The sequence below is a fragment of the Serratia liquefaciens genome (assembly GCF_027594825.1).
Classification (GTDB): Bacteria; Pseudomonadota; Gammaproteobacteria; order Enterobacterales; family Enterobacteriaceae; genus Serratia; species Serratia liquefaciens_A.
On sequence record NZ_CP088930.1, the window covers coordinates 1670397 to 1728067 of the forward strand.

Genomic DNA, 57671 nt, shown 5'->3' on the forward strand with positions numbered 1-57671 from the left:
ACTTCAGCTTCTTTGAAACCACGGCGAGTCACTGCCGGAGTACCGATACGCACGCCAGAGGTGACGAACGGGCTCTTAGGATCGTTTGGCACGCTGTTTTTGTTCACGGTGATGTTGGCGCGGCCCAGGGCGGCGTCAGCTTCTTTACCGGTCAGATTCTTGTCAACCAGATCCAACAGGAACAGGTGGTTATGGGTACCACCGGAAACCACTTTGTAGCCGCGTTCCAGGAACACTTCCACCATCGCTTTGGCGTTATCGGCCACTTGCTGCTGGTAGATCTTGAACTCAGGCTCCATCGCTTCTTTCAGCGCTACCGCTTTACCGGCAATCACGTGCATCAGCGGGCCGCCCTGGCCGCCCGGGAACACGGCGGAGTTCAGCTTCTTGTACAGATCTTCATCACCGCCTTTCGCCAGGATCAGGCCGCCGCGCGGACCCGCCAGGGTTTTGTGGGTGGTGGTGGTCACGATGTGAGCGTGTGGAACCGGGTTCGGATAAACACCGGCGGCGATCAGGCCCGCCACGTGCGCCATATCGACGAACAGGTAAGCGCCGATGCTGTCGGCGATTTCACGCATTTTTGCCCAGTCAACGATACCGGAGAAGGCAGAGAAGCCGCCGATGATCATTTTTGGCTTGTGGGTTTGCGCCTGCTTGGCCAGGTCTTCGTAATCGATTTGGCCCTTTTCGTCGATGCCGTAAGGCACCACGTTATACAGCTTGCCGGACAGGTTAACCGGTGAACCGTGGGTCAGGTGGCCGCCGTGCGCCAGGTTCATCCCCAAAATGGTGTCGCCCGGCTGCAGCAGCGCGGTGTAAACGGCGAAGTTAGCCTGGGAGCCGGAGTGCGGCTGTACGTTGGCGTAATCGGCACCGAACAGCTCTTTGGCACGGTCGATAGCCAGTTGCTCAACGATATCCACGTATTCGCAGCCGCCGTAATAACGCTTGCCCGGATAACCTTCAGCGTATTTGTTGGTCAGCTGGGAACCCTGAGCCTGCATCACGCGCGGGCTGGTGTAGTTCTCAGACGCAATCAGCTCAATGTGCTCTTCCTGACGCACCACTTCTTGCTCCATTGCACGCCACAGTTCGGCATCGTAATCAGCAATGTTCATTTCACGCTTTAACATCCGGCTTCTCCTGACTTAAATCGGCTAACTAAAAAATCACCAAATAACTACCCGTTTGGGTTCTGGGGCACAGTGTAAACTGTTTCCCCCCACTGAGGATAGGCCTTGACAGAGGTTTTTACGCAAACGATTGGCATTAGGCGCGGCAAGGCTTTGATCCGATAAATCCCCCGATTCGGCAACGGACTTTTACTCATGCTGAGAATGCGGTTTTTTCATGTTCTGTGAGCGGGATCGCCGCTCGCCGACCCCGCAACAAAAACAGGGGTATTTACAGCCACCACAGAAACCGTTAGGATGCGCTTAAACTTAAAGATGCATTTAAAATGCATCATTACATTATTCCAATAATGATCGACCAAGGAGCGCTACCATGCTGGATAGCCAAACCATCGCCACCGTAAAATCTACCATTCCCCTGCTGGCCGCTACCGGGCCGAAGCTGACCGCACATTTCTACGATCGTATGTTCGAGCACAATCCCGAATTAAAAGACGTGTTCAATATGAACAATCAGCGCAATGGCGATCAGCGTCAGGCGCTGTTCGACGCGATCTGCGCTTATGCCGCGAATATCGAAAATCTGGCGGCGTTGCTGCCGGCGGTAGAACGTATTGCCCAAAAGCACACCAGCCTGAATATTCAGCCTGATCAATATCAGATTGTCGGTGGCCATTTGCTGGCAACCCTCGACGAAATGTTCAGTCCGGGCCAGGAAGTGCTGGACGCCTGGGGCAAAGCCTACGGCGTACTGGCAGACGTGTTTATCCAGCGTGAAGGCCAGATTTATCAGGCCAGCGAAAGCGCCGACGGCGGCTGGCGCGATCTGCGCGCTTTCCGCATCGTCAAAAAGCAGCCGCAAAGCGAGGTGATTTGCAGCTTCGTGCTGGCGCCGGTTGACGGTGGCCGGGTCATCGACTTCAAACCGGGGCAATACCTGGCGGTGTATATCAAGCACGACAGCATGGAGAACCAGGAGATTCGCCAATACTCGCTGACCACCTCCCCGAACGGCGAATACTATCGCATTGCGGTGAAGCGTGAAGATCAGGGTAAGGTTTCGAACTTCCTGCATCAGCAGGCCAAAGAAGGCGACGTGATTTACCTTGCTCCGCCGCACGGGGATTTCTTCCTCGAAGCCAAGCCGGATACTCCAGTGGCGTTGATCTCCGCCGGCGTTGGCCAAACGCCCATGCTCGGCATGCTCAATACCCTGCACGATAACCGGCATCAGGCAGACGTGCACTGGCTGCACGCGGCGGAAAACGGCAGCGTTCACGCCTTTGCCGATGAAGTGGCGGACATCGCCGGGCGCATGGCAAACCTGAGCCGCCACGTGTGGTACAACCAACCGAATGCTAATGATGTTGAAGGCCGAGACTACCAGAGCCGTGGCCTGATGGATCTCAGCGCCCTGCGCGAAACGCTCAGCACCCCGCAGATGCATTACTACTTCTGCGGACCGGTACCCTTTATGCAGCACGTAGGCAAACAGCTGCTGGAGATGGGCGTCAGTGCCGATCGTATCCACTACGAATGCTTCGGCCCACACAAGGTGATGTAATTGAAAAGGGCGCGGCCTGTGATGCCGCGCCCTGATGTTATTTTTCCGCCAGCTTGCGCGTCTCCTGCACCTGCTGCGCCGTCACCGGTGCCGCCTGATTCCCCCAACTGCCTCTTAGATAGCTCATCAAATCGGCTGCCTGCTGGTCATCCAGTGCCCAGGCATAGCCCGGCATGGCGATCGCGGTGGCGTGTTGGGTGATTGGCGTGTGTGCACCTTCCAGCACCACGCGCAGCGCAGTGATCGGATTTTCTGCCGTCACCGTCGTGTTGCCCGCCAACGCAGGAATGATGTTGTCGCTGCCCTCGCCCTTATTGCCATGACAGGTTGAGCAGTACATCGCATAGCTGCGCTGCCCCGCCTGCTGATGGTCGGCGGCCAGCGGCGTCACTTTCTGCGCCGCAGGTTGTTCCGCCGCCAGACTGTGCAAATAGGTGGCAATAGCGTTCAGATCGTCCTCGGTAAGATACTGCGTACTGTGGCTCACCACTTCGCTCATCGGCCCGGAAACCGCCGCATGTTGGCTGCGCCCGGTTTTCAACAGGGCAACCACTTCGTCCTGTTTCATTCCGCGTAACCCGGAAGCGTACCAACCGTCCAGCTCGGCGCCGCTCAGGAAGGCCGGCTCTTTGCTGTCCAGACCTTTTTCCTGCATCGCCCAGCCACGCGGCGTATGGCAACTGCCGCAGTGCCCCGCCCCCTGAACCAAATAGGCGCCGCGATTCCACTCTGCGCTCTGGTTGTGGTTCGGCTGGTAAGGCGTATCGTCATGGAACAGTTGATTCCATACCGCCAGCGGCCAGCGCATCGACAACGGCCAACTGATGTCACTGGCGCGGTTGGCGGTATTCTGCGCCGGCACTTCGTTCATCAGGTAGTCATACAGCGCGCGCATATCTTCCGCATTCATTTTGGCGTAAGAGGTATACGGCATCGCCGGATAAAGCCGGTGGCCATCTTTGGCGATCCCCTGACGCATGGCGCGGTCAAACTCGTCAAAAGAATAAGCACCGATGCCATGCTGTTGGTCTGGCGTGATATTGGTGGCGTAAATATTGCCCAGCGGCGTCGGGAACTTCATGCCGCCGGCAAACAATGCGCCGCCTGGCGAGGTATGGCAGGCGGTACAGTCACCGGCCTTGGCCACGTATTCCCCGGCCGACATCGCCTGGGCCGAACCGCCTGCCGCCAGTAAGGTCAGCAAATACAGTGAACGCATTCTCATGCTCCCTCCTTCGCGGCAACCTTGCCATAGGCCAGCTCATTGACCGCGCGCCATGCCTGGTCGATCGCCGAGTTGGCATACGGGCTCCAGTCTGAATCCGAGTTGGCAATCACGATTTTGCCGATCGGCTGGCGCGCCGTCTCAATGATTTTCTTTGCTTCATCCTCGTCGTCAAACAAGCCGTTGAGGAAATAGGAGTAACCGTGCGACCAGCGGTTAACGGTAATGGCTTCAATATCACGCTGGTGATCGAACCCGGCCGACCCCAGCATGCCCTGCAATTGTTCGCGGATCATCTGCTCATGCACTTCAAACGGTGTCCCCAGCAGCAGGGCGCGGCCTTTGCGAGACTGTTCACGCGGGCTGAGTCCGCTGCCTGCCAACGTCGGCACGTACACCATATGCAGGCCAATCGGCTGGTCAGGATCGCGGGGATGCTGATAGCCGCCCATGCTCACCGGATAATCCAGCTTCACGCGGCAATAAGGGGCGGTTGGGGAGTAAACTTCGTGCACGCCCAGCTTGATAAACGGCTGCCAGTTGCGGATCACCACTTTGCTGTACACCAGCGGCGACTTCACGTTCTGCTTCAGCGCCTCTTGCTGTTCGGCCGACATCTCCGGCACCAGGTAAGGGATCATCATGTTATACCCGGCCATCACCACCTGGCCGGCGCGCACCTTGGTCATCTTCTCCCCGGTCATGTAGGTCACTTCGACCTTATCACCGACGTTGGCTGCGTGCAGTCCGGTGCTGTTTAATCGCAGTTTTACCGGCGACTCTGCCCGGTCGAGCTGGCTGTAATCAAACTTGGCCAGAACGATGTCATTCATGTCTTTCCCGCCCGGTGAAACGGCCGGGATCAGATGACGTACCATCAAACGCGTCAGGGTGGCGTTGCCGTCCGGGAAGTGGAACACGTAAGGATCGTCGAGATCCGCCTGCGACTCTTCATCCAGCGGCGGTAAATTCATGCCGTTCAGGCCCGGCAGGTCACAAATGCGGGCGTCGCTGCACGAGGTCGCGTCAATCCCCACCGCCTGGAAGTCACTGGTGGTCTGCTGAAAATAGCGAATGGCCATTTCGCTCAGGCCCACCTTTTCACGCAGGAATTCGGTATAGCTGTGCTTGTCGAGCCACTCGCTTTTCTGCTCCTGGCTCATTTCCGGCAGGTAGTCTTTGTCCACCGTATGCAGTGCAATCAGCGCCTGGCGGTCACTTTCCGGCAGCGGGAAATCGCCGATAAAGGCTTCATAGGAGCGGCCATTGAGGCGGTCGTGCGGAATATCATCTGCCACCATACGCCCAGGGTCGCCGCTCACCACTTTGTCGACGCCAAAGTTCTTGCGGTCGAAATAGACGCCGCGACTCAGGTTCAGATTGGGGTAAAAGGTGGTGTCAAAAGCCTTTTCCAGGTTGTCGATGCTGACGCCCAGCTTCTTCAGCAGGCCCATCGCCACCGGGCTAAAGTTGGAACGCGGCGACTGCAACGACTCGCTGCCGCCATAGCCGAGGATCGTCCCGTTCTCACTGCTGAATTCATTGCGTTTGGCGTGGCCGCCAAAATCATCATGATTGTCGATCAGCAGAATACGCTGCTGCGTCCCCTTCATTTGCTGCCAGAAGCAAGCTGCCGCCAGCCCGCTGATCCCGGCACCGACCACCACCAGATCAAACTCTTCCGTCGCCGGTACGGCGGCAAAATCGAAGGCCCTGCCGTCACGCCCCAATTGGTGGGCATGTTCAAAGGAACCGGGGTGGTTGCCCCGGAGCCCTGTCAGCGTAGGCGGATAGTAAAGGGTTTGATTGGCGGTTTGCGGCGATGCCCGCAGGATCTGCATCGGCGTCAGCCCGGCAGCGATGGTGATCGCCACTCCATTAAGAAAATCGCGTCTGGTGATGCCCATAATTGGCTTCCTTTCAGTTTTTATTATCATCAGACCGGCGGGGCCGGTCTGAAGGCCGCGTTATTTTGCGGATAAATACAGTAAAATCAATGTTTGAACATCACATGACGTATCGCAGTGTAGTCTTCCAGACCATACATCGACATATCCTTGCCGTAACCGGACAGCTTTTGCCCCCCGTGCGGCATTTCACTCACCAGCATGAAATGGGTATTCACCCAGGTGCAGCCATACTGCAGACGAGCGCTTAGACGGTGTGCCCGGCCGACATCCCGGGTCCACAGCGACGACGCCAGGCCATACTGTGACTCGTTGGCCCAGGCCAACACCTGCGCCTCGTCCTCGAATGCCGTGACGGTCACCACCGGGCCGAACACTTCGCGCTGCACAATCTCGTCTTCCTGGCGCGCACCGGCCAGCAGCGTTGGCTGGAAATAATAGCCGGGGCCGTTGACTCGCTCACCACCGGTCACCACCTGCACGTGCGGCAGCGCCTTGGCTCTATCGACAAAACCCACCACCCGCTCCAGATGCTGAGCGGTGATCAACGGGCCGAGTTCGCTGTCAGGATCTTCCGGCCGGCCCATTTTCAGGCTGCCGATAGCCTCACCCAAGGCTTTCACCAGCTGCGGGTAAATGCCTTTCTGGGCGTAAATCCGGCAGGCGGCGGTACAATCCTGCCCGGCGTTGTAGAAACCAAAGCTGCGGATGCCCTCGACCACCTGTTGCAGATCGGCGTCGTCGAACACCAGCACCGGTGCTTTGCCGCCCAGCTCCATATGGGTACGTTTAATGCCGGGCGCGGTATGGGCAATGATGTGTTCGCCGGTAGCGATTGAGCCGGTCAGCGATACCATACGCACTTTGTCATGGCCGGTCAGCCGGTCACCGACGCTGGCGCCACGGCCAAACAGCACGTTGAATACGCCCGCAGGGAACACATCGGCGGCCAGCTCTGCCAGCTTGAAGGTGGTCAGCGGGGTTTGTTCCGAAGGCTTGAGCACCACGCAGTTCCCTGCCGCCAATGCCGGAGCCAGCTTCCATGCCGCCATCATCAGCGGGTAGTTCCAGGGGGCGATCGAGGCCACCACGCCCAACGGATCGCGGCGGATCATCGACGTGTGCCCGGCCAGGTATTCACCGGCCGCCAGCCCACTCAGGCAACGGCTGGCACCGGCGAAGAAGCGGAAGACATCCGCCACCGCCGGCAACTCATCGTTCAATACGCAGTGGTAAGGTTTGCCGCAGTTAAGCGACTCCAGGCGGGCGAAAGTTTCCGCATGGTGGTCGATCAGGTCCGCCAGCTTCAACAGGTGCTCAGCGCGTTCTTTCGGTGTGGTCTGGCCCCATTCGACAAACGCGGCGTCGGCCGCCAATACCGCCTGATCGACCTGCTCTGCACTGGCTTCAGCCACCTGCACCACCACCTCTCCGGTTGCCGGGTTATACACCGGCAACAACTCGCCCTGGCCGGTAACCAGTTGGCCGTTAATCAACAGTTGGCTTTGCATAGGGTTATCCTTTTATAAGATGTCTGGTACGCATTAGGGTCAGAGGTTATTTGCCGCTGCCGGCGACGCTTTCGCCGCCTTTGGTCAGGTAATAGGCCCCCAAAATCGGGATCATGGTCAGCAACATCACCGACAGCGCCACCACATTGGTGATCGGCACATCACGCGGGCGACCTAGCTGGTTCAGCAACCACAGCGGTAGCGTGCGCTCATGGCCGGCGGTGAAGGTGGTGACAATGATTTCATCAAACGACAACGCGAACGCCAGCATGCCTCCGGCCAGCAGCGCCGAGCCAAGGTTGGGCAATATCACGTAGCGGAAGGTTTGCCAGCCGTCGGCACCGAGATCCATAGAGGCTTCGATCAGGCTGTAGGAAGTTCGGCGGAAACGAGCAATCACGTTGTTGAACACGATCACCACGCAGAAGGTGGCATGGCCAATGACGATGGTCAGCACCCCCGGTTCGATATTCAGCGCCTTAAACGCCGCCAGCAGTGCCAGACCGGTGACAATGCCCGGCAGCGCGATCGGCAACAGCAGCAGCAACGAAATGCTGTCTTTACCGAAGAAGTCACGCCGGTAAAGAGCCGCTGCCGCCAGCGTGCCCAGCACCAGCGCCACGACGGTGGCCAACGCGGCAATCTGCGCGGACAGCAGCATCGCATCGATAATGTCCTGACGCCCGGCGGCAACGCTGAACCAATGCAGCGTAAACCCCTTTGGCGGGAAGCTGAATGCCGCATCCTCGGTGTTGAAGGCGTAGAGGGCGATAATCGCCAACGGAAAATGCAGGAAAATCAGTCCGCCCCAGGCGGCCAGTTTTAGCCCTAACGGCGCGCGTTCAGAGTGCATCGAAGGCCCCCAGACGTTTTACAATGGAAAGATAAATCGCGATCAGCACGATCGGCACCAGAGTAAAGGCCGCGGCCATAGGCATATTGCCGATCGCCCCTTGCTGGGCGTAGACCATGCTGCCGATAAAGTAGCCCGGCGGCCCCACCAGCTGCGGCACGATAAAGTCCCCCAGCGTCAGCGAGAAGGTGAAAATTGACCCGGCGGCGATCCCCGGCACTGCCAGCGGCAGGATCACGTAGCGAAAGGTCTGCGCCGGTCGGGCGCCCAGATCCGCCGATGCATGCAGCAGCGAAGGAGGCAGGCGTTCCAGCGCCGCCTGGATCGGCAGGATCATGAACGGCAGCCAGATATAAACAAACACCAGAAAACGGCCCAACCCGGAGGTGGATAGCGTGTTGCCGCCGACGCCCGGTACGGTCAGGATCGCCGCCAGCAACGGCTCCAGCCCGAGATGCTGCAGGAACCATTGCGCTACGCCATCCTTCGCCAACAGCAGTGTCCAGGCGTAGGCCTTGACGATATAACTGGCCCACATCGGCATCATCACCGCGATGTAGAAAAACGCCTTGGTGCGGCCGCTGGTGTAACGCGCCATATAATAGGCAATCGGAAACGCCAGCACCGCGCTGGCCAGAGACACCAGTACCGCCATCGTCAGCGTGCGCAGAATGATGTCGTAATTGGCCGGATTGAACAGCGCCCGCAGGTTATCGAAGGTCAGATCCGGCGTCACCGTCATGGTGAAGTCGTCGAAGGTGTAAAAACCCTGCCACAGCAGCGTCAGCAGCGAGCCGAGGTAGACCGCGCCAAACCACAGCAGCGGCGGCACCAGCAACAGCAGCAGGTACAGCGTCGGCCGACGATATAAGTAGGTCGACAGGGTGCGCAAGGTACCGCGGCGCGGCGCGGGATAATCGATGCTCATCTCCATTTCACCTCGCCTCCAGCAATGGCACCATCGCCTCGCGCGACCAGCAGGCGGTGACCGGTTGGCCGATCAGATGTGGCTGCCCATCGGCGTGCCACTGAGGGTTCGCCTGGCTGACCAGCAGTTTCTCACCGCTGTTCAACGCAATTTCGTAGCGCGTCGCCGCTCCCTGATAATGGATCTCCTGCAGCGTACCCTGCACCTGAATTTCCCCCTGCGCCGCGCCGGCCTGATCCGCTAGCCGAATATGCTCGGGACGGATCGAGAAGGTAGCAGCCTGCCCCAACAACCGCTGCGCCAAATCGCTGCGAACCACGTTAGAGGTGCCGACAAACTCGGCGACAAACGGCGTCTTCGGTCGCATGTAGAGTTCACGCGGCGCGTCCACCTGTTCAATACGGCCATTGTTGAATACCGCCACCCGGTCAGACATCGACAGCGCTTCACTCTGATCGTGGGTAACGAAAATAAAGGTGATGCCGAGCTGACGCTGCAGCTTTTTCAACTCTCCCTGCATCTGCTCGCGCAGCTTGAGATCCAGCGCGCCGAGCGGTTCATCCAGCAGCAGCACCCGTGGCCGATTGACCAGTGCGCGAGCCAGTGCGACACGCTGCCGCTGGCCGCCGGAAAGGTGCGCCGGTTTGCGCTCGGCAACAAACCCCAAGGCCACGCTGTCCAGCGCTTCCTGCGCACGGGCCAGGCGTTCACGCTTGGCGACGCCTTTAACCATCAGCCCGTAAGCGACGTTTTCCAGCACCGACATATGTGGGAACAGCGCGTAATCCTGGAAGACGGTATTCACGTCGCGCTGATACGGCGGCAAATTGGCGGCCTCCTGCCCGTGAATACGAATCGAGCCGGCAGTGAGCTGTTCGAAACCGGCGATCAACCGCAGGCAGGTGGTTTTCCCCGAGCCGGAAGGCCCGAGCATGGAGAAGAATTCCCCGTCTTGTATCTCGATTGAAACCCGGTCCACGGCGCGAACCTCGCCGAAGCTTCGCGAAACATCGATAAATTGCACGGCAATGGTCATGATCTGCGCTCCTGATTGACGTTAATCGGGCGTAGCGAACTACGCCCGCACGGGTTACCGACCGCCCATGATGGCGATGTAATCCTGAGTCCAGCGGCTGTAGGGCACGAATTTTCCGCCCTGCGCCTGTGGCGTTTTCCAGAAGGCAATCTTGTCAAACTGGTTGAAACCGTTGGTCTCGCAACCTTTATCACCCAACAACGAGCTGGCTTTGCAACCCGCCGGCGAAGCCGGGACAGAACCGAACCAGGCGGCAACGTCGCCCTGCACTTTCGGTTCCAGTGACCAGTTCATCCACAGGTAGGCGCAGTTCGGGTGTTTGGCATCGGTATGCAGCATGGTGGTGTCGGCCCAACCGGTCACCCCCTCTTTCGGGAACACCGTCCCGATCGGCTGGCCTTCCCCTTTCAGGGCATTGGCCTGATACGGCCAGGCGCTGGAGGCGACCACGCCTTCGTTTTTGAAATCGCTCATTTGTACCGAGGTGTCATGCCAGTAGCGATGAATCAATGCATGCTGGGTACGCAGCAGTTTCAACGCTGCCTGATACTGCTCTTCGTTAAGCTGATACGGATCGCTGATGCCAAGCTGCGGCTGCGTGGCTTTCAGGAACAACGCCGCATCGGCGATATAGATTGGCCCATCGTAGGCCTGAACCCGGCCCTGGTTGGTTTTGCCATCCGGCAGGTTCTGCTGCTGGAACACCACCGCCCAGCTGTCCGGCGGTGTCGGGAAAGTTTTGGTGTTGTACATCAGCAGGTTCGGGCCCCACTGATAGGGCGTGCCGTAAGTTTTTCCGTCCAGGGTGTACCAGGCACCGTTCAACAGACGCGGGTCGATGTTTTTCCAGTTAGGGATCAACGCGGTATTGATCGGCTGCACCCGCTTGCCGAAAATCAGCCGCAGCGAAGCATCGCCGGATGCAGTGACCAGGTCGTAGCCCCCTTTAGCCATCAGGCTGACCATTTCGTCGGAAGTGGCGGCGGTTTTCACATTCACCGCGCAGCTGGTTTGCTTTTCAAACTGGCTGACCCAGTCGTAGTTTTTATCGGACTGGCCGCGTTCGATATAGCCGGGCCAGGCAATGATATCCAGTCGCCCTTCGCCCTTGCCGAGCGCCTGCGGCAGATCGGCCGCCTGGGCCAAACCGCAAAGTACGGTAAAACAGAGCGCGGAAACTGTGGTGGTGACTGCGGTAGTTTTTCCCATCGTAATTACCCCTGTGTAGCCTATCTGTGTGCGGCAGGGAACGGCTGCCGCCCTGGTTTTATTTTGTGAAACCGTTAGAAGCTGGCTTTGAATTTCGCCATTACATGCCTGACAACGCTGTAGTCCTGCAGTGAATCGCTGGAAAGATCCTTGCCGTAGCCGGAGCGCTTCAGGCCCCCGTGCGGCATTTCACTCGCCAGGGTGAAATGGGTGTTGATCCAGGTACTGCCGTATTGCAGATGGGCAGCGATATGCAGCGCCCGATCGATATTCTGCGTCCAGATCGATGAGGCCAGACCGTACTCGGAATCGTTTGCCCAGTTGACCGCCTGTTCCAGATGTTCAAAGCGAGTGATGCTCACCACCGGGCCAAATACCTCTCGCTGGACGATTTCATCGCTTTGCAGACAGCCGGCAAGCAGCGTGGGCTGGTAATAGAAACCCGGGCCGGAATGCGCGGCGGCGCCGGTGATCAATTCAATGTGTGGCTGGCTGAGCGCACGCTCGACAAAGCTGGCGACGCGATCGCGCTGACGACTGCTGATCAGCGGACCGATTTCGTTATCCTCATCGCGTTTACGGGCAAAACGCAGGCTGGCAACCGCTTCGCCCAACGCATCCACCAGCTTCGGATAGATCCCCGCCTGCGCGTAGATGCGGCAGGCGGCGGTGCAGTCTTGCCCGGCGTTGTAGTAGCCATAGGTGCGAATGCTGTTGACCACCTCGTCCAAATCGGCGTCGTCGCAGACAATCACCGGTGCCTTGCCCCCCAGCTCCAGGTGCGTGCGTTTGACGCTTTTCGCCGCCGCCTGCAGAATTTTTTGCCCGGTGACGATATCGCCGGTGACCGACACCAGCCGCACCTGCGGGTGGCCGACCAAATGGCTGCCAACCCCTTCCCCACCGCCGTAGACGATATTCAGCACCCCCGGCGGCAGGATCTCCTGTAACGCGGGCACCAGCGCCAAAATGGTCAGAGGGGTGTGTTCGGAAGGTTTGAATACCACGGTGTTGCCCGCGGCCAGCGCCGGCGCAATTTTCCACGCCGCCATCATCAACGGGTAATTCCAGGGCGCAATAGAGGCCACCACGCCAATCGGGTCGCGGCGGATCATTGAAGTGTGCCCTTCGATATATTCTCCGGCCAACTGCCCCTGTTGGGTGCGCACCGCGCCGGCAAAGAAACGAAAGACGTCGATGGCCGCCGGCAGATCGTCATTGAGCGCCTGATGCAGCGGTTTGCCGCAGTTGAGCGCCTCCAGACCGGCCAGGCGTTCGGCCTGCCGCTCGATGGCATCGGCAATACGCAACAGAATAGCCGCGCGGTAGGCAGGGGTAGTCCGCGACCAGGAAGCGAACGCCTGTTGCGCCGCTTTCACTGCGTTGCCGACCTGAGCGGACGAGGCTTCGGTGATCGAGACCAAAGTCTCGCCATTCGCCGGATTAACGATGCACTCTTGTTGGCCTTCGCCTTCGACCGATTGACCGTTAATGAATTGCTGACAGGATAAACCTGAAAGGAGGTGCACATCTGCCATTGCGTATCGCCTCTGAGTGACAAAAACGTTAACTAAATGTGAAATAAGTTAGTTTTAATCAGACTAAGCGAGCATCAGGCAGCCAACAAATTCTAAATACTGAACGACGCGTTCGATTAAATCGAATGCTTCAGCCCAGCCGCGTGCATATTGCCGTTTTCACGCGCAATGGTGAGAAACGGCGTAACCAGCTCCGGCCGTGCACTACCGCGCCGCCATGCCAGGCCGATATCCAGCGGTTCCAGCAGATCCGCCAGCTTACGCGCCTCAATCATATTGCCTTCCAGAGACCAGGCGCGGTAGGCCATGTCCGGCAAGATAGAAACGCCCATTCCCGCCGCCACCAGGCTGCGTACCGCCTCGGTTGAAGCAGTTTTCATGGCTATTTCCGGTTTTAAACCTGCGCGCGCCCAGATACGCCGCGCATGCACGTCCATTTCGTCGGCATTAAGCTGGATCAGCGGCAGCTTCGCCACATCCGCCAGGCTGATGCTTTCATGATCCAGCAGTGGATGCAGCGGTGGTAACCACAGGCGATAAGGTGAGTGCATCAGGACTTCGCTTTGCAGCGCATCACGATCTTCGATGTTCGACAGGATCAGCACGCCAATATCGATTTCTCCACTGACCAGCAGATGCTCAATATAGGGCCGCTCGTCTTCAATCACCTGAATGGTGACGTTGGGGTATGCCGATTTAAAGCGCTTAAGCAGCTCGACCAAAAAGTAGCCCGCCACCAGGCTGGTCACGCCGATGGTCAGCTTGCCGGTCAGGCTTTCGGTTCCCAGTTGCAGGCTACGCTTGGCGTTGTCCACCGTGGCAAGGATCAGATAAGACTGGCGCAGAAACTGATGACCCTGATGCGTCAGGTTCATGCCCTTGGCGTGACGCTCAAACAGACGTACGCCGATGTCGGTTTCCAACTGCTGGATAGCCAGCGTCAGCGAAGACTGGGAAACAAACACCGCCTGGGCAGCGGCAGAGATCGAACCGGTTTCGGCCACCGCGATAAAATGGCGGATTTGGCGCAGCGTCATCATGAATAATCATCTCAAGCAAGGCAGTTGCGTTGAGTGTAGCCATCGGCGCGGTGAAGCGATCGGGAAAAGTATCAAAAACGCGATAGCCTTCGCTTTTTTAGAATGCTTACGCTGAAAGCTTCAGATACGACAAGGGCGCAGCATGCTGCGCCCTTGGGGAATTCAGACCGGAAAAGTTAAATCAAATCGCTTCTTCGTCTTGTTCGCCGGTCCGGATACGCACTACGCGCGCCACGTCGAAGACAAAGATTTTACCGTCGCCGATTTTACCGGTCTGCGCGGTCTGCATGATGGTTTCCACGCAGGTATCGACGATATCGTCGGCCACGACGATCTCAATTTTCACCTTCGGCAGAAAATCGACCATGTACTCAGCGCCACGGTACAGCTCAGTGTGCCCTTTCTGACGGCCGAAGCCTTTCACTTCGGTCACGGTCATCCCGGTAATGCCAACTTCAGCCAGCGCTTCACGGACATCATCCAGTTTGAACGGCTTGATAATAGCGTCGATCTTTTTCATCTTCTTTCCTTTACCAATTTTTGCGGCCAAAGCCGGATGTGATTGGGTAGCGGCGGTCTTTGCCGAAATTGCGGGCGGTGATGCGCGGCCCGACGGCGGCCTGACGCCGCTTGTATTCGTTAATATCCACCAGGCGTATCACCTTGCGAACGATCGCCTCGTCGAAGCCTTCGGCCACCAGATCGGCAACCGATTTATCGCGCTCGACGTAACCTTCCAGAATCGCATCCAGAATGTCGTACGGCGGCAGGCTGTCCTGATCGAGCTGATCCGGCGCCAGCTCGGCGGACGGTGGGCGATCGATAACGCGCTGCGGGATCACGTAAGAGACGGTATTGCGGTATTCGGACAGCTTGAACACCAGCGTTTTAGGCACGTCCTTCAACACGTCGAAGCCACCGGCCATATCACCATACAGCGTGGCGTAACCTACGGCCATCTCGCTTTTGTTGCCGGTGGTCAACACGATGCTGCGGCGCTTGTTGGACAGCGCCATCAGCACTACGCCGCGACAGCGCGCCTGCAGGTTCTCTTCCGTGGTGTCGCGCTCGGTCCCCGCGAACATGGGCGTCAGCTGGCCCATAAAGGCGTCGAACATTGGCTCAATCGAGACGATATCGAATTCGATGCCCAGAATTTCAGCTTCTTCCCTGGCGTCGGCAATGCTGATGTCCGCGGTATAACGGAACGGCATCATCAGCGCCTGCACCTTGTCTTTGCCCAGCGCATCGACGGCAATCGCCAGCGTCAGCGCCGAATCGATACCGCCGGAAAGCCCCAGCACGGCACCCTTGAAGCCATTTTTGGTCACGTAATCGCGTACCGCCAGCACCAGGGCTTCATAGACCTGCGCCAACGGCGGCAGTTCGGCGGCCGGAGCGGTCATCGGTACCACGTCCAGCTCGTTGAATTCCAACAGGGTTACCTGCTCGGCAAACGCCGCCAGGCGATGGGTCATGTTGCCGGCTGCGTCGAAGACTTTCGAACAGCCGTCAAAAATCAGCTCATCCTGGCCGCCAATCTGGTTCAGATACACCAACGGCAAATGGGTACGCTGGCAATGGCCGGCCATCAGGGTTTTACGGATGTACGGCTTTTCGCGGTTGTAAGGCGATGCATTGATCGACAAAATCATTTCGGCACCGGCGGCCCTGGCGGCATCAACCGGCTCAGGGAACCACAAGTCTTCGCAAATCAGCAGGCCCAAACGGTAGCCTTTCAGCTCAACCACGCAGGTGTCGTTACCGGCCTGGAAGTAGCGCTTCTCATCGAATACGCCATAGTTCGGCAACTGCTGTTTGAAGTAACGCGCCTGCAACTGCCCTTCAGAAAACAGCGACAGCGCATTATAGAGTTTGTCGCCTTCGCGCCACGGATGGCCGACCAGGATCGCCACGTCGGTGGAAGCCTGCTGCAGACGCAGAAGCTGCTCGTCACAACGTTGGTAAAAATCGTTGCGATACAACAGATCTTCCGGCGGATAGCCGGACAGCGCCAGTTCGGTGAACATGACCAGATCGGCTCCCGCCTTCTGCTGCTGTTGCACGGTTTGCAACATTCGTTCGGTGTTGCCTTCGATGTCACCGACCAGCAGATTCAACTGGGCCAGTGCGATGGAAAGTGATCTGCTCATTGTTTAGGATCCCGCTTAATACGTTCCATGGTTCTTTGCGTTTGGTCATGCCAGCAATTGAGAACGGAGTGTAAATCATTCCGCCGCGTTTGTTGAGAACCTGCGTGCGCAGGCCGCGGCGGAAAACATCATTCTTTAAAATCGTTGGCGTCCAGTTCATGGCGCGACAGCAATTTATAAAACTCGGTACGGTTACGGCCCGCCATGCGCGCGGCCTGGGTGACGTTACCCTTGGTGATCTGCAACAGCTTGCGTAAATAGTGCAATTCAAACTGATTACGCGCCTCGACAAAAGTCGGCAAGGCGGTGTTTTCCCCTTCCAACGCCTGCTCTACCAACGCTTCGCTGATCACCGGCGCTGAGGTCAGGGCCACGCACTGCTCGATCACGTTTACCAGTTGGCGCACGTTGCCCGGCCAGCTGGCGGTCATCAGGCGTTTCATGGCGTCCGAAGAGAAGCTGCGGACAAACGGCTTATGACGCTTGGCGGATTCGCGCAGCAGATGATTGGCCAGCAGCGGAATATCCTCGGCCCGCTCGTTCAGCGCCGGGATCTTCAGGTTCACCACGTTGAGGCGGTAGTACAGATCCTCGCGGAATTCGTTTTTCGCCATCGCCTTTTGCAGATCGCGGTGGGTGGCGGAGATAATGCGTACGTCGATGTCCAGATCGCGGTTACTGCCCAGCGGGCGTACCTTGCGCTCCTGCAGTACGCGCAGCAGCTTCACCTGCAGCGAAAGCGGCATATCGCCAATCTCGTCGAGGAACAGCGTCCCGCCCGCAGCGGCCTGGAACAGCCCTTCACGGCTGCTGACCGCGCCGGTAAACGCCCCTTTGGCATGACCGAACAGCTCCGACTCCAGCAGTTGTTCCGGCAACGCACCGCAGTTAATGGCGATAAACGCCTTCTTGCCGCGCGGGCTGGCACCGTGGATAGCCTGCGCCAACACTTCTTTACCGGTACCGCTATGGCCGTTGATCAAGACGCTGACGTCCGACTGCGCCACCATTTTCGCCTGCTCCAGCAGGCGCAGCATGATAGGACTGCGGGTGACGATATCTTCACGCCAGCTGTCGTCACCGGCCGGCAATGACTGCGACAGCGCTTCGTCGATAGCCTTGTACAGCGCATCGCGGTCCACCGGTTTGGTCAGGAAGCTGAATACCCCTTGCTGAGTGGCCGCCACCGCATCCGGGATCGAACCGTGGGCAGTCAGAATGATCACCGGCATGCCCGGCTGGTGCTTTTGGATCTCGGCGAACAGCGCCATGCCGTCCATTTCATCCATCCGCAGATCGCTGATCACCAGATCAATTTTCTCGCGCCCTAACAGGCGCAGCGCTTCCTGGCCGCTTTCGGCGGTGGTGACATGAAACCCTTCGCTGGTCAGGCGCATGCCCAACAGCTTGAGCAGGCTGGGATCGTCGTCAACCAATAACAAATTGGCCGGTTTGCGTGCTGTCATTGCGCGTGAGACTCCTTATTAGCGGGGGGCGGCGCGTAAGTATCTTCCGGCTCGATCGGCAGGGCGGTGCCCTTTTCCGGCTCGGCGTCCGATTCTTCGGCCTTGGCCGGCGCCACTTTCTTGCCCGTTGCGTCGGTTTTTGGCTGTGTCCCGCTGTTATCCGGGATTTCACTTTGCAGCTGCTTGCGCGAAGAGAGCTGACGTTCGATATCGGTCAGGTTTTCCAGCTTGCGTGACGTGTCCTGCAACTGCGCTTGCAGGCGAACCTGGCTCTGGCGCAGCTGATCTATCTGGCTGTCGGTGCTTTCCTGCAGATGCTGATAACGTGCCTTTTCATCAAACAGGGTGATTTGCAGCACCTGCTGCTGACGCCACAGCTGCAACAGCGGGCGCAGCGAGCTTGGGAACTCAAGGCGATAACTGTTCAGGCGATCGATAATCTGACGGCGCTCGCCCGAAGTCGGTTCGGCGCTGCCCAGCAAAATGCTCTGTTTGAAGATGCCGTCCCAGCTGTTGCCGGGCACGGTTTTTGCCAGCGCACGCGCCTGGGTTGAACCGATACGATCGGCACAGTCCATAGCACGCAGCCAGTAAAGTGAGTTATTCAGCGCGTCTTTATCATCCAGCGGCCACAGGGTGTCACAGGCCGCAATGCGGTAATCCACCACTTTGGTATCCGGGATCGCTTCCTGCTGGGGTTGATTCAGACCCCCGCTGACCGCACGATCGACACAGCCAGCCAGCAGAAACGGCATAAAAAGCACGCTGCCTAAAAAAGAAAATCGACGCTTGCCGAGCGGCGTGCCCAGTGTGGCACGCGGTGAACGTTCGGTCTGCGTAAGACGAAGGCGTTTAGACCATGTGTACATTATTATTCATTCTCGGCGGTTAATGGCAATTCAATACGGAAGCAGACGTCTGCGCCGGCGACTTCAACCAGCTGCAGCTCACCGCGCATCCGGCGGATACAATCCTGCGCGATGCTCAGCCCCAGACCGCTTCCTTTTACCGCCCCTTTTCGCTGGTGACTACCCTGGAAAAAAGGCTCGAAAATCATGGTTTTCTCGGCTTCGGGGATCGGTGTGCCGCTGTTGGCGACATCAATCTGCACCCGTTGCCCAACCTGACGGCTGCGGATCCAAATGTTACCGGATTCCTTGCCGTAGTGCACCGCATTGGAGTAGAGATTATCCAGCACGCGCATTAATAGCGTAGGCTCTGCCCAGCATATTTCCGCATCCAGTTGGATCTCGGTGCGAAGCATTTTCGCCCGGGCCGGCAAACTGTGCGCAGCCACGACCATATCGACCATGTCGGTCAACTCGACATTTTCATGTTCCGCCGGGCCATCGGCCAGTTTGCGGTTGTAATCCAGCAGTTGTTCAATCAGTTGCTGCAGGTGTCGGCTGCTTTGATCGAGGATCGTCACCACCTCTTTTTGATCGGAGGTCAGCGGCCCTGCCACTTCATCCGCCAGCAGTTCGGTGCCTTCACGCATGCTGGCCAGCGGCGTTTTCAATTCATGCGAGATATGGCGCAAGAACTCATGGCGCTGCGACTCCAGCCACGCCAGGCGCTCGCTCAGCCAAATAATGCGCTGCGCCAGCGAACGCAATTCACGGGGACCTTTAAAGGCGTCGGTGCTGCCCAGCGCTCGCCCTTCACCCAAACGGTTGATCATCCTCTCTACCGCTTTGACCGGCCCGATGATCATTCGGGTGAACAACACCACCAGCATCACGCTGACCAGAAACAGCATCAGCGCCTGCCAGCCGAAGAACTGACCGCGCTCGGCAATCGCCTGCTGTAGCTGCTGGCCGCGTGAAAACACCACGGCACGCGTGGCCTGTACCATCTCGGCATTGGAGCGTGAAAACGATTCTAACAGCGTGGAAGCCTGCGGATCCGGACCGCTGCTTTGGCATTTAATCGCTGCCAACTGGGTCAACAGATCGCGCAAGGTTTGATAATAGCGTTCATCCGGCAGGATCGGGGCATGGGCATCCAGCATTTGCGAATACTGTTTGCGCTGATTCTGATAGAGGCGCGCCAGTGTGGGATCCACCAGCACGCAATATTGGCGGTAGCTGCGCTCCATTTCCAACGCCACGCTGGTCATCGCCTCGCTGCGTCGTGCATCCACCAACGTAGTGCGGTTGATGTCCGCCGCTTGGGCGCTGAGGTGATCCAGACTCTGGTAAGCCTGATAGGCCAGCACCAGCAGCGGCAACAGCACCAGCAAGAACGCCATCAACACCAGTTGACGTAGCGAACGGGGAAATAAACGCCATCTTTTCAACGAAATCATCTCATTGTCTCTAGTCTGCTTCGATGCTAACCGAGTCGCCGATGAGAGGAAAGCCCGGCGTTCAGCGGAGCGTCAGGAAAATAAAGGGATCGTGCAGGTGGGCGGGGAATAACGTTAGAACTTACTGATAACGAAAGAGAGGCCAACATGACTTTGAGATTAGACGCTGGGGCAAGACTGCCCCATCGCAAGAATGTGTGGATGCCCTTATTTCTCGTCCCCAGGGTGATGTAGCCCAAAGGCTGGCATCGAACAGGACGAATAGCATCCGTAAGTATCCGGAATTGATGAACACTCATCACAGTTGGATACAGGCGGTGCCTCACTCCACGTGTCGCCCGATGCTTGATAAAGCGCTTGCGCGACTGTTATCGGTTTGGTTGGACGATAGGCACCATTTCTTTGGCATCATTCGGGGGCTTATGAGGCAACTGTTCCGTCTATTTACGGGGCCGTCATAAAAAGTTGAATGAGCAACTGAGCAGAATAATGCACTTAACGTGCCAACTTTTCAATTAATTTATTAACCAACTGAATTTAAATAAAAATAAATTAAAACAATGCCAAAACACTCGTATTCTCAGCTCTGTGGGCGAAGAAAAAAACGCCGGCCTGTCGCCAAAAACCGACAACTTAAGCCAATTAATTTTCCATCATTATAAATCAATAAGTTACGTGTCTCTTTTTAGAGACAGTGAAAATGCCCTCTGTCGCAAAATGCAGACAATCGCCATGGCCATATAAATAGAAAAGGGACGCAATCTGTTGCGTCCCTTTCGGCTAGCACAGCGTTATCGCTTAACCCAGCTGCTTACGGGCGTTGCGGAACATGCGCATCCACGGGCTGTCTTCGCCCCACTCTTCCGGATGCCATGAGTTGCTGACGGTACGGAACACGCGCTCCGGATGCGGCATCATTACCGTTGCACGCCCATTGGCGCTGGTGACGGCGGTGATACCGTTCGGCGAACCGTTCGGGTTGGCCGGGTAGCTTTCCGTAACCTGACCGGCATTATCGACAAAGCGCAATGCCACCAGACCATGGTGCTCCAGGGCTGCCAAATGTGCCGCATCGCGCACTTCGACATGCCCTTCACCGTGCGAAACGGCAATCGGCATGCGCGACCCCGCCATCCCCTGCATGAACAGCGACGGACTGGCCGCCACTTCCACCAGGCTGAAGCGGGCCTCAAAACGGTCTGACAGGTTACGTACGAAACGCGGCCAATGTTCGGCACCGGGGATCAGATCGCGCAGGTTCGACATCATCTGACAACCGTTGCATACGCCCAGTGCCAGGGTCTGTGGACGGTGGAAGAAGGATTCGAACTCGTCACGCACGCGGTCGTTGAACAGAATCGACTTCGCCCAGCCTTCGCCGGCGCCCAACACGTCGCCATAAGAGAAACCGCCACAGGCCACCAGAGTATGGAAGTCCTGCAGGTCACGGCGCCCTTCGAGCAAATCGCTCATGTGCACGTCTACCGCATCGAAACCGGCGCGGTGGAATGCCGCCGCCATCTCAACGTGGGAGTTAACGCCCTGCTCCCGCAGCACCGCCACTTTAGGGCGTGCGCCCTTGGCAATATAAGGTGCCGCAATATCTTCTTCCGGTGCAAAGCTCAGTTTGACGTTCAGGCCAGGATCGCGCTCGTCCTGCTTGGCCTGGTGCTCCTGATCGGCACATTCAGGGTTATCGCGCAGGCGCTGCATCTGCCAGGTCGTTTCCGCCCACCAGGTGCGTAACGTAGCACGGCTTTCGCTGTACACCGGTTTGTCGCCTTGGGTAATCACAAAGCGATCGCCAGCCTGTACGCTGCCGATGTGGTGCACATTGTCCGTCAGGCCATGCTGAGCAAACGCCTGTTGTACCGCTTCAAGCCGATCGGCCGTTACCTGGATCACAGCGCCCAACTCTTCGTTGAACAGCGCAGCCAACGCATCGTCGCCCAACCCTTGAATATCCACCTGCACACCGCAGTGACCGGCAAACGCCATTTCCGCCAGCGTCACCAACAGGCCGCCGTCGGAACGGTCGTGATAAGCCAGCAACGCACGATCGGCCACCAATTTTTGCATCGCGTTGAAGAAGCCCGCCAATTGCTCAACGTTACGCACATCGGCCGGTTTGTCGCCCAGTTGGCGGTAAACCTGCGCCAACGCAGTGGCACCCAGCGCGTTATGGCCGTTACCCAGGTCGATCAACAGCAATGCCGTGTCGCCCTTGTCGGTGCGCAGCTGCGGCGTTACGGTGTGGCGCACATCTTCGACGCGGGCAAAACCGGTGATCACCAGCGACAGCGGTGAGGTCATTTCGCGCTGCTCGTTGCCTTCCTGCCAGCGGGTTTTCATCGACATGGAGTCTTTGCCCACCGGAATGGTGATGCCCAGCGCCGGACAAAGCTCTTCGCCCACCGCTTTTACCGCTTCATACAGGCCGGCATCTTCACCCGGGTGCCCGGCTGCCGCCATCCAGTTAGCGGAAAGCTTGACGCGCTTGAGCGAACCGATCTCGGTTGCCGCCAGGTTGGTCAGCGCTTCCCCCACCGCCAGACGGCCGGAAGCGGCGAAGTCCAGCAGGGCAACCGGCGCACGTTCGCCGATCGACATCGCTTCACCATAGTAACTGTCCAGGCTGGCCGTCGTGACCGCGCAGTCGGCTACCGGGATCTGCCATGGCCCGACCATCTGATCGCGTGCCACCATACCGGTCACGGTACGGTCGCCGATGGTGATCAGGAAGGTTTTCTCGGCAACTGCCGGCAGGTGCAGAACACGTTTTACCGCATCGGCCAAAGTAATGTTGTCGCGCTGTACCGGCTGGCCTTTAGCCTGCAGGCGGGTCACGTCACGCGTCATCTTCGGCGTTTTGCCCAGCAGCACGTCCAACGGCATGTCGATCGGCTGGTTGTCGAAATGGCTGTCGTTCAGCGTCAAATGCTGTTCTTCGGTGGCTTCGCCGATCACCGCATAAGGGGCACGCTCACGGCGACAAATCTCGTCGAACTGCGCCATCTGCGCCGGGGCAATCGCCATCACATAGCGTTCCTGCGATTCATTGCACCAGACTTCCAGCGGGCTCATGCCCGGTTCGTCGTTAAGGATATCGCGCAGTTCGAAACGGCCACCGCGGCCACCGTCGCTAACCAGCTCTGGCATGGCGTTAGACAAACCGCCCGCCCCCACATCGTGGATAAACAGAATCGGGTTCTGTTCGCCCAACTGCCAGCAGCGGTCGATCACTTCCTGGCAGCGACGCTCCATTTCCGGGTTGTCGCGCTGTACCGAGGCAAAATCCAGATCGGCGTCGGACTGGCCGGAGGCCATAGAAGAGGCTGCGCCGCCGCCCAGACCGATGTTCATCGCCGGGCCACCCAGCACCACCAGTTTGGCGCCGACGGTGATTTCGCCTTTTTGCACGTGGTCGGCGCGGATGTTGCCGATACCGCCCGCCAGCATGATCGGTTTGTGATAACCGCGCAGTTCGACGCCGTTATGGCTGTTGACCTGTTCTTCATAGGTACGGAAGTATCCCACCAACGCCGGACGGCCGAATTCGTTATTGAACGCTGCGCCACCCAGTGGGCCGTCGGTCATGATGTCCAGTGCGGTTACGATGCGATCCGGTTTGCCAAAATCCTGCTCCCAGGGCTGCTCGAAGCCGGGAATGCGCAGGTTGGAAACCGAGAAGCCCACCAGGCCGGCCTTGGGTTTGGCACCGCGACCTGTAGCACCTTCGTCGCGGATCTCGCCACCGGAACCGGTAGCGGCACCCGGCCACGGGGAGATCGCCGTCGGGTGGTTATGGGTTTCCACCTTCATCAGGATATGGGCCTCTTCCTGATGATAGTCATACTGACCGCTTTGCGGCGCAGCGAAGAAACGGCCGACCTGCGAACCTTCCATCACGGCGGCATTGTCTTTATAAGCCGACAGCACGTAATCCGGCGTCTGCTCGAACGTATTTTTGATCATTTTGAACAGCGACTTCGGCTGCTGTTCGCCGTCGATGATCCAATCGGCGTTGAAAATTTTATGCCGGCAGTGCTCCGAGTTGGCCTGCGCGAACATATAGAGTTCGATATCCGTCGGGTTGCGCCCCAGCCCGGTAAAGGCATTCAGCAGATAGTCGATTTCGTCTTCGGCCAGCGCCAGACCCAGCTTGAGGTTGGCCTGTTCCAGCGCGCTGCGCCCTTCCCCCAGCATATCGATCGCCTGATAAGGCGCCGGCTGATGCTGAGCAAACAGCTGCTCTGCCTGTTGCAAGCTGCTGAAGACGGTTTCCATCATCCGGTCGTGCAGCAATGCGGCAAGCTGTTGCCACTGTGCCTCAGTCAGCGTCGGTGCCTTGACGTAAAACGCCAGACCGCGCTCCAACCGCACCACCTGCTTCAAACCGCAGTTATGGGCGATATCGGTAGCTTTGGAAGACCAGGGAGAAATGGTGCCCGGACGCGGTGTCACCAACAGCAGGCGACCTTCAGGGGCATGTTCGGCGAGAGAGGGACCGTACTTGAGCAGGCGCGTGAGCTTGCCGTGTTCTTCGGCAGTGAGCGGTGCGCTAACATCGGCAAAGTGGACGTACTCGGCGTAGATATCACTGACCGGAAGTTGGGCGTCCTGGCAGCGGGACAACAGTTTGGTAACACGAAAAGCCGACAAAGCGGGCGAACCACGCAGTATTTCCATAATCAAAGTTCTCTCGTCTTCGAAGCAACTGACTTCAGCACTTCATTGGGCGCAACAGGGGGAAAACGCGCGCCATTATAGAGAATCTGCGCGACAGACGAAACCGTTTGCGTAGCTATTATTGATAAAAGCTGTTCACGCCATCGAATTGTCATAACGTATCAATAAAGTTGCACGCTGGCGTTTTGTTGCGCAAAATGCCCCGGCACTGGTGATTTAACCATAAGAAAAAGCGGGATGACAGTCGTCAGTGCACCTGTGCCATCACTGGATAACTATTTGAAACGCCTTAAAATAAACTACATTCTAATCGGTGTTGTCACCCTGCTTCTGGCGCTCGCCCTGTGGCCCAATATTACCTGGCGCGGCGGCCAGGGCGGGCAACTCGAAGAGATCAAATCCCGCGGAGAGTTGCGTATCAGTACGCTGAACTCGCCGTTAACCTATTTCACCACCAAGCAGGGGCCAAGTGGCCTCGACTACGAACTGGCGAAACGTTTCGCCAGCTATCTGGGGGTGAAACTGGTGGTGATCCCGCATAAGAACATCAACGACCTGTTCGACGATCTGGACGATGACGATGCCGACCTGCTGGCCGCCGGCCTGATCTACAATCAGGATCGCCTCAGCCGTGCCCGCACCGGCCCGGCTTACTATTCCGTTTCCCAGCAGTTGGTTTATCGCCTGGGCACCGCACGCCCCAAAAGCTTTGCCGATATTAAAGGCAAGCTGGCGGTCGCTTCCGGCTCGGCCCACGTCAGCACGCTGAAACAGCTCAAACAAAGTAAGTTCCCGGACCTCAGCTGGGAAGCCTCCAGCGATCTCACCTCAAAAGAGCTGCTGGAGCAGGTCGCCGACGGCAAACTGGATTACACCCTCGGCGACTCCGTGACCATCGCCCTGCTGCAGCGCATCCATCCGCAGCTGGCGGTGGCTTTCGACGTCACCGATGAAGAACCTGTCACCTGGTACCTGAAGCGCGGCACCGACGACAGCCTGTATGCGGCCATGCTGGATTTTTACAGCCAGATGGTGGACGACGGCACGCTGGCGCGGCTGGAAGAGAAGTACCTCGGCCACGTGGGCAGTTTTGATTACGTCGATACCAAAACCTTCCTGTCGGCAATAGACTCGGTACTGCCCACCTTCCGTTCGCTGTTTGAAAAATACGCCAGCGAGATCGACTGGAAGCTGCTGGCCGCCATTGCCTATCAGGAATCGCACTGGAACCCGCAGGCCACTTCACCGACCGGCGTTCGCGGTCTGATGATGCTGACGCGGGCCACCGCCGACGGTCTGGGGGTTAACGATCGCCTGGATCCCGAGGAGAGCATTCAGGGTGGCGCACTCTATTTACAGCGGCTGATGGCCAAGGTGCCCGACACCGTGCCGGAAGATGAGCGTATCTGGTTCGCGCTGGCGGCCTACAACATGGGCTGGGGCCATATGCTCGACGCCCGCAAGCTGACCAAAATGCAAAAAGGCAACCCGGACAGTTGGGTCGACGTCAAACAGCGTCTGCCGATGCTCAGCCAGAAGCGCTACTACCCGCAGTTGACCTACGGCTATGCGCGCGGACGCGAAGCCTATAACTACGTGGAAAACATCCGCCGCTATCAGGTCAGCCTGGTGGGGTATCTGCAAGAAAGGGAAAGAAAGGCGGCACAGGAAGCGGCCGAACAGGCGGAACTGGGGAAAGGCTATCCGGCGGTGGCGCCGGAATTGGCACTTAACTTCTGATTATTCCGGGTCCTTATCCGCCTGCGCGCGTTGCGCTTGCTTCAACGCCTTTTGCTGTTCACGGCGCATGCGGAAAAAATTGCTCAAGGTAGCCGCGCATTCCTCGGCCAGCACGCCGGGGAGGATCTCCACCTGATGATTCATGCCGGGATGGCGCAAAATATCCACCAGCGATCCCGCAGCCCCGGTTTTCACATCGGCGGCGCCGTAAACCAACCGACGAATGCGGCTGTGCACCATCGCCCCCGCACACATCACGCACGGCTCCAGGGTCACGTACAAGGTCGCATTCAACAGACGGTAATTCTGCAACACTGCCCCGCCCTGCCGCAGCGCCATGATTTCTGCATGTGCGGTCGGATCGTGGCGGCCAATCGGCCGGTTCCAGCCTTCGCCAATCACCTTATTATCCAGCACCAGTAGCGCCCCGACCGGCACCTCTCCTTCTTCCTGCGCACGCAGGGCCAGCCGCAATGCCTGACGCATCCAGTATTCATCGTTATATTCAGTCATTGCATCATTCCTCGTGCACTTTTGCGGCGGGCATTATACACAGTAGCAGTGATGCATGCTGCGCCCGTGTTAACCAGGGCAAATATAGTCGCCCCTTATCAGCGGCGGAGAAGCGACACACTGCGGCTTGAAATACAACGGGTATATACTGATTGAATCAGGGTGTTTTTCAGGGACAGGAAACATGAAACTCAGCAAGAAAAACGCCACCGTCGTGCGCAAAGCGCTGGACGGCTGGGTAGATGAAGGCGCGCTGACGGCGCAACAGCAGCAACAACTGCTGCAACACGTTGAGGTACAACCCTTCGACTGGCGACGGCTGGCACGTTATGCGTTTCTCGCCGCGCTGGCTTCGCTGGTGATTGCCATCAGCAGCCTGTTCGCCGACGGTGAATTGCTTTATCGCCTGGGGGAATTGTTCCGCTTCGATGCACCGGTACGTATGGCGATCGCCGCCGTAGTGGCCGCTCTTTGCTATGTCTGGGCGCTGCGACGCCGCCGTCGGCATCCGGAGAAACGCTACGGTAATGAAGCCGCTTTGTTCGTTGCCGTGTTGTTCACCGCCTGTGCCCTGTGGCAAATGGGCGTCTGGCTGGATAACGGCAGCGGCCGGGTCTCGCTGCTGTTGACGTTCGCCGCGCTGCTGTATGGCGTGATTGGCTGGTTCAGTCGCTCCGGGCTGGTATGGTGGTTTGCTCTGCTGTCGCTGGGCAATGCTTTCGGGGCCGAGACCGGTTATCTGTCCGGCTGGGGGGCTTATTGGCTGGGCATGAGCTTCCCGATTCGCTTTATTGCCTTCGGCGTGGTGTTGATCGCCGCGGCGTTGCTGTTGCAACCGCAGCTCGCCTGTCGTGGACTGGAGCGGGTTTCGCTGGCGATGGGCCTGTTGTACCTGTTCATCGCCCTATGGTTGCTGTCGATTTTCGGGAATTATGGCGATCTCGATAGCTGGTATAACGTACGCCAGATTGAACTGTTCCACTGGAGCCTGTTGTTCGGCCTCGCCGCCGTCGGGTGCATCTGGCTGGGGCTGAAACGCGACGATGCCATGCTGCGCGGTTTTGGGCTGACCTTCCTCGGTATTAACCTCTATACCCGTTTCTTCGAATTTTTCTGGGACGCCATGCCCAAGGCGATTTTCTTTGTGGTGCTCGGCCTGAGCCTGTGGGCGCTGGGGCATTACGCGGAAAAAGTCTGGCAATGGGGCCGTAAACCGCACGACCAAACCGATGATTAAGGCCCAGCGGTTTTAACGGTAAGAGTTACTGCTGGGTTTGGCTCCGGCCGGGCTAAACCCACAGAGTATAAGTGGTTAAACTAAAACTAAATCAACTACCTGACCTAACCCCTTTGATATTGCGATAGATCATGATGACTTAATAATTAGCGGAGTAGTGTTTGTGGCAAGCAATAAAGCTTTTATCCAGGAGTGACTTATGGCTGCCTCAACTTTCTTTATCCCTTCCGTCAACATGATTGGCTCCGGCTGTCTGGACCAAGCGGCAAAGACCCTGAAACAACAGGGATTGCGTCAGGCGTTGATCGTGACCGACAAAGTGTTGAATAACATCGGCGTAGTCGCCCAGGTTCAACAGTTGCTCGCCGCACAGCAGATCGAAAGCTGCGTTTATGACGGCACTCACCCTAACCCAACCACGCTGAACGTGAAACAGGGCCTGGCCCTGCTGCAAGAGCATCAATGCGACTGCGTGATCTCCCTGGGTGGCGGCTCACCGCACGATTGTGCCAAAGGCATCGCGCTGCTGGCCACCAACGGCGGGGATATCAAGGACTATGAAGGCGTCGATCGTTCCACAAAACCGCAGTTGCCGATGATCGCCATTAACACCACCGCCGGCACCGCCTCTGAAATGACCCGTTTCTGCATCATCACCGATGAAGCACGCCACATAAAAATGGCGATTGTCGACAAACACGTGACGCCTATCCTGTCGGTAAACGATCCGCATCTGATGGCCGGGATGCCGAAAGGCCTGACCGCCGCCACCGGGATGGATGCCCTGACTCATGCGATTGAGGCCTACGTTTCCAGCGCCGCCAACCCGATTACCGATGCCTGTGCGTTGAAGGCCGTCACCATGATCGCCGAATCGCTGCGCGACGCCGTTGCCGATGGCCACGACATGCAGGCGCGCGAAAACATGGCCTATGCCCAATTCCTGGCAGGGATGGCCTTCAACAACGCTTCTCTCGGCTATGTGCATGCGATGGCGCACCAGCTCGGCGGTTTCTACGACCTGCCGCATGGGGTATGTAATGCGGTGTTGCTGCCACACGTGCAGGAATTTAACGCCAGCGTTTGTGCGTCTCGCCTGAAGGATATCGCCGCCGCCATGGGGTTGGATGTGAGCCACCTTAACGACCAGCAGGGTGCCGCTGCCTGTATTGCCGCCATTCGGTTACTGGCGCAAGACGTTGGTATCCCGGCCGGGCTGCGTGATTTGCAGGTGAAAGAGCAGGATCTGGATACGCTGGCCACCAACGCGCTGAAAGACGCTTGCGGCTTCACTAACCCAATACAAGCCACTCACGCGCAGATTGTCGCCATATTCCGCGCGGCAATGTAAGCCATCAAAAACAGTAAAGGGCGGAAATTCCGCCCTTTACTGTTATTCCAACTGCTGCAGCTCACCCAATTTACTGACCCGCCAACGATGCTCACAGAAATACAACAACGGGTTATCCTGTTTGCTGTCGCTATAGCCGCTATACAGCTTGAGCGGCGCGCCGAGACGTTGTTCCAGCTGCGTCACCTTCTGTACCCCCAGGCAACGTAGCGCCAGCACCCAACCACCGTAACGCCGCAGGATACGGCTGCCCACCAAGTGGACCTGCGGCAGAAAGGCCGAATCCTGATACACCTGCTCCACCAGCCGTTCCGGTGAACCGGTAATCAACCATACCTGCGCGTCGTGCGCCTCGAGGTACTGCCGCAAACGCATTTGCACCACCGGAAAAGCGGTCACCTTACTGCGAAAGTCAGTGACAAAGCGCTGCTCCAGCGCCTTTAGCCTGGCCTCTGAACGTCCGAAGGTGATCGACCACAACAGCACGCTCATCGGCCAGCGAGCGGCGCGGCCCATCGCCAGCAGCGCCAACCCGACGACCGGCAATAACGGCACCACCAGCAGCAGATTCAACGGCAGGTGGCGCAGCAAAAAACGCAAGAAACTGCCAAACATGTCTTCCTGATGCAGCGTGCCGTCCAGATCAAAGAACACCACGCGGCGGCCTTCCCCGGCCTGCTGGCTCTGTTTCTCGCTCAAGGGCTACTCCTCAGGATCGTTGAATCCCATTATCCAGGTGAAAATAAATCCAGCGGCAATGGTAATCACCAGGCCGGCCAGATACAACATCACCTTACCCGAGACGATGGTTAACGCCAAAGGTAAACCCGAGATGCCAAAGGTGATCACCGTTGCCACTTTCCAATAACTGATCAGCGCACCGCCCACCGCACCGCCGAGACAGGCGGCAATAAAAGGTTTGCCCAGCGGCAAAGTGACACCAAAAATCAAGGGCTCGCCAATCCCAAGAATGCCGACCGGCAGCGCCCCTTTGATGACTTTCTTAAGGCGCGCATTGCGGGTTTTCATTAATACTGCCAACGCGGCCCCGACCTGCCCGACCCCGGCCATCGCCAGAATGGGCAGTAGCGGGTTGGAACCATGCGCCTGAACCAGTTCGACGTGGATCGGCACCAGGCCCTGATGCAAACCGGACAGCACCAAAGGCAGAAACAGCCCGGACAGCACCGCGCCCACCAGCAAACCACCTTTGTCGATCGCCAGATTGGCGCCGTGGGCAATAACGTCCGAAATGTAACCGCCCAACGGCTGCAGGATCACAATAGCCAGGGACGCGGTCACCAGGGTGGTGATCAGCGGGTTGAGGATCAGCTCTATCGACTCTGGCAGCCAGTTGCGCAGGCGTTTTTCCACCCAGCACATCAACGCCACCACCAACAGCACGGCAATCACTCCGCCGCGTCCCGGCTGCAGCGCTTCGCCGAATAAAGTAATCTGCGCCAAAGCCGGGCTTGAGAGAATGCCGGCCATCACGCCGCCCATGGCCTGCGAACCGCCAAACACCCGTGCGGCGTTAACCCCCACCAAAATATTCATGATGGCGAACACCGCGCTGCCGAAAATGGCCAGTAACCCGAGTACGTTGGGGTAATTCACCGCCAGTTCGCCGGCAATGTCCGGCCGCTTCAACAGGTTGATGATGCCGGTTATCAGACCAGAGGCGATGAAAGCCGGGATCAAGGGGATAAAGACATCGGCCAGCTTTTTCAGCGCACCACTCATAGGCGCGGCATATTTCTGCTTGGCCTGCGCCTTGTTGCGGGCGATGTTGTCCCCGACAGTCGCAACCGCAGGAGCCCCGGTGAGCAATGAGCGCATCGCGTCCACCACTTTGGCGGCGGCGCCGGGCCCGACAATGAACTGATGTTGCTCACCCTGCTTGATGTAGCCCTTGACGCCTGGCAACTGCTTGAGCGCCGCCAGATCAAGGCGTTGCTCGTCGCTAACCTCGACGCGTACCCGTGTCATGCAGTTCTCCAGCCGGAGGATGTTCCCTTCCCCGCCAATGCCTGCCAGAATCTGTGTTGCCAGTGCCGTTGTTTTGTCCATCGCCCGCCCCAGGTGTCGTTAGCGCGTCAATGCCGCGCGTAAATAGCCGTCGTGCTGCTTTAAGCGCAACTGCGCCTCTTCAGCGTCAACGCCGGCCAGAATCATCAGGATTGCCGGTTTAACCTCAAAACCGGTCTGTGTCAGCGCCGCTTCGGCCTGACTGCGTTCGGCACCGGTGGCCTCCACCACGATGCGACAGGCACGATCCACCAGTTTGACGTTGGTGGCTTTTACATCCACCATCAGGTTTTGGTAGACCTTCCCCAGTTTGACCATCGCACCGGTCGACAGCATGTTCAGCACCAGTTTCTGCGCGGTGCCCGACTTCAGCCGAGTGGACCCCGTCAGGGCCTCTGGCCCCACTACCGGCGAAATCGCCACCTGCGCTTCATGGGCGATCGGCGAGTCCGGATTGCAGGAGATTGCCGCCGTCGGGCAGCCCAGTTGTCGCGCATAGCGCAGAGCGCCAATCACATAAGGCGTGCGCCCGGACGCCGCCAGCCCCACCACCATGTCGGTGGCGGTCAAATTCAGTGCGATAAGGTCTGCCTCCCCCAATGCCGCATCATCCTCCGCGCCCTCTACCGCTTTGAGCAACGCGCCCGGACCGCCGGCAATCAACCCGATGACCATGCCGTGCGGCACGCCGAAGGTTGGCGGGCATTCAGAGGCATCCAACACGCCAAGGCGGCCGCTGGTCCCGGCACCGAGATAAATCAGCCGACCGCCGGCTTTCAATGCCGCAGCTGCCAGGTCCACGGCCTGCGCGATAGCCGGCAACACCTTTTCTATCGCCTCCGGCACCTTGCGGTCTTCCTGATTGAAACAGCTCACCATTTCCAACGTTGTCATTTCATCCAGTCGGAGGGTGGCCGGGTTACGGCTTTCGGAGACTAATGCGCCTAAGTTCATTTCTTCACCTTTGAATTTTTAATTCACAAACTGAAATCATTATTTGAATATTTTATTCAACAAAGCGAGCGCTTTTTGCTATTTTAAAGACTCGCTCACAAAAAATTTTCACCGCGCGTTTTCGCCTCCCACGTGGCAGAATGGCCGCTGGCTTCAAGGGAAAAATGAATGAGTACCCTTCTTCGTATTCGCCAGATGTATCCAACGCTGGCTCAGAATGATCGCAAGCTGGCGGATTTTCTGCTGCATAACGCCGAGCAGGCGCGCCATCTCAGCTCGCAGAAGCTGGCTCAACTGGCCGGCATCAGCCAGTCGAGCGTGGTGAAATTCGCTCAGAAGATGGGCTACAAAGGCTTCCCGGCGCTAAAATTGGCGCTGAGTGAAACCCTGGCCCAACCGCAGAAAGAACCAGTGGTCACGGTGCATAACCAGATCCTCAGCAGCGACTCGTTGAAAGCCGTCGGCGAAAAACTGTTGGTGGAAAAACAGGCGGCACTGCGTGCAACGCTGGATATCAACAGTGAAGAGCGCCTGCATCAGGCGTTGGAAATGTTGCGTCAGGCGCGGAGGGTCATTTTGTTGGGGATCGGCGCTTCCGGATTGGTCGCCAAGGACTTCTCCTACAAGCTGTTGAAAATCGGCGTTATTGCCGTGGCCGAGCAGGATATGCACGTTCAGCTGGCGGCGGTTCAGGCGCTGGATAAACGAGATTTGCTGCTGGCAATTTCGTTCAGCGGTGAACGACGGGAAATCAACCTAGCGGCGGAAGAAGCCCGCATTGCCGGCGCAAAAGTGCTGGCGCTCACCAGTTTTTCACCCAACGGCCTGCAGCAGCGTGCAGACCACTGTTTGTACACCATTGCCGAAGAACCCAATACCCGCAGCGCCGCCATTTCTTCCAGTACCGCTCAATATGCCCTCACCGACCTGCTGTTTATGGCCCTAATTCAGCACGATCTCGATCGCGCCCCCGAACGAATTAAACACAGCGAACAATTAGTGAAAAAGCTCGTCTGAGTCGTATAATGTCCAAGCCACAAATACCAAGGTATAAAAATACACCTATCTAATAATAGAGTATGTGGCTCTTATTGTTCAAATATCGCCCGATTTTTGAACAGGCATGGACAGCAATACATTGACAATTGAGCTTAATGAAAACACACACAGCCATTCTAAATAAATTCAACACATCCATAACACCCTCAGCGATCCGCAACTTTTTAATTTTTGTTGTCACTTCGTTTATTTTAATAAAATCGATGGGCTATAGCGGCGGTAAAGGGATTGATATCCTTTTTATTTCACTTTCGTTGCTATTATTATCTATACCGCCCACAACCCGGTATGTATTGGTCATTCCCTTCATTATATTCTGTGCTTTCTATGCCCCTGTTGGCGTGATATATGGCCCACCTTCGGTTTCCGTGGTATCGGCGTTGTTTCAAACCAACAGGGCCGAAGCCGCCGAATTTTTGCATGCCATCCCCATGAACTGTTATCTGTTGCCCTCCGCCGTGCTGCTGATGCTGTTTCTTCTCGCTCACTACTGCTGGCGCCGCCCGCTGTCTTTCAGGAAGGCTTTACCCTTTTTGCTGATGTTGATTGTGGTGCTGGTAGCCAGAATACTCGGCGGAAACATGGAGAGCCTTAAATTAGTAAATTTCTTTTCCTCATTCTCTTCCTCATACCAAAGTTACAACCAACAAATGGCAGAAATCGACGCCAGCACCTTGGCCCAACCCCGCTGGGTTATCGATGGTATTAATAAGAATAAGGCCAACTATGTCATCATCGTGGGTGAAAGCATGCGCAGGGACTATATGTCATTATTTGGCTACCCGACGTCGACCACGCCGTTTCTGGATCACGTAAACGGAACCTTTTACAGCAATTATATTTCCACCGCACCGAACACCTTTGAATCCCTGCCGAGAACCCTGGCTCTGAGCAACGGAAAAAAAAGCTATCTTTCCGATAATATCGTCACGCTGGCAAAGTCCGCAGGATTGCACACTCATTGGTTTTCCAACCAAGGTCTGATTGGTCAATTTGATACCCCGGTCTCCAAAATAGCCGTGTTCAGCGATGATTACCTGTTTCTGAAAAAAGGAGATTACCAATCGCGCAATACCGATGATGATGAGCTGCTGCCACTGTTACAAAACGCATTGACTAACAATGAACCGGGAAACCTGTATGTTTTGCATATCATGGGGTCGCATTCGGACTTTTGCGAACGACTCGGCGGCGAGCCGCCGGTTTTCACCAGCGATAATGCAGAGCTCGCCTGCTACCTTTCCACCTACCGCAAGACGGATAGATTCATCGCACATGCTTACCAAATGCTGCAAGAGACTCATTCACCGTTTAAATTAATCTATTTCTCTGACCACGGCCTTTCTCACCGAAATATTGACGGTAAACTTTATCTGCGTCATGGCGGCGATACTAGGCAGAATTATGAAGTCCCACTGGTGGTACTTTCTGATACCGATCAACAACGCACCTTCATTGACGAGCCGCACAGCGCCTTTGAGTTTATCAGTCTGTTTGCCCAACAGGCAGGCATCATCGTGACACATCCACAGCTGCATGCGGCAGTGACTGGGCCTGGTAAACGCCCCATCTTCAATGGTCAGGAAATGGTTGATTTCGATCAGTTGGCGAACGACCCACCAGAGTTACTATGACGGCCGTCTCAAGGGTTGAGCGATCTGCAGCAACGCATTGGCGGGCGCAGGTGGAAAAACGCCCAATAAAATGGGTTTTATGATAGATTGCGCGCCTGTTCGTGTGCACCGATTAAAAGATAACTGAAATGGCACTGCTGATTACCAAAAAATGCATCAACTGCGACATGTGCGAACCGGAATGCCCCAATCAGGCCATTTCGATGGGCGATGATATCTACCAGATCGATACCGATCGCTGTACCGAATGCGTCGGTCATTACGATATTCCAACCTGCCAGCAGGTGTGCCCGATCGATAACACCATTATCGTCAATCCAGAGCATCGCGAAACCAACGAACAGCTGTGGGACAAGTTTGTGGTGCTGCATCATGCCGATCGGCTGTGACACAGAAACACCGATCGACAAGGGCGCCAACAGGCGCCCTTTTGTTTGCTAACCGACCACCGAATTACCCTTCGATAATCACCGTCGCGCAAGCATAACGGCGTTCATCTGCCAGCGAAACGTGAATGGAGGTGACCCCCATTTGCTGCGCCAGCTCGGCGGCGCGAGCATGCAAGCGGATATTCGGCTTGCCGAGACCGTCGTTGAACACCTCAAACTGATTAAACGCCAATCCGTTACGGATCCCGGTGCCGAAGGCCTTGGCGGCAGCTTCTTTCACCGCAAAACGCTTGGCGAGAAAGCGCACCGGCTGCTGATGCTGTTGATACACTTCCCATTCAGCATCGCTCAGTACGCGGCGCGCCAGACGATCGCCGCTGCGTTCAACTACCGCTTCGATACGCGCCATTTCAACGATGTCAGTGCCCAGCCCCAGCACGGCCATTAGCGACGCGCTTCACGCATCAGCAATTTCATATCCGTCACCGCCGCCGGCAGACCGCACATGACCGCCTGCCCGATGATGGCATGACCGATATTCAGCTCATGCATTTCCGGCAGGGCCGCGATCGGCTGAACGTTATGGTAAGTCAGGCCGTGGCCGGCGTTGACCTTCAGGCCTTTCTCTGCGGCGTAGGTGGCGGCTACGGCAATGCGATGCAGCTCGGCTTTGACCGCCAGTTCGCCTTCAGCTTCCGCATAAGCGCCGGTATGGATTTCAATGTAGGGAGCCCCCACCGCTACCGCCGCATCAATCTGGCGATGATCCGGATCGATAAACAGCGAAACCAGAATGCCGGCCTGCGCCAATCGCTCGACGGCGATGGTCATTTTGTCCTGCTGCCCGGCAACGTCCAGCCCACCTTCGGTAGTCACTTCTTCGCGTTTTTCCGGTACCAGACAACAAAAGTGCGGTTTCAGCTCAACGGCGATATCCACCATTTCATCGGTCACGGCCATTTCCAGATTCATGCGCGTCTGGATGGTCTGGCGCAAAATGCGAACATCGCGATCGGTGATATGACGACGGTCTTCACGCAGGTGCACCGTGATCCCGTCAGCCCCTGCCTGCTCGGCAATAAATGCCGCCTGAACCGGATCCGGATATTGGGTTCCGCGCGCGTTACGTAACGTGGCGATGTGATCGATATTGACGCCCAGCAGCAAATCAGCCATGACAACCCTCTAAAAAACGATTTTCAGTGGCCGTAGTTTACACGCGGGTGCAGTAGCGCAAAAGGAGAAAAGGTCAGGCGTCGTCGACCGGCGTATCCGGCTGTTTACGGACAAACTGACGGAACAGTTCGCGGCTCTTCAGCGGCTTGCCGCCCAGATAGGGTTTAAGCGCCATACGGGTAAAACGCTTGGCGGCACGCAAGGTTTGCACATCAGGGAACTGGCGCTCCGCCAGCGCGCGCAGTTCGCGGCCGGTAAAGCTGTAGTGATCCACCACCAGGCTGGCGATAAAGCCTTTTTCCTCACGGTAGCGGTAAGTCATTCCGTCATCGACCGGCAGGCCGCTGCCGGCGCAGTGCAGGAAGTCCAGACCGTAACCCAGATGATTCAGCAAGGCCAATTCGAACTGACGGAGTGCCTGCTCCGGCGAGACGTCTTCGGCCGCCAGCGCCTGCAAACATTGCAGATAGTCGAAGAACAATACCGAATAATTGGCTTCTTGCTCCAGCACCCGTGACAGCAGTTCATTCACGTAGAGGCCGCTGTACAGCATCATGCCGCTGAGAGGTAAACCCAGGGACACCGCTTCGGCGTTACGCAGCGTTTTGACTTCGCCACGACCGCCCCAGCGGACTAACAGAGGGGTAAAGGGCTGTAGACAACCCTTTAGATTAGAACGACGGCTGCGCGCGCCTTTTGCCAGCAAACGCACCCGTCCATGACCTTCCGTGAACATATCCAGCATCAGGCTGGTTTCACTGTACGGTCGTCCATGCAGGACGAAAGCGCGCTCCCAGCCGTCCATCGGAGATGTTATTTCAGGTCGTCGGTATAACCCAGGCTACGCAACGCACGTTCGTCGTCCGCCCAGCCCGATTTCACTTTCACCCACAGTTCCAGATGCACTTTGGTTTCAAACATCTGTTCCATGTCCTGACGGGCTTCGATACCGATGGTTTTGATCTTCGCACCCTTGTTGCCGATGACCATCTTCTTCTGGCCTTCGCGCTCAACCAGGATCAGACCGTGCACGTTGTAACCACCGCGCTCGTTCGGCACGAACTGTTCGATCTCAACCGTCACCGAATAAGGCAGTTCTTCACCGAGGAAACGCATCAGCTTTTCACGGATGATTTCCGACGCCATAAAGCGCTGGGAACGGTCGGTGATGTAATCGTCCGGGAAGTGGTGTTCCGCTTCCGGCAATACCTTGCGCGCGATCGCGGCGATGGTATCGACATTCATGCCTTTCTCAGCGGAGATCGGCACCACATCGAGGAAGTTCATCTGTTGGCTGAGGAACGCAATGTGCGGCAGCAGCTTGGACTTGTCGGTAACGTTGTCGACCTTGTTGATCGCCAGCAAGACCGGGCATTTCAGGCTGCGCAGTTTGTTGACCACCATTTCATCGTCGGCGGTCCAGTTAGTGCCTTCCACCACGAAGATCACCAGCTCGACGTCGCCGATTGAGCTGCTGGCGGCGCGGTTCATCAAACGGTTGATGGCGCGCTTTTCTTCGATGTGCAGACCCGGGGTGTCGACGTAAATGGCCTGATAGGCGCCATCGGTGTCGATACCCATAATGCGGTGACGGGTCGTCTGCGGTTTACGCGAGGTGATGGAGACTTTTTGCCCCAGCAGTTGGTTCAACAACGTGGATTTGCCCACGTTGGGACGACCGACTATCGCAATAAAACCACAGTATTGTTTTACTTCGCTCATTCAAGCTCCAGATTTTTCAGCGCTTGTTCCGCTGCCGCCTGCTCGGCTTTACGACGGCTTGAGCCGGTACCCATCACGGGTTCGCTCAAACCACTCACCTGACAGTGGATAGTAAACTCCTGATCGTGCGCCTCACCGCGAACCTGCACCACCAGATAAGAAGGTAACGGCAGATGACGACCTTGCAAAAACTCCTGTAAACGGGTTTTGGGGTCTTTCTGCTTATCACCGGGGCTGATTTCGTCCAACCGGCTGCGATACCAGTCCAAAATCAGTCGTTCAACAGTTTGAATATCGCTATCCAGGAACACGCCGCCAATTAAAGCTTCCACCGTATCCGCCAGGATTGATTCGCGGCGGAATCCACCACTTTTCAACTCACCCGGCCCGAGGCGAAGACACTCGCCCAGATCGAACTCGCGCCCCATCTCCGCCAGCGTGTTGCCGCGCACCAGCGTGGCACGCATGCGGCTCATATCACCCTCGTCTACGCGAGGAAAACGATGGTAGAGCGCATTGGCGATGACAAAACTAAGAATAGAGTCACCCAGAAACTCAAGACGTTCATTGTGTTTACTGCTGGCGCTACGGTGAGTTAACGCTTGCAGTAAGAGCTCCTGCTGTTGAAAAGTGTAGCCCAGCTTCCGCTGCAGCCTATTTATTACGATGGGGTTCATGAGTTACCAATAGATCAAGAATGCGTCAAAAACTTGCAGCATACGGAACAGGCCTGCTTCGCCGAAAGCCAATCCAAAGCTGTTTCGTTTGCAGTGGCTCCCAACAGGGAGCCAACTTTTTATCGCTCGAGCCGGTATTCTACAACGAGTGGAAATATAATGCTGCGTTAATATACCCGTCGCCTTTCAAACTATAGCGTTGTTACCTGCACTCGCTCCCCCCAGTTACTTACTTGAGTAAGCGCCTGGGGATGAGCGAGCTGGTCGCCTAGCTACAGCTTGAAATTCATAGGGTAGAAACACTGGATTAATGAATTCCACCGATGCGGCTAAACCTTACGCCGGTAGGCCATTCGCCTTCCTGCTTTTCAAAACTCATCCAGATAGCCGTGGCTTTACCCACCAAATTTTTCTCCGGCACGAAGCCCCAGTAACGGCTGTCGGCGCTGTTGTCGCGGTTATCACCCATCATGAAGTAATGACCCGCCGGCACAACCCACTCCGCCAACTGTTTACCCGGCTGCTGGTAGTAAGCGCCCACCTGATCCTGCGTGCCCGGCACGGTCAGAATATGGTGAGAAACCGAACCCAGCGTCTCCTGGCGTTCACGCAGACGGATACCGCCCTGTGGCACGTTGTCGCTCAGCGGGATCTGGTAAAAACCGTTGCTGGCTTCGCCCATGCCGCTGCGGCTGAACAACTGCACAAAGTCGCTTGGCTGTGCATCGTTGTAAGTCACTGCTAACGCGGTATCGCATGACTGACCGCCAGTACAGGATGGCTGAACGGTCACACGCTTATTGACCGGATCGTAACTTACACGGTCGCCCGGCAGGCCGATCACGCGCTTGATATAATCCAGCTTCGGATCCAGCGGATATTTAAATACCGCGATATCACCGCGTTTCGGATGACCGGTTTCAATTAGCGTGGTCTGGGTAATAGGATCTTTAATGCCGTAGGCATATTTCTCCACCAGAATAAAATCGCCAATCAATAACGTCGGCATCATTGAACCGGACGGGATTTGGAAAGGTTCGTAAATAAACGAACGCACCACGAAGACCAGCAGCAATACCGGGAACACCGACGCGCCGGTTTCAATCCAACCCGGTTGTTTCGCCACTTTGGCCAGCGTTTTATCGTCCACGGCACCCGCGGTTTGTGCATTTACCGCCGCAATCTTGGCCCGGCGGGCAGGCGCCCATCTAAAGCGCTCAAAGGCCCAAATGATCCCGGTGACCAACGTTGCCAGCGCCAGGATCAGGGCAAACATATTCGCCATGCAAACTCCCTAGTTACGCGAACTTATCGCTTACTTACTGTCTTTGCCAACGTGCAGAATGGCCAGGAACGCTTCTTGCGGCAACTCTACGTTACCCACCTGTTTCATGCGTTTCTTACCGTCTTTCTGTTTCTGCAACAGCTTCTTCTTACGGCTGACGTCGCCGCCGTAGCATTTTGCCAGAACGTTTTTACGCAGCTGTTTCACCGTGGCGCGCGCGATGATATGGGTGCCGATCGCCGCCTGAATGGCGATATCGAACTGCTGACGCGGGATCAGCTCTTTCATCTTCTCCACCAGCTCACGGCCACGGTATTGCGAATTGTCACGGTGAGTAATCAGCGCCAGCGCATCCACACGCTCGTTGTTGATCAATACGTCGACACGCACCATGTCAGAGGTCTGGAAGCGTTTGAAGTTGTAATCCAGCGACGCATAACCGCGTGACGTGGACTTCAGACGGTCGAAGAAGTCGAGTACCACTTCCGCCATCGGGATTTCGTAAGTCAGCGCAACCTGATTGCCGTGATAAACCATGTTGGTTTGCACGCCGCGTTTTTCGATACACAGCGTGATAACATTCCCCAGGAATTCCTGCGGCATCAGCATGTGACACTCGGCGATCGGCTCACGCAGCTCTTCGATATTGTTCAGCGGCGGCAGCTTGGACGGACTATCAACGTAAATAGTCTCTTTGCTGGTGGTTTCCACTTCATACACTACCGTCGGTGCGGTGGTGATCAGTTCCAGATCGTATTCACGTTCCAGACGTTCCTGAATGATCTCCATGTGCAGCAGGCCGAGGAAGCCACAACGGAAGCCGAAGCCCAGCGCGGTGGAGCTCTCTGGCTCATAGAACAGGGAGGCATCGTTCAGGCTCAGCTTGCCCAACGCATCGCGGAAGGACTCATAGTCGTCGGAACTGATCGGGAACAGGCCCGCATAAACCTGCGGCTTCACTTTTTTGAAGCCCGGCAAGGCTTTGTCCGCCGGCTGGCGTGCCAACGTCAGGGTATCGCCCACCGGCGCGCCGAGGATATCTTTGATTGCGCAAACCAACCAGCCCACTTCGCCACAGTTCAACACGTCGCGATCGACACGCTTCGGCGTGAAGATACCCAGACGATCGGCGTTGTAGGTTTGGCCGGTGCTCATAACCTTGATCTTGTCGCCCTTGCGCATGGTGCCGTTTTTAACGCGCACCAGGGAAACTACGCCCAGGTAGTTATCGAACCAGGAGTCGATGATCAGAGCTTGCAGAGGCGCATCCGGATCGCCTTGCGGCCCAGGAATATCGCGCACCAGGCGTTCGAGCACTTCCGGCACGCCAACACCGGTTTTGGCGGAACAACGCACCGCGTCGGTCGCGTCGATGCCAACGATATCTTCAATTTCCTGCGCGGCGCGGTCAGGATCGGCAGCCGGCAAGTCAATTTTGTTCAGTACCGGCACCACTTCCAGATCCATATCCAGCGCGGTGTAACAGTTAGCCAGAGTCTGAGCCTCTACGCCCTGCCCGGCATCGACCACCAGCAACGCGCCCTCACAGGCGGCCAGTGAGCGCGAAACCTCGTAAGAGAAGTCAACGTGCCCTGGGGTGTCGATAAAGTTGAGCTGATAGGTTTGACCGTCCTGCGCCTTATAATCCAGCGTGACGCTCTGCGCTTTGATGGTAATGCCGCGCTCGCGCTCCAGATCCATAGAATCGAGCACCTGCGCGGCCATTTCACGTTCGGTCAAGCCACCGCAAATTTGAATGATGCGGTCGGACAGCGTCGACTTACCGTGGTCAATGTGGGCAATAATGGAGAAATTTCGTATATGCTTCATTATAAAAGTTTTTCTGCCTTGGTATTTCTGAATTACTCGCCTATAGAAACCCGCATGGACCTAAAGCGACAGTGAATGGGTTCGGCCGTCTTGCGCCTGAATCGCTGCATTCTACATGTCACAACACTGAAAACCTAGCGATCGGTGCAGTGAAGGCATTCTATTATGTGCACTTTAATGTTACAGAGCGCTCCGGGTTATGAAAGCCGATGTTAACAAAACTCAGCGTGCTCGCCACACCAAGTTGCAACCGCCTTTACCGCTCGCATACCTTTCGCCGTCATCGATGAGATCCGGCAGTAATACATAACCGCCAATAACGCAATAAACTCTCTCCGAGTTATTGATAAAATAACATCCGGATCAACATCTTAGAATTGCACTTTGCGCCTGTGGCTTTAGGAAAAACCCCATATACGCTACCCGGCGGCTTCTATAGAAATGAGGGTGAACACCGCGACAAAACATAATTTAGGGCACTACATCGGCATGCCCACCGGGGTTCACCAGCATATCTCTGCGTGTTGATTGGAAGGTGCAAAATGATCGATAAAGGGCAAATGCTGAGCCGGCACGATTTTTCTAAGGTCAATTGGGGCATTCTGACGGCGGCTGCGCTGCTGTTAACCATTGGTGCGGCACTGCTGTTACTGCCGCTGCTGAGCAATATGGATGAAAATGCGATACTGACCCTACTGCAAACCGGCGCAGCCACTATTCTACTCGGCTGTATTCTTCTGGCGCTGCGCCACTTTCTGCGGCCGGCGTTGACCTATCGTCTGTACGAACACGGCGTTCGGGTGATGAACCAACGAACTCACAAGGAACGCTTTGTTCCCTTTGAAAAAATTGGGGATATTTATCGTTTTCGCTGTGGCCGCTTTTTTGGCGGATTGTTCGACGTAATGGCCTTTCGTACCTCGGCGGAACACCCCTGGTGCCCGGTGTTCAGCAACCTGTCTCACTCCTGGCGGCTGGCCGATACCCTTATCAATCAGCAGATCCAGCAACGTGGGCCGCTGGCGCTGAATGCGTTGTATCAGGGGGAAGTGCTGTCGTTTCACTATTTCAGCTGCGGCGCGCGCTGGCTGAGTCATTTGTTGCCCGGCAACCGGAAAGGGAAACAGATCCAAACGCTGAAGCTGAGCGCCAATGCACTGATTACGGCACAAGGAATTATCCCGATTGAGCAGATCCGCGAACTCGAGAATAATCCACGGCATGGCACGATCCGCCTGCTGGATAATCAGGGCAATGCTCTGTTTACGATAGGGTATTTTTCGCTGCTCAGCGCCGATCTGTTTATCGCACTGCTGGAGCATATGATCTACAGCCGCATCCCCGCCTACCATAACCGGCGGTGACACGGCAGCAGTTTTAAAGCAGGGATTCGTTTTCCGTCTGCAGGCGCATGGCCCCAGGCGGTAAACCGATTTGTAAAACGATAGGTTGGTAATTCGCCTGTTCGCCAAGACGTTGTGCCAGGCTGCGAGCCAGAATAAAGGCCAGCCCACCGCCCAACAAGGCACCGAGCGCGGCCGAAGCGTCGGTGCCGAGCCAGTATTGCAACAGGCTGCCGCCCAGCATCATGCCCACCAGCGGTGTCAGATAGACCAGCATCGCAGAACGCAACAGGCTGCCTTCTGCAATGCCGACTTCAACCCGCTGGCCTGGCTCGAGCGGCTGCTCGATGCGCACCTGCAGCTGGTGTTCGGTTTCGGGCACCAGCTCATTGAGCGCACGCGCCCCGCAGCCAGAACGAGCATTGCAGCTACCGCATCCGGCTTTCGGTTCACAACGCAACAGCGCTACGCCCTGTTTCCACGAGACTACCGTGGCCCACTCTTTCATCATTGTGGCGATACCTTGAAAGAAATACTGTCAGCAATACGTTTAGCCGTTGCCGGCGGCAATTCGCCAACAATGGTAATCTCATTGCCGTTACGCACTTCGGTCTGAATCGTGCGTCGACCCTGGCGATAATACTGCTGGCCTGCACCGCTGCCCGCAGGACTTATATTGACCGAGAAGCTGAATAAACCATCGCTGTAAAGCCGTGACTCTACCGGCTCTGTCACATTCGGCAGTTTACGGCGATTACGCGCCACCTCGTCCACCCCAGCCGGTAACCAGCCCGTGCTCCAGCTCAGCTTGATTTTATCTACCGCAGGCAGCGACAGCAACGGCGGCAGGTTAGCTTTGATCAGCCCTTCCATCACGCCTTGCACTTGCGGCCCGACCACGAACGAAATCACCCGATATTGCTCCAGCGTTTCGCCGTCGCGATCGATCAGATCAACCCGCAGTGGCAGCTTGGTATCTTCGTCCATCCAGACTATATAGCTATAGCGTGAGCCATCACGTGCAACCACGCGGATCACTTCGCAGGGACGATCGGAAATACGGGTGCTGCCAACGGAGATGAAATCGTAATATTTCGCCAGGCGGCTGAAATCGGCATAAACAATCGCCGGCAACGCGTCGACGATGTGATCGCCGGACAGCGTAAAGGGTTCCAGACCGGGTTCGAAATAGCTGATCCCGCCGCCGCGTTGTAACACTTCACGGCGTGGACCATCCATATGCAGCAGTTGGCCGAGCGGCAATTGATCGATCACCGCATGACGATAGCGCAGCGATTCAATCCCCTGCTTGCTGATGCTGATATAGGCGAGTTCATAATTGAGCGAACGGCTGGCACTGCTCATCTGTTGCAACAACGCCCCGGACGCAGTGGGCTGCGCCGGGGCGATGCTTGAGTAGAGCAGGCTGCCCGTCAATAGACAGACGGATAACCAAATTTGCTTCATTACTGCTGTTGCATTCCTAAAGACTGAGTTCCGGGAACCTGAACGGCAGCCTGTTGTGGTGTGCTTTGCTCAAGCTGCAGCTGATCAGAATGCAAACGACGTTGCAACTCATAATCTTGCAGCATAGCGTTAATACGTTTGCGCTGTTCCTGCACCTGCTGCTGTTGTCCGCTGCCGGTAGAGAAACTGTCTGCCGGCACGCCGAGGCTAACCGGTGACGCCTGCCCCATGATTGGCAGGGTAGTGAACGCCGGTGATTCAGCGGCAGCCGATTGCTCTGTCGGCTGATTGTACTGCTGAACGCCGACAATCACCGCGAGCGACACGCAGGCCGCCATGCCAATCTGTGTGATCTGGCTGGCCCAGGGACGAACTTTGTCCCAGAACGGCATTTTCTGCCAGGTGTGCGGTTGCGGCTGAGACTCCGGCACTGCAGAAGGAACCAGACGTGCGGGTTCTTTCTCAAGTGCAGCAGCAACACGATCTGCGATATCGAAATGCATGACTTGCCCGATATCACCCCGTAGTGTGTCACGTATCAGGTGATAGCTCTGCCAGCTTTGTTGAAGCGCCCTGTCTTTAGACAATGAACTCAGTAGCTCGCTGTCGAGCGATTCTCCATCCATCAGAGCGGAAAGCTTTTCTTTCTGCATGCCTAAGTACCCTTCCTGTGTCCGCCATTGCTAACGTTGAATCAGCGGTTGAACTTTATTATCGATAGCCTCCCTGGCGCGGAAAATACGCGAACGTACCGTTCCGACCGGGCAATCCATGATGGCCGCTATCTCTTCGTAGCTTAGACCATCCAACTCCCGCAGGGTAATCGCCATGCGAAGATCCTCAGGGAGAGACTCAATGGTACGGAAAACTATCTGTCTCAGCTCTTCTGACAACATTAAGTTCTCAGGGTTCGAAATTTCTTTCAGTGCACCCGCACTTTCGTAATTTTCGGCGTCGTTGGCATCCACATCGCTGGACGGCGGACGACGGCCCTGAGCAACCAAATAATTCTTTGCCGTGTTCACGGCGATTCGATACAGCCAGGTATAGAAAGCGCTATCCCCACGGAATGACTCCAGTGCGCGATAGGCTTTAATAAACGACTCCTGCACCACATCCGGCACATCGCCCTGCGGTACATACCGGGAAACGAGACTCGCAACTTTATGCTGGTAACGAATCACCAGTAAATTAAACGATTTCTGATCGCCCTTTTGGACCCGCTCAACCAGAACTTGATCCGTTAACTGCTCGCTCATCCGAGGTAAACTCTCCCCAAATCCGTCTCCACGCGTAAAATTGTACTGCCAGCCATACATTATTTTCCTGAGCAAGCACTCGCTTGGAGTTCATACAGAACGCGAAGTTCCATATTGCCATTGTTTTTTATGTTGATGTCACCCATCCGTGGCTTTTGCCCGGACAATTAGGCTAACATGAATTTCACTCTTCTTCTGCACACATCATACGTTATGCAACCATCATCTGAACATGTTAGCGATGTACTGATCGTCGGCAGCGGTGCTGCGGGCTTGTCACTGGCGTTGCGCCTGGCGCAGCATTGCAAGGTTACCGTACTCAGCAAGGGGCCGCTCAACGAAGGCGCCACATTCTATGCCCAAGGCGGGATCGCCGCGGTTTTCGATGAAACGGACAGTATTGCCTCACACGTTGATGACACTTTGATTGCCGGAGCCGGCCTGTGTGACAGAGACGCCGTTGAGTTTATCGCAGGCAATGCGCGCCACTGCGTGCAGTGGCTGATTGATCAAGGGGTCTTGTTCGACACTGAAGTCAACGCCCAGGGCGAAGAACATTACCACCTGACGCGGGAAGGGGGGCACAGCCACCGCCGTATCCTGCATGCCGCCGATGCTACCGGTAAAGAAGTAGAGACCACACTGGTAGGGAAAGCAAGCGCCCACCCCAATATTTGCGTGATGGAACGCCGCAATGCGGTCGATCTGATCACCTCCAACAAAATCGGCCTGCCGGGCACCCGCAGAGTGGTCGGCGCCTACGTCTGGAACCGCGAGCTGGAGCAGGTAGAAACCTACCGTGCCAAAACGGTGGTGCTGGCTACCGGCGGTGCGGCCAAGGTGTACCAGTACACCACCAACCCGGACATCTCTTCCGGAGACGGTATCGCCATGGCCTGGCGTGCGGGGTGCCGCGTCGCCAACCTCGAATTTAACCAGTTTCACCCGACCTGCCTGTTCCACCCGCAGGCGCGTAATTTCCTGCTAACCGAAGCCCTGCGCGGTGAAGGGGCTTATCTGAAGCGCCCGGACGGCAGCCGCTTTATGCCCGATTTTGACCCACGAGGCGAATTGGCGCCGCGAGATGTGGTTGCCCGCGCCATCGACCACGAAATGAAGCGGCTGGGTGCGGATTGCATGTATCTGGATATCAGCCATAAACCGGCTGAATTCATTACTCAGCATTTCCCGATGATCCATGAAAAACTGCTGACGCTGGGTTTCGATCTGACTACGCAGCCGATCCCTATCGTACCCGCCGCGCACTACACCTGCGGCGGCGTAATGGTCGATCAGCATGGCCGTACCGATCTGGACGGGCTGTATGCCATTGGCGAAGTCAGCTATACCGGCCTGCATGGCGCCAACCGAATGGCGTCCAACTCACTGCTGGAGTGTTTGGTTTACGGCTGGTCGGCGGCAGAAGACATCATGATGCGCCTGCCGTTTATCAAGCTGGCGAAACAGCTGCCGCAGTGGGATGAGAGCCGCGTGGATGACGCTGATGAACGAGTGGTCATTCAGCACAACTGGCATGAACTGCGCCTGTTTATGTGGGACTACGTGGGTATTGTGCGCACCACCAAACGGTTGGAACGTGCACTGCGCCGCATCAATACGCTGCAGGCGGAAATTGATGAGTACTACGCCAACTTCCGTATCTCCAACAATTTGCTGGAGCTGCGAAATCTGGTGCAAGTGGCGGAATTGATCGTACGCAGCGCGATGGCGCGTAAGGAAAGCCGTGGGTTGCACTTTACGCTGGACTATCCGGATATGCTGCCGGAAGCGCTGCCGACCATACTGCAACCCTAGCAGCGACACCGCAAGGGCGCCCACTGTGGCGCCCTTTTCATTTCAATAGAACAAGTAGAAATCGGTAATCAAACGGCGGAACGCTTCGGTGTAACTGCCATCAGCCAGCTTTATCGCCAGGCTTTGCGCCGCTTTTTCTTCCGTCGGTTGACGGGTCAGAGCCAGCAACACACGATGCAACGGCGTATCGGCGCGATCACTGACGTTCAGCCGTTGCGCAGTATGCCATCCACGGCGTTGTGCATTACTTTCAAAGGCCTCACCAATATCATGCGGCAGCACTACGCAAAAAGTCCCCTGCGGGGCAATCAACCGTTCCGCACTTTCCAGCAAGGCGTCGTGGGTGAGCGTTTCGGTATAACGCGCGTTATGGCGCGCCTGGTCCCGGCAGGCGACAGCCGGCTCAAAATATGGCGGGTTGCTGACGATCAGGTCGTATTGGCCAGCATGGTGCTGGGCATAATGATGAATGTCCTGCGCATGCACCTGGATACGCTCAGGCCAAGGCGATTCCTGCGCGTTGTCACGCGCCTGTGCTGCGGCAGCCTCGTCCAGTTCCACTGCGTCAATTCGCACGTTTTCGGCGGAACGCTGCGCCAGCATCAGCGCGATCAGTCCGCTACCGCTGCCGATATCCAGCACGCGTTGCGCCTGCGCCAAGGGCGCCCATGCGCCGAGCAGCACGCCATCGGTGCCCACCTTCATTGCACAGCGATCGTGAGCAACAAAAAACTGCTTAAAGGTAAAACCACCGCGACGCGGGGTGAAATTTGCTTTCGATTGAGTACTCACAATAACCACCTGAAGACAAAACTGGCGTAGCATAAGGCAATCTGATTTTTGGGAAAAGAGATGCTTTCCGCTTAAATAGGTGAAGAACGCGGCCAACCCGTCTATAATCGGCGCCCCAAGTAGAGGTAGACCATGACAGTAACCAATTTTTCCGAACTCGAACTCGATGAACGCCTGATAAACGCCCTGCGCGATAAAGGCTACGAACGCCCAACCGCCATTCAAGCCGAGGCGATCCCGCCTGCGATGGATGGGCGCGACGTATTGGGTTCGGCGCCAACCGGCACCGGCAAGACCGCGGCATTTTTGCTGCCGGTATTGCAACATCTGCTCGACTTCCCACGTAAGAAGTCCGGCCCACCGCGCGTACTGATCCTGACGCCAACGCGCGAGCTGGCGATGCAGGTAGCCGATCAGGCTCGTGAACTGGCTGCTCATACTTCGCTGGATATCGCCACCATCACCGGCGGCGTCGCTTATATGAACCACGCGGAAGTCTTCAGTGAAAACCAGGACGTGGTGGTCGCGACCACCGGCCGCCTGCTGCAGTATATTAAAGAAGAAAACTTCGACTGCCGTGCGGTAGAGACGCTGATCCTCGATGAAGCCGACCGCATGCTCGACATGGGCTTCGCGCAGGACATCGAAACCATTTCCGCCGAGACCCGCTGGCGTAATCAGACCCTGCTGTTCTCTGCGACGCTGGAAGGCGATGCCATCCGCGAATTCGCCGAACGCATTCTGAAAGAACCGGTAGAGGTCGAAGCCGATCCGTCACGCCGCGAACGTAAAAAAATCCTGCAATGGTACTACCGCGCCGATGACGTACAGCATAAAACCGCCCTGTTGGTGCACTTGCTGCAGCAACCTGACGTGCAGAAATCCGTGATATTCGTGCGCAAACGAGAGCGTGTGCATGAGTTGGCCGGCTGGCTGCGCGAGGCAGGCATCAACACCTGCTACCTCGAAGGCGAAATGGTGCAGGCCAAGCGCAACGAAGCGGTAAAACGCATGATGGACGGCCGTGTCAACGTGCTGGTCGCTACCGACGTTGCCGCCCGTGGTCTGGATATCCTGGATATCACCCACGTGTTCAACTTCGACATGCCGCGCACCGCGGATACCTATTTGCACCGTATCGGCCGTACCGGTCGTGCCGGGCGAAAAGGCACCGCAATTTCGTTGGTTGAAGCACACGACCACCTGCTGCTGGGCAAAGTGGGCCGTTATCTGAACGAGCCGCTGAAAGCACGCGTGATCGATGAGCTGCGTCCATCAACCAAAGTGCCAAGCGAAAAGAGCAACGGCAAGCCTTCGAAGAAGGTACTGGCCAAGCGCGCATCAGACAAAGAAAAGAACAAAGAAAAAGCCAAGGTGAAAGTACGTCATCGCGATGCGAAAAACGTAGGCAAACGCCGCCAGCCAAAGGCCAAGCCAGAGGACAGCGGCGCGAAATAATACCGCCGCAGTGAATAAAAACCGCCTCTCTTTCTGCAGGCGGTTTTTTTATGCCCCGTTACTGCTGTCCGTATTGCGCCGCCTGTTGATGGGCTTTCAGCCAGGCGTTCAATTGACGATAGCGATCGCGCATTTCTTCATTTTGCAATGCCGTCGGCGTCTGCGATAAATAGAACTGGAAGGCCACGCCTTGCTGATTGCGGGCTTTGGCGTCTGCCCCCGCCTGCAACAGCATCAGCGCCAACTGCGGCGCATTGATTTTTGCCGCCAGGTGCAAAGGCGTATCCCCCAGCCGATCGCTCAGCGTGACATCGGCACCGGACACCAACAGCAACCGCACTTGCTCTTCCCGCCCCGCCAACACCGCCGCTGCCAGCGGTGTAGCGCCAGTCACCGCATTGCGCGGATTCATCGGCACCCCGTGTGCCAACAACAATCGCAGATACTGCGGGTCCTGCACCGCAGCGGCGGTATGCAACGCACTGTTGCCATCCAGGCCCGGAGTGGTCGCATCGGCGCCCAACGCCAGCAGCGAGCTTAGGCTTTGCGGTTGCTGCGACAGTATGGCCCATTGCAGCAAAGTGACCTGACGGTCCCCCTGTTCATGCAGGCGCGTCTGAGTTGCCTGCTCGGTAATCCCGTTGGTGTCACCACGCGCCACCGCCTGAGCCAGTGCCAGATTGCCGCGCCCGTTAAACGGAGAAATTTCCTGACTCATCTGTTGTTCCTTAGCCATCATCAGCAAACCGGCGATAGCGATTACCGCCAGCGTGGCGATCATTAACGTCTGCCATAGGCGCCGCCGTTCAGGCATTGGCCTTCGCCTCCCATGGCTTTTGCTCCGCCATCGAACTGATCACCTTATCAATCCCGTGAGCCGTCAGGCTGCGATCCAGGTGTTTGCTCGGGCGCCAGTCGTCAATGCCGCTCAGGGTGTCGTTATTGGCCAGCGTGATTTTATGCCCGATGGCATCCGGGATCAGCGAAGTGGATTCCTGCGTTCCGGTCAGCATGTCGTATTGCTCGCTGTAACGGCGGATACCCCCGGCTTGTGCATCCTGCTTCGCCGCTGCCGGATCGATCCCCATACGATTCAGCGTATAGTCGGAAACCCCCGCAGCGTTAAAAGTCACCGCCACCGTGCCCGTCGCCAGCGCTGCCGTAGCCGCCAGACCGCCGCCAAGCGAATGACCGGCGATCACCAGCGCATCACCAAAGGCTGCCTTGGCGCTTTTCGCAAGGGATACCGCCTGATTGTACTGCACATCGTCATAGCCGGTCGCCTGGCGCACGTTGCTCAACCAGTCGCGCATATCATTGGTGCCGGCGAAGGCCAACACATACTGCTGATTATCCGTGTAAATCCCGGCCTGAAAACCCGATGCCGCATCCTGCAGACTAGCAGGGTCAATGCCGGCACCCAGCAAGGCGTCGGCGCTCAACCGGTTGAAACCTTCGACTCCATGACTACCGGTGCTGTAAACGTCTTTAGCCAGTAACGCCAGCGTATAGTCCCCCTTCTGTGGCTGCTGCCCGCGCGTCACGCCCTGGTTCGCCGCCGCCGGCGCGGCTGCCGACATCTCGCTGACCAGCGTGTTCAGCAGGCTCTGGGCGTTCAGGCTGTTTTGGGAAAGCGTGGCCACCGGGGCCTTTGTTGCAGAAGCTTCTACAGGCGGCGCGGAACGCAACGGTTCTGGTTGCGTACGCACCATCGGGGGCTGAATGGCTGCTGGGGCGATCGCAGAGGTAAAACTCAAAGACATACTCATGCCGACTCCTTGTCGATAGACTTATCAATGCCGCACCTCATTGGGTGCTGATGTAGCTATCGGCAGGTCGGAGCAGTTCTGTAATGAGAAGGATTATCTTTGCGAGGAATGTGATCCGGATTCACTTTCTGGCCGTTGCGGCCAGAAAAAAGGGAGCCGAAGCTCCCTTTTTAAGCGTGCGAAGAATTACAGGCTTTCGGTAAAGGTACGTGTAATCACGTCACGCTGCTGTTCTGGCGTCAGCGAGTTGAAACGCACCGCATAGCCCGACACGCGGATAGTCAGCTGCGGGTATTTTTCCGGATGCTTAACTGCATCTTCCAGCGTTTCGCGACGCAGCACGTTTACGTTCAGGTGCTGACCACCTTCAACGCGAACGGTCGATTGCATTTCCAACGGCACTTCGCGATATTCGATCTGGCCCAGTTCGCTGACCGGTACCACCTGATCTTCCGCATAGTTGGCTTTAGCGCAAACGCAGCGGGCTTCTGATGTTTCGTCGTCCAGCAGCCAGAAAGAGTTCACCAGCGCCTGGTCGTTCGCTTTAGTGATTTGAATACCAGTAATCATTTTGTTGCCTCCGTACAAGGGCGAAAAATTCTACTTCGAAAAAAACCCAATGTTGGTTTCGGCCATTTGGTAAAACCATTGTTGTCTTGTTGTTCTGTATACCAGTCTGGCTGGGGCAATTCTTTGATTAAAGTCAATTTTTGCGGGGTGGCCTCATGGCGTGAATGGGCAAGTTTATGTTTTATGTCAATTTTCCCCGTAGAACACATCGCAATTATTTTTGTAAATTTTAAAAAATATTTGCATGCAGGGCTGCGGTGGAAAAAGAAAAGCGGGTTTCGCTGCGTGGCACTAAACGGTAAGCTATGCCCAGTGAATTGTTAACGAAAACAAAGGAGAGCGTTTATGTCCACCTCCCTAACCTGGCATGATGTTATCGGCAAGGAGAAAGAGCAGCCCTATTTTCATGAAACGCTTGCCTTTGTTGCCGCTGAACGCCAGGCCGGTAAGACCATTTATCCACCGCAAAAAGACGTGTTCAACGCCTTTCGTTATACCGAGCTGGCGGATGTGAAGGTGGTGATCCTCGGTCAGGATCCCTATCACGGCCCAAATCAGGCCCACGGGCTGTCCTTCTCGGTGCTCCCTGGCGTGCCCGCCCCCCCTTCGCTGGTGAACATGTATAAGGAGCTGGCGACGGATATCCCGGGCTTTGAGCGCCCCAGCCATGGCTACCTGCAAAGCTGGGCAGAACAGGGTGTGCTGTTGTTGAACACGGTATTGACCGTTGAAGGCGGCCAGGCGCACTCCCACGCCAAACTGGGCTGGGAAACCTTTACCGACCGAGTGATCGCCGCGCTGAATGAAAACCGCGAAGGCATCGTGTTCCTGCTGTGGGGATCGCATGCGCAGAAAAAAGGCAACTTTATCGATCGCAACCGCCACCACGTGTTGAAAGCGCCACATCCATCGCCGCTCTCCGCCCACCGTGGCTTCCTCGGCTGTCGCCACTTTTCGCAGACCAACCAACTGTTGGAACAGCAGGGGTTGGCGCCTATCGACTGGCTACCGCGACTGCCGCAGGCATAACCCAGACGCAAAAAAGGCACCCGCAGGTGCCTTTTCCTTATTGAATTCGGCTTAAGCCTTGGCTTTGGAAACCGCCACCATCGCCGGGCGCAGCAGGCGACCATTCAGCGTATAGCCTTTCTGCATCACCATCATGACGTGGTTCGGCTGGTGATCGGCAGACTCCATCAGGCTCATTGCCTGGTGCACATCCGGATTGAACGGCACGTTAATGTCGCCAACGATTTCGATCCCGTACTTGCGTACGACGTCCTGCAGGGACTTCAGCGTCAGCTCGATGCCTTCAATCATCGCCGTCAGTTCCGGATTGTTTTTATCCGCCAGTTCCAGCGCGCGCTCCAGGTTATCAAGCACCGGCAGCAGATCACCGGAGAACTTCTCCAGCGCAAATTTGTGTGCTTTTTCGATATCCAGCTCAGTGCGGCGGCGGACATTTTCCATTTCCGCTTTGGCACGCAGCAGGCTGTCGCGTTCATGCTGCTGGGCTTGTGCAAGTTGAGCTTCCAGCTCAGCAATGCGCTCATCCCGCAGATCGACGCCCTCAGCCGCTTCCGGCAAGACTTCCTGCTGTTCCATTTCTTCCGAGACTTGCTCGTTTGGCGTCTTCTGTTCTTTACTACTCATGAATATCTCCGCGTTTTAGCATTAATCTCGCAACTTGGCTTATTATGGGGATCAAAACCGGGGTTTCAAGTCAACCGGTCACAATGTGGGGCATAAACTGGTCCCGGTGAGGAAAATCACAACAATGAATAAAAAATTCGCCTGTATTGGCATTGTTGGCCACCCGCGTCACCCTTCGGCGCTGGCAACGCATGAGATGTTGTTTCACTGGTTAGTCGCCCGAGGCTATTCAGTGATGATTGAACGCCAAATCGCTCAGGATTTGGGGCTAAAAGATGCGGTGACCGGCAGCCTGGCGGATATTGGTCAAAAGGCCGACCTGGCGGTAGTGGTCGGCGGCGACGGCAATATGCTCGGCGCTGCACGCGTTCTGGCCCGCTACGACATCAAAGTGATCGGTGTTAACCGCGGCAATCTCGGCTTCCTGACCGATCTCGATCCCGACAACGCACTGCAGCAACTGGCCGACGTGCTGGAGGGCGAATACATCGATGAACAGCGCTTCCTGCTGGAAACCATCGTGCACAAAGAGAACCAACAGTGCCGCATCAGCACCGCCATCAACGAAGTGGTGCTGCACCCCGGTAAAGTGGCGCACATGATCGAGTTCGAAGTGTATATCGACGATCGCTTCGCCTTCTCGCAACGCTCTGACGGTCTGATTATCGCTACCCCGACCGGTTCGACCGCCTACTCGCTTTCTGCCGGCGGCCCGATCCTGACGCCATCGCTGGAAGCCATCGCGCTGGTGCCGATGTTCCCGCATACCCTCTCGGCCCGTCCGTTGGTGATCAACGGCAACAGCACCATTCGGCTGAAATTTTCGCAGATCGGTAGCGATCTGGAAATCAGCTGCGACAGCCAGATCGCGCTGCCTATCCAGGAAGGAGAGGAAGTATTGATACGCCGCAGTGATTTCCATTTGAATCTTATTCATCCAAAGGACTACAGCTATTTCAACACGTTAAGTACCAAGCTGGGCTGGTCTAAAAAATTGTTCTAAAAATATCGCCAGCCCCTTTACTGTATATAAAACCAGTTTATACTGTATGAAACTACAGTTATGTGTTTATACACAGGAAGGTTCCCATGCTGGCGCAATTGACCATCAGCAATTTTGCTATCGTTCGTGAGTTGGAAATTGATTTTCAACCGGGTATGACGGCGATTACCGGTGAAACCGGTGCCGGTAAATCTATCGCCATCGACGCGCTGGGGCTGTGCCTCGGCAACCGCGCCGACGGTAACGTCGTCCGGCTGGGAGCCGCCCGTGCCGATATCTGCGCCCGTTTTTCACTGGCAGATACCCCTTCTGCACGCCAATGGCTCGAGCAGAATCATCTGGACGACAGCAATGAGTGCCTGCTGCGCCGGGTCATCAACGCAGACGGCCGCTCGCGCGGCTTTATCAACGGCACTTCCGTGCCGCTTTCGCAACTGCGCGAACTCGGTCAGTTGCTGATTCAAATCCACGGTCAGCATGCCCACCAGTTGCTGCTCAAGCCCGATCACCAGAAACAGCTGCTCGACGCCTATGCCGACGAACCAGCCCTGCTGGCGCAGATGCAACAGGCTTATCAGCGCTGGCACCAAAGCTGTCGCGAACTGGCCCATCATCAGCAACAGTCCATCGAGCGCGACGCACGTCAACAGCTGCTGCAGTACCAATTGAAAGAGCTGAACGACTTTGCGCCCGTGGCCGGCGAGTTCGAACAAATAGATTCGGAGTTCAAACGCCTGGCCAACAGCGGCCAACTGCTGACCATCAGCCAGCAGACCCTACAATTGCTGGCCGACGATGAAGAAAACAATATGCTGAGCCAGCTATACACCGCCAAACACCTGCTGGTTGAGCTGGTCGGCATAGATGAGAAACTCAGCGGCCTGCTGGACATGCTGGAAGAGGCGTCGATCCAAATCAGTGAGGCCAGCGACGAACTGCGTCACTATGCCGATCGCATGGATCTGGACCCCAACCGCCTGCAAGAACTTGAACAGCGTCTTTCGCGCCAAATTAACCTGGCGCGGAAACATCACGTTGCGCCAGAGGAACTGCCTCAGCTGCACCAACAGATGCTCGATGAGCAGCAGTTGCTGTCGCAGCAAGAGAACGACCACGAACACCTTAACGAGGCGGTCACTCTGCATCATCAGCAAGCGCTGCTGTTAGCGGAACAATTGCACCAGAAGCGCCAGCACTACGCCGCAGAACTGACCACGTTGATTACCGACAGCATGCAGGCCCTCTCCATGCCGCACGGCAAATTCAATATCGACGTTCGCTTCGAGCCGCAGCATTTGAGCGCTGAAGGGGCCAGCCGCACCGAATTCTGTGTGTCCACCAACCCGGGCCAACCGCTGCAAGCGCTGGCGAAAGTGGCTTCCGGCGGCGAACTGTCCCGCATTGCGCTGGCCATCCAGGTGATCACCGCACGCAAGATGGAAACCCCGGCGCTGATTTTCGACGAAGTGGACGTCGGCATCAGCGGCCCAACGGCCGCCATTGTTGGTCGCCTGTTACGTCAACTTGGAGAATCTACCCAAGTCATGTGCGTCACCCACCTTCCGCAGGTTGCCGGTTGTGGGCATCAACACCTGTTTGTCAGCAAGCAGACTGACGGCACGGAAACCGAAACGCAGATGTCACCGTTGGATAAACGTGCTCGTTTGCAAGAATTGGCGCGCCTTCTTGGCGGCAGCGAAGTCACCCGAAACACCCTGGCGAACGCAAAAGAACTGCTTGCTGCATAGAAAAGCTCAACTTTTTTACTTTCCTGAGGTCATATTGGGGCCCTGTAAAGGTTTCCAACTGCTGCAAGGTCTATTATCATCGGCATCCTATGCCCTAAAGGAATGTGATTACTATGCGCTGTAAAACGCTGACTGCCGCCGCTGTGGTTCTTGTGATGCTGACTGCAGGCTGTTCTACTTTTGAGAAGGTGGTTTACCGGCCTGACATCAACCAAGGGAACTACCTGACGTCAACCGACGTAGCTAAAATCCAAAAAGGTATGACCCAGCAACAGGTCGCTTATACATTGGGAACCCCAATGCTGCAGGATCCGTTCGGTACTCAGACGTGGTTTTATGTGTTCCGCCAGCAGCCGGGTCATGAAAATATCACCCAGCAAACTCTGACGCTGACCTTTAACAGCGCTGGCGTATTGACGGATATTCAGAACAAGCCTGCGCTGACCAAGTAACCAGCACAGGAACTGTCGTCCGGCCCGTGAGGGACGAATCAGGTTCTTCATGACAGTAACAGGCTGCAACTCGGAAGATAAAATTCTGATAAAAATTAAGGCGCATTCAGCGCCTTAATTTTTTGCCTTCTCTGCCCGTTGACGGCGCAGCTCTTTGGGATCGGCAATCAATGGGCGATAGATT

General features: G+C 56.6%; 50 protein-coding genes and 1 pseudogene (2 of these 51 cut by a window edge). 14 read left to right on the forward strand and 37 right to left on the reverse strand.

The features are described from left to right. Positions 1-1136, reverse strand: the 5' portion of a protein-coding gene (gene glyA / locus LQ945_RS07595; protein WP_044554563.1) for a serine hydroxymethyltransferase. Its footprint begins 118 nt before the window's first position; only the first 1136 of its 1254 coding nucleotides appear in the window; the start codon lies at positions 1134-1136; its stop codon lies beyond the left edge, outside the window. A 373-nt stretch (positions 1137-1509) separates the two neighbouring features. Here glyA and hmpA point away from each other — a divergent pair, with 373 nt between their 5' ends. Further along, the gene (hmpA, locus tag LQ945_RS07600) at positions 1510-2700 is read left to right on the forward strand and encodes an NO-inducible flavohemoprotein (RefSeq protein ID WP_270102629.1); all 1191 of its coding nucleotides are present in this window, start codon (positions 1510-1512) and stop codon (positions 2698-2700) included. A 37-nt stretch (positions 2701-2737) separates the two neighbouring features. Here the strand turns inward: hmpA and LQ945_RS07605 are convergent, their stop codons facing one another. The 15 genes from LQ945_RS07605 to purL form a co-directional block, all read right to left on the reverse strand. After that, entirely contained in the window at positions 2738-3925 is a 1188-nt protein-coding gene (locus LQ945_RS07605) for a c-type cytochrome (RefSeq protein WP_270102630.1), read from the reverse strand. Then, positions 3922-5832, reverse strand: a complete 1911-nt coding sequence (locus LQ945_RS07610; RefSeq protein ID WP_262241818.1) for an NAD(P)-binding protein — start codon at positions 5830-5832, stop codon at positions 3922-3924. The genes LQ945_RS07605 and LQ945_RS07610 overlap by 4 nt, the downstream gene beginning before the upstream one ends. A gap of 86 nt (positions 5833-5918) precedes the next feature. Continuing rightward, positions 5919-7343 carry an aminobutyraldehyde dehydrogenase gene (gene patD, locus LQ945_RS07615; protein WP_182824014.1) on the reverse strand — a complete coding sequence of 475 codons (1425 nt, stop codon included), beginning with the start codon at positions 7341-7343 and terminating at the stop codon, positions 5919-5921. Between the two features lie 46 nt (positions 7344-7389). Continuing rightward, on the reverse strand, positions 7390-8196 hold the full coding sequence (locus LQ945_RS07620) for an ABC transporter permease (protein ID WP_044554558.1): 807 nt from the start codon (positions 8194-8196) through the stop codon (positions 7390-7392). Next, positions 8186-9130 (reverse strand): ABC transporter permease, encoded by a 945-nt coding sequence (locus tag LQ945_RS07625; RefSeq protein ID WP_020828179.1) that lies wholly within the window; start codon positions 9128-9130, stop codon positions 8186-8188. Before LQ945_RS07625 ends, LQ945_RS07620 begins: the two co-directional genes overlap by 11 nt. Before the next feature lies 1 nt (position 9131). Then, positions 9132-10160, reverse strand: coding sequence for an ABC transporter ATP-binding protein (locus tag LQ945_RS07630; protein WP_044554556.1), 1029 nt, complete (start codon positions 10158-10160; stop codon positions 9132-9134). A gap of 54 nt (positions 10161-10214) precedes the next feature. Next, positions 10215-11369 (reverse strand): putative ABC transporter substrate-binding protein YdcS, encoded by a 1155-nt coding sequence (gene ydcS / locus LQ945_RS07635; protein ID WP_270102631.1) that lies wholly within the window; start codon positions 11367-11369, stop codon positions 10215-10217. Between the two features lie 74 nt (positions 11370-11443). Further along, positions 11444-12907 carry a gamma-aminobutyraldehyde dehydrogenase gene (locus LQ945_RS07640; RefSeq protein WP_044554555.1) on the reverse strand — a complete coding sequence of 488 codons (1464 nt, stop codon included), beginning with the start codon at positions 12905-12907 and terminating at the stop codon, positions 11444-11446. Positions 12908-13023: 116 nt separating this feature from the next. Further along, positions 13024-13947, reverse strand: a complete 924-nt coding sequence (locus tag LQ945_RS07645; protein WP_020828183.1) for a LysR substrate-binding domain-containing protein — start codon at positions 13945-13947, stop codon at positions 13024-13026. Positions 13948-14128: 181 nt separating this feature from the next. Beyond that, a complete protein-coding gene (gene glnB / locus LQ945_RS07650) occupies positions 14129-14467 on the reverse strand; it encodes a nitrogen regulatory protein P-II (protein WP_004847623.1) in 339 nt (112 codons plus the stop codon). Positions 14468-14477: 10 nt separating this feature from the next. Then, entirely contained in the window at positions 14478-16100 is a 1623-nt protein-coding gene (locus LQ945_RS07655) for an NAD+ synthase (RefSeq protein WP_270102633.1), read from the reverse strand. 128 nt (positions 16101-16228) lie between these two features. Further along, the gene (glrR, locus tag LQ945_RS07660; protein WP_044554550.1) at positions 16229-17566 is read right to left on the reverse strand and encodes a two-component system response regulator GlrR; all 1338 of its coding nucleotides are present in this window, start codon (positions 17564-17566) and stop codon (positions 16229-16231) included. Next, positions 17563-18435 (reverse strand): two-component system QseEF-associated lipoprotein QseG, encoded by an 873-nt coding sequence (qseG, locus tag LQ945_RS07665; protein WP_053225549.1) that lies wholly within the window; start codon positions 18433-18435, stop codon positions 17563-17565. Before qseG ends, glrR begins: the two co-directional genes overlap by 4 nt. Before the next feature lie 2 nt (positions 18436-18437). Further along, complete coding sequence (locus tag LQ945_RS07670) at positions 18438-19874, reverse strand: sensor histidine kinase (RefSeq protein ID WP_270102634.1); 1437 nt, start codon at positions 19872-19874, stop codon at positions 18438-18440. Positions 19875-20672: 798 nt separating this feature from the next. Beyond that, a complete protein-coding gene (gene purL / locus LQ945_RS07675) occupies positions 20673-24563 on the reverse strand; it encodes a phosphoribosylformylglycinamidine synthase (protein ID WP_270102635.1) in 3891 nt (1296 codons plus the stop codon). Positions 24564-24842: 279 nt separating this feature from the next. On the opposite strand from purL, the gene mltF reads away from it, so the two are divergent. Next, positions 24843-26303 (forward strand): membrane-bound lytic murein transglycosylase MltF, encoded by a 1461-nt coding sequence (gene mltF, locus LQ945_RS07680; protein WP_182824083.1) that lies wholly within the window; start codon positions 24843-24845, stop codon positions 26301-26303. On the opposite strand, the gene tadA is transcribed toward mltF, so the two are convergent. Continuing rightward, positions 26304-26816, reverse strand: coding sequence for a tRNA adenosine(34) deaminase TadA (tadA, locus tag LQ945_RS07685; protein WP_270102636.1), 513 nt, complete (start codon positions 26814-26816; stop codon positions 26304-26306). It lies immediately after the preceding gene. Between the two features lie 184 nt (positions 26817-27000). Between tadA and LQ945_RS07690 the strand changes: the two genes are divergently transcribed. Continuing rightward, positions 27001-28053 (forward strand): DUF2157 domain-containing protein, encoded by a 1053-nt coding sequence (locus tag LQ945_RS07690; protein WP_270102637.1) that lies wholly within the window; start codon positions 27001-27003, stop codon positions 28051-28053. A gap of 199 nt (positions 28054-28252) precedes the next feature. Continuing rightward, complete coding sequence (gene yiaY / locus LQ945_RS07695) at positions 28253-29404, forward strand: L-threonine dehydrogenase (protein WP_270102638.1); 1152 nt, start codon at positions 28253-28255, stop codon at positions 29402-29404. A gap of 42 nt (positions 29405-29446) precedes the next feature. On the opposite strand, the gene yfhb is transcribed toward yiaY, so the two are convergent. Genes yfhb through murQ form a run of 3 tightly spaced genes read right to left on the reverse strand, consistent with a single transcriptional unit; the run spans position 29447 to position 32386 of the window. After that, a complete protein-coding gene (gene yfhb, locus LQ945_RS07700; RefSeq protein ID WP_270102639.1) occupies positions 29447-30103 on the reverse strand; it encodes a phosphatidylglycerophosphatase C in 657 nt (218 codons plus the stop codon). Positions 30104-30106: 3 nt separating this feature from the next. Continuing rightward, positions 30107-31474, reverse strand: coding sequence for a PTS transporter subunit EIIC (locus LQ945_RS07705; RefSeq protein WP_270102640.1), 1368 nt, complete (start codon positions 31472-31474; stop codon positions 30107-30109). Positions 31475-31492: 18 nt separating this feature from the next. Further along, positions 31493-32386, reverse strand: coding sequence for an N-acetylmuramic acid 6-phosphate etherase (murQ, locus tag LQ945_RS07710; RefSeq protein ID WP_020828196.1), 894 nt, complete (start codon positions 32384-32386; stop codon positions 31493-31495). Between the two features lie 168 nt (positions 32387-32554). Here murQ and LQ945_RS07715 point away from each other — a divergent pair, with 168 nt between their 5' ends. The 3 genes from LQ945_RS07715 to LQ945_RS07725 all read left to right on the forward strand — a co-directional run bounded on the left by LQ945_RS07715 (position 32555) and on the right by LQ945_RS07725 (position 35468). Continuing rightward, positions 32555-33403: a MurR/RpiR family transcriptional regulator gene (locus LQ945_RS07715; protein ID WP_269935382.1), complete on the forward strand. Its 849-nt coding sequence runs from the start codon at positions 32555-32557 to the stop codon at positions 33401-33403. Between the two features lie 137 nt (positions 33404-33540). Beyond that, entirely contained in the window at positions 33541-35079 is a 1539-nt protein-coding gene (locus LQ945_RS07720; RefSeq protein ID WP_270102641.1) for a phosphoethanolamine transferase, read from the forward strand. A 128-nt stretch (positions 35080-35207) separates the two neighbouring features. Continuing rightward, complete coding sequence (locus LQ945_RS07725; RefSeq protein ID WP_044554541.1) at positions 35208-35468, forward strand: YfhL family 4Fe-4S dicluster ferredoxin; 261 nt, start codon at positions 35208-35210, stop codon at positions 35466-35468. 64 nt (positions 35469-35532) lie between these two features. Here the strand turns inward: LQ945_RS07725 and acpS are convergent, their stop codons facing one another. From acpS to lepA, 7 genes are all read right to left on the reverse strand, one after another. Further along, positions 35533-35913 (reverse strand): holo-ACP synthase, encoded by a 381-nt coding sequence (gene acpS / locus LQ945_RS07730; RefSeq protein ID WP_020828251.1) that lies wholly within the window; start codon positions 35911-35913, stop codon positions 35533-35535. Then, complete coding sequence (gene pdxJ, locus LQ945_RS07735) at positions 35913-36644, reverse strand: pyridoxine 5'-phosphate synthase (protein ID WP_269935380.1); 732 nt, start codon at positions 36642-36644, stop codon at positions 35913-35915. The genes acpS and pdxJ overlap by 1 nt, the downstream gene beginning before the upstream one ends. A 73-nt stretch (positions 36645-36717) precedes the next feature. Next, positions 36718-37449 carry a DNA repair protein RecO gene (gene recO, locus LQ945_RS07740; protein WP_020828253.1) on the reverse strand — a complete coding sequence of 244 codons (732 nt, stop codon included), beginning with the start codon at positions 37447-37449 and terminating at the stop codon, positions 36718-36720. 8 nt (positions 37450-37457) lie between these two features. Further along, complete coding sequence (era, locus tag LQ945_RS07745; protein ID WP_262241803.1) at positions 37458-38366, reverse strand: GTPase Era; 909 nt, start codon at positions 38364-38366, stop codon at positions 37458-37460. Further along, a complete protein-coding gene (rnc, locus tag LQ945_RS07750; RefSeq protein WP_041414862.1) occupies positions 38363-39043 on the reverse strand; it encodes a ribonuclease III in 681 nt (226 codons plus the stop codon). Before rnc ends, era begins: the two co-directional genes overlap by 4 nt. A gap of 307 nt (positions 39044-39350) precedes the next feature. Beyond that, positions 39351-40328 (reverse strand): signal peptidase I, encoded by a 978-nt coding sequence (gene lepB, locus LQ945_RS07755; RefSeq protein ID WP_269935379.1) that lies wholly within the window; start codon positions 40326-40328, stop codon positions 39351-39353. A gap of 30 nt (positions 40329-40358) precedes the next feature. Beyond that, the gene (lepA, locus tag LQ945_RS07760; RefSeq protein ID WP_269935378.1) at positions 40359-42158 is read right to left on the reverse strand and encodes a translation elongation factor 4; all 1800 of its coding nucleotides are present in this window, start codon (positions 42156-42158) and stop codon (positions 40359-40361) included. A 542-nt stretch (positions 42159-42700) separates the two neighbouring features. Here lepA and LQ945_RS07765 point away from each other — a divergent pair. After that, a pseudogene (locus LQ945_RS07765) lies at positions 42701-43539 on the forward strand (hypothetical protein). Here the strand turns inward: LQ945_RS07765 and rseC are convergent. Genes rseC through rpoE form a run of 4 tightly spaced genes read right to left on the reverse strand, consistent with a single transcriptional unit; the run spans position 43536 to position 46227 of the window. Continuing rightward, positions 43536-44012, reverse strand: coding sequence for a SoxR-reducing system protein RseC (gene rseC, locus LQ945_RS07770; protein WP_262241800.1), 477 nt, complete (start codon positions 44010-44012; stop codon positions 43536-43538). The pseudogene LQ945_RS07765 and the gene rseC sit on opposite strands and share 4 nt — an antisense overlap. After that, a complete protein-coding gene (rseB, locus tag LQ945_RS07775; RefSeq protein WP_270102643.1) occupies positions 44009-44968 on the reverse strand; it encodes a sigma-E factor regulatory protein RseB in 960 nt (319 codons plus the stop codon). The genes rseC and rseB overlap by 4 nt, the downstream gene beginning before the upstream one ends. Next, positions 44968-45621 carry an anti-sigma-E factor RseA gene (gene rseA, locus LQ945_RS07780; RefSeq protein ID WP_044554534.1) on the reverse strand — a complete coding sequence of 218 codons (654 nt, stop codon included), beginning with the start codon at positions 45619-45621 and terminating at the stop codon, positions 44968-44970. Before rseA ends, rseB begins: the two co-directional genes overlap by 1 nt. Before the next feature lie 30 nt (positions 45622-45651). After that, positions 45652-46227 (reverse strand): RNA polymerase sigma factor RpoE, encoded by a 576-nt coding sequence (gene rpoE, locus LQ945_RS07785; RefSeq protein ID WP_012146382.1) that lies wholly within the window; start codon positions 46225-46227, stop codon positions 45652-45654. Between the two features lie 213 nt (positions 46228-46440). Here rpoE and nadB point away from each other — a divergent pair, with 213 nt between their 5' ends. Continuing rightward, a complete protein-coding gene (gene nadB / locus LQ945_RS07790; RefSeq protein WP_197821596.1) occupies positions 46441-48042 on the forward strand; it encodes an L-aspartate oxidase in 1602 nt (533 codons plus the stop codon). 42 nt (positions 48043-48084) lie between these two features. On the opposite strand, the gene trmN is transcribed toward nadB, so the two are convergent. Beyond that, complete coding sequence (trmN, locus tag LQ945_RS07795) at positions 48085-48867, reverse strand: tRNA(1)(Val) (adenine(37)-N(6))-methyltransferase TrmN (RefSeq protein WP_270102644.1); 783 nt, start codon at positions 48865-48867, stop codon at positions 48085-48087. Positions 48868-48966: 99 nt separating this feature from the next. Between trmN and srmB the strand changes: the two genes are divergently transcribed. Then, positions 48967-50292 carry an ATP-dependent RNA helicase SrmB gene (gene srmB, locus LQ945_RS07800; RefSeq protein ID WP_182825030.1) on the forward strand — a complete coding sequence of 442 codons (1326 nt, stop codon included), beginning with the start codon at positions 48967-48969 and terminating at the stop codon, positions 50290-50292. 58 nt (positions 50293-50350) lie between these two features. On the opposite strand, the gene LQ945_RS07805 is transcribed toward srmB, so the two are convergent. The 3 genes from LQ945_RS07805 to grcA all read right to left on the reverse strand — a co-directional run bounded on the left by LQ945_RS07805 (position 50351) and on the right by grcA (position 52631). After that, a complete protein-coding gene (locus LQ945_RS07805) occupies positions 50351-51106 on the reverse strand; it encodes an ankyrin repeat domain-containing protein (RefSeq protein WP_270102646.1) in 756 nt (251 codons plus the stop codon). Then, a complete protein-coding gene (locus LQ945_RS07810) occupies positions 51099-52061 on the reverse strand; it encodes a phospholipase (protein ID WP_270102647.1) in 963 nt (320 codons plus the stop codon). Before LQ945_RS07810 ends, LQ945_RS07805 begins: the two co-directional genes overlap by 8 nt. A gap of 186 nt (positions 52062-52247) precedes the next feature. Then, positions 52248-52631 carry an autonomous glycyl radical cofactor GrcA gene (gene grcA, locus LQ945_RS07815; protein WP_020828267.1) on the reverse strand — a complete coding sequence of 128 codons (384 nt, stop codon included), beginning with the start codon at positions 52629-52631 and terminating at the stop codon, positions 52248-52250. Between the two features lie 345 nt (positions 52632-52976). Between grcA and ung the strand changes: the two genes are divergently transcribed. After that, entirely contained in the window at positions 52977-53660 is a 684-nt protein-coding gene (gene ung / locus LQ945_RS07820) for a uracil-DNA glycosylase (protein ID WP_020828268.1), read from the forward strand. A gap of 51 nt (positions 53661-53711) precedes the next feature. Here the strand turns inward: ung and grpE are convergent, their stop codons facing one another. Beyond that, positions 53712-54284, reverse strand: a complete 573-nt coding sequence (gene grpE, locus LQ945_RS07825) for a nucleotide exchange factor GrpE (protein ID WP_262242707.1) — start codon at positions 54282-54284, stop codon at positions 53712-53714. 124 nt (positions 54285-54408) lie between these two features. On the opposite strand from grpE, the gene nadK reads away from it, so the two are divergent. The 3 genes from nadK (at position 54409) to bamE (ending at position 57487) form a co-directional block, all read left to right on the forward strand. Next, positions 54409-55287: an NAD(+) kinase gene (nadK, locus tag LQ945_RS07830; RefSeq protein ID WP_020828270.1), complete on the forward strand. Its 879-nt coding sequence runs from the start codon at positions 54409-54411 to the stop codon at positions 55285-55287. Between the two features lie 86 nt (positions 55288-55373). Continuing rightward, positions 55374-57035 carry a DNA repair protein RecN gene (gene recN, locus LQ945_RS07835; protein WP_270102648.1) on the forward strand — a complete coding sequence of 554 codons (1662 nt, stop codon included), beginning with the start codon at positions 55374-55376 and terminating at the stop codon, positions 57033-57035. A 113-nt stretch (positions 57036-57148) separates the two neighbouring features. Next, positions 57149-57487 (forward strand): outer membrane protein assembly factor BamE, encoded by a 339-nt coding sequence (gene bamE, locus LQ945_RS07840; RefSeq protein WP_012146393.1) that lies wholly within the window; start codon positions 57149-57151, stop codon positions 57485-57487. Positions 57488-57601: 114 nt separating this feature from the next. Here bamE and LQ945_RS07845 read toward each other — a convergent pair whose 3' ends face one another. Continuing rightward, positions 57602-57671, reverse strand: partial view of an RnfH family protein gene (locus LQ945_RS07845; protein WP_269935372.1) — the end only. It continues 215 nt past the right edge of the window; the window shows 70 of its 285 coding nt (coding positions 216-285); its start codon lies beyond the right edge, outside the window; it ends in the stop codon at positions 57602-57604.

Excerpts from the sequence above, each read along its gene's own strand:
- yiaY (WP_270102638.1), top strand. The coding sequence starts at position 28,253 with ATGGCTGCCTCAACTTTCTTTATCCCTTCCGTCAACATGATTGGCTCC.
- glnB (WP_004847623.1), bottom strand. The coding sequence starts at position 14,467 with ATGAAAAAGATCGACGCTATTATCAAGCCGTTCAAACTGGATGATGTC.
- LQ945_RS07610 (WP_262241818.1), bottom strand. The coding sequence starts at position 5,832 with ATGGGCATCACCAGACGCGATTTTCTTAATGGAGTGGCGATCACCATC.
- patD (WP_182824014.1), bottom strand. The coding sequence starts at position 7,343 with ATGCAAAGCCAACTGTTGATTAACGGCCAACTGGTTACCGGCCAGGGC.
- hmpA (WP_270102629.1), top strand. The coding sequence starts at position 1,510 with ATGCTGGATAGCCAAACCATCGCCACCGTAAAATCTACCATTCCCCTG.
- srmB (WP_182825030.1), top strand. The coding sequence starts at position 48,967 with ATGACAGTAACCAATTTTTCCGAACTCGAACTCGATGAACGCCTGATA.
- LQ945_RS07620 (WP_044554558.1), bottom strand. The coding sequence starts at position 8,196 with ATGCACTCTGAACGCGCGCCGTTAGGGCTAAAACTGGCCGCCTGGGGC.
- LQ945_RS07630 (WP_044554556.1), bottom strand. The coding sequence starts at position 10,160 with ATGACCATTGCCGTGCAATTTATCGATGTTTCGCGAAGCTTCGGCGAG.
- grpE (WP_262242707.1), bottom strand. The coding sequence starts at position 54,284 with ATGAGTAGTAAAGAACAGAAGACGCCAAACGAGCAAGTCTCGGAAGAA.
- trmN (WP_270102644.1), bottom strand. The coding sequence starts at position 48,867 with ATGCTACGCCAGTTTTGTCTTCAGGTGGTTATTGTGAGTACTCAATCG.
- nadK (WP_020828270.1), top strand. The coding sequence starts at position 54,409 with ATGAATAAAAAATTCGCCTGTATTGGCATTGTTGGCCACCCGCGTCAC.
- ung (WP_020828268.1), top strand. The coding sequence starts at position 52,977 with ATGTCCACCTCCCTAACCTGGCATGATGTTATCGGCAAGGAGAAAGAG.
- recO (WP_020828253.1), bottom strand. The coding sequence starts at position 37,449 with ATGGACGGCTGGGAGCGCGCTTTCGTCCTGCATGGACGACCGTACAGT.
- LQ945_RS07805 (WP_270102646.1), bottom strand. The coding sequence starts at position 51,106 with ATGCCTGAACGGCGGCGCCTATGGCAGACGTTAATGATCGCCACGCTG.
- rseC (WP_262241800.1), bottom strand. The coding sequence starts at position 44,012 with ATGATGAAAGAGTGGGCCACGGTAGTCTCGTGGAAACAGGGCGTAGCG.
- LQ945_RS07810 (WP_270102647.1), bottom strand. The coding sequence starts at position 52,061 with ATGAGTATGTCTTTGAGTTTTACCTCTGCGATCGCCCCAGCAGCCATT.
- LQ945_RS07720 (WP_270102641.1), top strand. The coding sequence starts at position 33,541 with ATGAAAACACACACAGCCATTCTAAATAAATTCAACACATCCATAACA.
- murQ (WP_020828196.1), bottom strand. The coding sequence starts at position 32,386 with ATGAACTTAGGCGCATTAGTCTCCGAAAGCCGTAACCCGGCCACCCTC.
- LQ945_RS07670 (WP_270102634.1), bottom strand. The coding sequence starts at position 19,874 with ATGATTTCGTTGAAAAGATGGCGTTTATTTCCCCGTTCGCTACGTCAA.
- era (WP_262241803.1), bottom strand. The coding sequence starts at position 38,366 with ATGAGCGAAGTAAAACAATACTGTGGTTTTATTGCGATAGTCGGTCGT.
- rseB (WP_270102643.1), bottom strand. The coding sequence starts at position 44,968 with ATGAAGCAAATTTGGTTATCCGTCTGTCTATTGACGGGCAGCCTGCTC.
- rpoE (WP_012146382.1), bottom strand. The coding sequence starts at position 46,227 with ATGAGCGAGCAGTTAACGGATCAAGTTCTGGTTGAGCGGGTCCAAAAG.
- lepB (WP_269935379.1), bottom strand. The coding sequence starts at position 40,328 with ATGGCGAATATGTTTGCCCTGATCCTGGCGCTGGCAACGTTGGTCACC.
- LQ945_RS07715 (WP_269935382.1), top strand. The coding sequence starts at position 32,555 with ATGAGTACCCTTCTTCGTATTCGCCAGATGTATCCAACGCTGGCTCAG.
- bamE (WP_012146393.1), top strand. The coding sequence starts at position 57,149 with ATGCGCTGTAAAACGCTGACTGCCGCCGCTGTGGTTCTTGTGATGCTG.
- pdxJ (WP_269935380.1), bottom strand. The coding sequence starts at position 36,644 with ATGGCTGATTTGCTGCTGGGCGTCAATATCGATCACATCGCCACGTTA.
- LQ945_RS07705 (WP_270102640.1), bottom strand. The coding sequence starts at position 31,474 with ATGGACAAAACAACGGCACTGGCAACACAGATTCTGGCAGGCATTGGC.
- acpS (WP_020828251.1), bottom strand. The coding sequence starts at position 35,913 with ATGGCCGTGCTGGGGCTGGGCACTGACATCGTTGAAATGGCGCGTATC.
- qseG (WP_053225549.1), bottom strand. The coding sequence starts at position 18,435 with ATGTACACATGGTCTAAACGCCTTCGTCTTACGCAGACCGAACGTTCA.
- LQ945_RS07725 (WP_044554541.1), top strand. The coding sequence starts at position 35,208 with ATGGCACTGCTGATTACCAAAAAATGCATCAACTGCGACATGTGCGAA.
- LQ945_RS07605 (WP_270102630.1), bottom strand. The coding sequence starts at position 3,925 with ATGAGAATGCGTTCACTGTATTTGCTGACCTTACTGGCGGCAGGCGGT.
- LQ945_RS07655 (WP_270102633.1), bottom strand. The coding sequence starts at position 16,100 with ATGAGCAGATCACTTTCCATCGCACTGGCCCAGTTGAATCTGCTGGTC.
- nadB (WP_197821596.1), top strand. The coding sequence starts at position 46,441 with ATGCAACCATCATCTGAACATGTTAGCGATGTACTGATCGTCGGCAGC.
- rseA (WP_044554534.1), bottom strand. The coding sequence starts at position 45,621 with ATGCAGAAAGAAAAGCTTTCCGCTCTGATGGATGGAGAATCGCTCGAC.
- LQ945_RS07645 (WP_020828183.1), bottom strand. The coding sequence starts at position 13,947 with ATGATGACGCTGCGCCAAATCCGCCATTTTATCGCGGTGGCCGAAACC.
- recN (WP_270102648.1), top strand. The coding sequence starts at position 55,374 with ATGCTGGCGCAATTGACCATCAGCAATTTTGCTATCGTTCGTGAGTTG.
- glrR (WP_044554550.1), bottom strand. The coding sequence starts at position 17,566 with ATGACAGCACGCAAACCGGCCAATTTGTTATTGGTTGACGACGATCCC.
- lepA (WP_269935378.1), bottom strand. The coding sequence starts at position 42,158 with ATGAAGCATATACGAAATTTCTCCATTATTGCCCACATTGACCACGGT.
- grcA (WP_020828267.1), bottom strand. The coding sequence starts at position 52,631 with ATGATTACTGGTATTCAAATCACTAAAGCGAACGACCAGGCGCTGGTG.
- tadA (WP_270102636.1), bottom strand. The coding sequence starts at position 26,816 with ATGACTGAATATAACGATGAATACTGGATGCGTCAGGCATTGCGGCTG.
- rnc (WP_041414862.1), bottom strand. The coding sequence starts at position 39,043 with ATGAACCCCATCGTAATAAATAGGCTGCAGCGGAAGCTGGGCTACACT.
- purL (WP_270102635.1), bottom strand. The coding sequence starts at position 24,563 with ATGGAAATACTGCGTGGTTCGCCCGCTTTGTCGGCTTTTCGTGTTACC.
- ydcS (WP_270102631.1), bottom strand. The coding sequence starts at position 11,369 with ATGGGAAAAACTACCGCAGTCACCACCACAGTTTCCGCGCTCTGTTTT.
- LQ945_RS07690 (WP_270102637.1), top strand. The coding sequence starts at position 27,001 with ATGAAACTCAGCAAGAAAAACGCCACCGTCGTGCGCAAAGCGCTGGAC.
- LQ945_RS07625 (WP_020828179.1), bottom strand. The coding sequence starts at position 9,130 with ATGGAGATGAGCATCGATTATCCCGCGCCGCGCCGCGGTACCTTGCGC.
- LQ945_RS07640 (WP_044554555.1), bottom strand. The coding sequence starts at position 12,907 with ATGGCAGATGTGCACCTCCTTTCAGGTTTATCCTGTCAGCAATTCATT.